The organism is Bacillus sp. FSL K6-6540, from assembly GCF_038007545.1.
Genome location: NZ_JBBOXH010000002.1, coordinates 960,001 through 1,015,668, shown reverse-complemented (window position 1 = coordinate 1,015,668; position 55,668 = coordinate 960,001). Strand labels below are relative to the sequence as shown.

The window sequence follows — 55,668 nt, the reverse complement described above, 5'->3', positions numbered from 1 at the left end:
TCCATTACTCCGGAGGGTCTCCTTTTTCTGTGAAATATCGCAAAATGCCTTTATATATGGAAGATGCCACCTTGTCTTGATATTTCGGTTTACCGAGCAGCGTTGCTTCACTTGGATTGGATAAAAATCCGACTTCTATAAGCGCCCCCGGTTTGGTGACGTTTTGCATTAAGTAGATACCATGAATCCGCTTTGCTTTCCGGGTTGTGTTTTCCAGATTTCTTCTCAGCTCATCCTGAATGTATTTTGCGACTTTCTCATTTTCCGCATATTTCCCGTAATAAAAGCTTTGGGCTCCGCTCCATTTTTGTGACGGAATCGCATTAAGATGAATGCTGATATAGAGCTCCGCCTCTGAATGGTTTATTAATTTGACTCGTTGTCTTAGATCCTCAGCTTTTCGTCGGCTATAGCCTTTTGTTCCTTCTGGAGCGAGATCAGTATCACTTTCTCTGGTCATGATAACAAGCGCTCCTTGTTCTTGAAGATAATCCCTGACTCTAAAGGCCACTTCCAGGGTAACATCCTTCTCTAACAGCTTTCCGCCGACTGCTCCGCCGTCAGGCCCGCCATGACCTGGATCTAGATAAATGATTTTACCGCTCAAGGGCAGGCTCCACGGCTTCCAAGAGTCGTTATTGCTGAACTGATATTTGAACAGAAATAGTAATACGATGAAGCCTAGCAAAAAACCGAGCCATTTAAGCTTTTTCCTCATCCCTTCCCCTCCCGCTTGTCCGTTATTACATAACTATGGGACAGGGCCGGGAAATATGATTACCGCATGCGAAGCTTACACTGTTTTTCTCTTTGAACAAACCCCGCTGTCCACCAATCTTTAATGAACTTGCGTGCCGTTTCATAAACCGTGTTTTTATCAAGTGTTGAGTATTGCTCGTATATCCAATTATAGAGATAATCAAAAAACTCCATACGTAGCTCTTCTTCTTCTCTTGCAGAGCGGGCACTGATACTCTGCATGGATTCTCCGTAATAGCCGAATATCCCAAAACGCCCGCCTAACAAATAGGCTTCTATAGCAAAATCAATACAGCCTTCAGTAATAATATCTCGTTCATCATGTAAAAATGGAAATAATGGTTCCAAACAATCCTTAACAGACTGGATAATTTGTCTCAGAGAGAGTTCTTTGAGCAAGTTCTTTTCTAATTCAAAATCCTTTTGGCGTTTCACATCCATAAAAGACAGTACTTCTGCCATATAAATTCACTCTCCTTTTACCGATTATTTTGAGGTTTGGATGATGAAACAATGCCCGAATTCGGTTGGAAATTCGCCCAAATGAAGGTGTAAAATCGATAAAAAAGCAGCCTTCCGCAGGGTGCGGAACAAACGTTCTGTAATTAGTTATGAAAAAAGCAGCCCCTCTAAAGGTGGCTGCTTTTCATACTTTCACGCTTCTTGTTGCAGAATATGTATGGATATATTGGTCTAAAACAAATCCGCCTTTATCTTCATAAAAACCAGTAACGATAAAACCGGCATCAATTTGGCCTTTGATTTGGTCTTCTAAGGAATGGCCGAATTCCAGAGCCTCATTATTTTCGATCAGTTTTTTCACTTTATGTTTCGGAAGATCTTCTGGGTCAGCGTATGGAATGGAGTGTTTTACTTTTAAAACACCTTGCTGTTCTAATTCTGTATCAAACAGAAATACAACAGGATTGACAAAACCCGAGATTAGAATGCCGTTCCTTTTCAACACACGGTGCGCTTCCTTCCATACCGGGAGGACATTCTCAACAAAAACATTGGCAACAGGATGTACAATGACATCAAATGATTCATCATTAAATACACTTAAATCGTCCATGCTTCCTTTGACAGTGTGTATCGTGAGACCATCTCGCTCAGCAATCATTCTATCCTGATTCAGCTGTTTTTCTGAGTTATCTAATACGGTGACATCCGCGCCTGCGGCTGCCAAAACTGGACCCTGCTGGCCGCCGCCTGATGCTAAACAGAGTACTTTCAGACCTTTGACAGGCGGAAACCAATCCTTCGGTACATCTTTCATTGGTGTTACCCTTATATCCCAATTGCCTTTTTTTGCTTGTTCGATAACCTGCTGCTCAACAGCAACAGTCCATTCATTGCCTGTTTCTACTTTTTTATCCCAGGCTTTGCTATTATGAGCTACTAACGCATTCATGAATCTTCTCCTTACTTTAATGTATAGAGTATAACAAATATTTCTAGATTGATATCGCTTTCCCTTTGCATATTTAGAAAAAAGTTCATAAAAACGCAAAAAAATCACAAAGGAGATATGTGATTTATATCATCAGATTTACTTTTACTTCGTTACATAAAGCCATTAGCAATGAGAGCTATTGTTTCTCCGGGTTAAGAATCAGCAGTGAACTTTAACGGATGAGATACAGTGGTTAGATGAAGCTGGGCTGATCACATAACGATAATAAACATTGACCGAACTTCCAATTGAATAAGTATGAAAGCTATCATGGTTATTAACAAAGAGATCGTTTATAAACAAACAATTTGCTTAACCCCGTCAAGCGCCCATTCAGTTGTTATTTTTATGCGGGGCTGCCACGTTTTATTATAGAAAAAAGCTCCCAACCCAAGGTCGAGAGCTTTTTGAAAACGTAAAATTAACGTTTTGAGAACTGAGGTGCACGACGAGCGCCTTTAAGACCGTATTTTTTACGTTCTTTCATACGAGCGTCACGAGTCAGAAGACCTGCACGTTTAAGAGTTGTACGGTATTCTGGATCTGCTTCAAGCAAAGCACGAGCGATACCGTGACGGATTGCTCCAGCTTGACCGGATAAGCCGCCTCCATGTACGTTTACTAAAACATCATAAGTGCCAGCTGTTTCAGTCAAAGTTAATGGTTGTTTGATATCTTCGATTAAAGCTGCAGATGGGATGTGTTCGCTGATTTCACGATTATTAACGACGATACGGCCTTCTCCTGGAACTAAACGCACACGCGCTACAGAGCTTTTACGACGGCCAGTACCGTAATATTGAACCTGTGCCAAATTGGTAACCTCCTTTTTAATTAACCGCGAAGTTCGTAAACTTCAGGTTTTTGTGCTTCGTGTGGATGCTCAGAACCACGGTATACGTTCAATTTTTTGAACATTTGACGACCTAGAGAACCTTTTGGAAGCATGCCTTTGATAGCAAGCTCAAGCATTTTCTCAGGGTAGTTTGTACGCATTTCAAGAGCAGTTCTTGATTTTAATCCGCCTGGATGTTGAGTGTGACGGTAGTAGATTTTGTCAGTTAACTTTTTACCAGTTAACTCGATTTTTTCAGCGTTGATGATGATCACATGATCTCCAGTATCAACGTGTGGTGTGTAAGTTGGTTTGTGTTTTCCGCGAAGGATAGCTGCAACTTCTGAAGAAAGACGACCTAAAGTCTTGCCAGCAGCATCAACAACTAACCACTTGCGTTCAATAGTACTTGCGTTAGCCATAGGTGTTGTACGCATTGAATTTCCCTCCTAAATGATCTGTCATTTTCAATAAACTTCGATTACGTTCTATTTCACAACACAATAAGTTCCGGGGCTTATCGTGGGGTTGAAATACATACCATATGATATCTTATAACTTTATGCAGACTCTGTCAAGAAAATATTATACACCTGGTTTAGTTGTCATAGTAAACGTTCCATAAATATAGCCCGTGCCCCGGCGCTGTGCGCCCTGCCGCTTCGCGATCCTTCGCTTCCAGCATGGATTTCACCTGATCGGGAGAAATTTTTCCAATACCTGCATCAAGCAAAGTACCCGCAATAATTCTGACCATATTATATAAGAAACCGCTGCCTGTGATCCGCATTTGCAGGCCGTCAGCCGTCTCAGTCCAATCAAGTTCGTATATCGTTCTTACCTTGTCCTGCACTTCTGTTTTAGCCGCGCAAAAGCTCGTAAAATCATGTGTCCCTATAAGATGCTTTGCCGCTTCTCTCATGTCCTGCACATTAAGGCGATATGAAAAATGGTAAGCGTAATGCCGTTTAAATACGTCCGGGTGTTTCTCCGTGTATACAAAGTAGCGATATTCTTTTTTGACTGCGCTAAATCGTGCATGGAACCCATCATCCGCAATTTCTGCCTGTTTAACTGCGATATCGTCCGGAAGCAGTGCATTTAAGGCATATGGCCATCTCTCAGCCGGGATAGACAGTGGAGTGTCAAAATGAATCACCTGTCCGGCTGCGTGAACCCCGCTGTCTGTTCTTCCAGACGAAACGACCGGAATTCTGTCTTTTGACTTATGCAGGACAGCCAAAGCCTTCTCCAGTTCATCCTGAACCGTTCTTTTGCCCGGCTGAACCTGATAACCGTTAAACAAATGTCCGTCATAAGAAATCGTGCATTTCAGTCTCATACAGCACCTCTAAGCCCTTAAGAAAAATAACAAAGCAGCTAATACAATTAAGCTGACAATGACAGAAGTGTCTTTTCCTGTCCATACAAGCTTTCTATATTTCGTACGTCCTTCTCCGCCTTGATAGCCTCTTGCTTCCATTGCCACCGCAAGCTCTTCGGCGCGTTTAAATGCGCTGACGAAGAGCGGGACAAGAAGCGGGACAATAGCCTTCACTCTTTCTTTGACAGGCCCGCTTGTAAAATCAACGCCTCGCGCCATCTGAGCCTTCATGATCTTATCTGTCTCCTCCATCAGTGTCGGAATAAACCGTAAAGAAATTGACATCATAAGAGCCAGCTCATGAACAGGAAGCTTTAATTTTTTCAATGGGTTCAGCAGCTGCTCCATTCCATCGGTAATCTCAATCGGTGTAGTCGTAAGCGTTAATAAAGTTGTGATTAAAATCAAATAGACGAATCTAAGAGAAATGAATATCCCCTGAACCAGACCGCCCTCATAGACTTTGAAAAAACCTATTTGAAAGATAATCGGTCCTTCATGTGTCATAAGGATGTGAAGAAGGAACGTAAAAAGGACAATCCAGATGATTGGCTTCAGCCCTTTCATTAAAAAAGAGAAAGGAACTCTTGTTAAAGAAACGACGCCAATTGTAAATAAACCAAGCAACGCATATGTCTGAACATTATTGGCTAAGAATACAATGCAGACAAATAAAAAGATCGTGATCAGTTTTGTTCTGGGGTCAAGCCGGTGCACAAGTGAAGTCCCCGGTACATACTTGCCGATAATCATGCTGTCCATCATAAAGTCTTCTCCCCCTGAAAAAGAGCACGGATTTCAGCAGCGGCATCTTCCATTGTGAGCATAGGCTCATTAAATCTCACACCCAGTACAGCTTCAAGGTGTCTTTGGAATTTTATTGTTTCAGGAAGATCCAGCCCCCAGCCGGCCATCTCTTCACCCTTTAAAAACAGATCACGCGGACTGCCTGATGCTTGTATCGTTCCTTTATGCATAACAATCATTTCATCAGCGTATGCAGCTGCATCCTCCATGCTGTGTGTCACAAGGATCGTCGTCAGGTTCCCACGCTGATGAAGCTCATAAAACATATCCATAATCTCTTTTCGCCCTCTTGGGTCCAAACCTGCAGTCGGTTCATCCAGAACAAGCACTTCAGGATCCATTGCAAGTACGCCGGCAATTGCAACTCTGCGCATTTGTCCCCCGCTTAATTCAAAGGGGGACCTGTCCAAAAGCTCTTCTGATAAACCTACAAGCTGCAGCATCTCTCTCGCTTTTTGTTCAGCATCTTCTTTTTTAACACCAAAGTTCATCGGTCCGAATGAAATATCTTTAAGAACTGTTTCTTCGAATAATTGATGCTCCGGAAATTGGAAAACGATTCCGACTTTTTTACGAAGTTTTTTCAGTTCTTTATTCTTTTTCCCTGCCTGAATGACAGTGCTGCCTAGTGATATCTGTCCCTTCGTCGGCTTCAGGAGACCATTTAGGTGCTGAAGAAGAGTGGACTTACCAGAGCCTGTATGCCCGATAACGGCTACGTAGCTTCCTTCTTTAATCGATGCATTGATATCATACAGTGCTAGGCGCTCAAACGGCGTCTTCATCTGATAACGATGCTCTACATCTTTGATTGTAATGTCCACAGCTCTTTCACCAGCCCTTCCTGAGTCAAATGGTTTTCTTCCAAAGCCAGTCCATTTTCTCTTAAAAGCTGGCTAAGCTGAAATGAGAAGGGTAAATCAAGCCCAATTCGAACAAGTTCTTTATTCAATTTAAAAATCTCTTCAGGCGGCCCTTCAGCATATTTTTTACCGCCATTCATGACAATGATCCTGTCTGCTTTTGCTGCCTCATTCAGATCATGTGTAATGGATATAACAGTCGCCATGCCCTGCTCTTTTAAATGTCTTACCGTTTCAAGCACTTCTTCTCGCCCGATCGGATCAAGCATGGATGTTGCTTCATCTAAGATAATAATATCAGGACGTGCGGCAATAACCCCCGCAATCGCAACTCTCTGCTTTTGGCCTCCGGAGAGATGGTGCGGCTCTTGATCGAGAAAATCTTGCATATTCACCTGTTTTACTGCCCAGTCTACTCTCTCAATCATTTCTTCCCGCGGTACACCATTGTTTTCTAAACCAAAAGCCACATCATCGCGAACAGTCGTTCCGACAAATTGGTTATCCGGATTTTGAAAGACCATACCTATCTTCTTACGCACTTCCCAAACAGATTCCTCTGTCAATTGAATCCCGGCAACCTCAATGTCGCCTGATTCAGGAAGAATTAAACCATTCAATGCCCGGGCCAGTGTTGATTTCCCTGAACCGTTATGACCTACGATTGCAAGCCATTCACCCTCATACACCTGCAGGGAGACGCCGTCTAGTGCTCGTCTTTCTGCGTCCTTCCGATATCGAAATACGATATCCTCTACCGATATCAACTGATTTTGATTCATGGAAAACCGGCCTCCTCTCAGCTAATGCTCTGCTTTTCTCTCTATTAAAAGTTGCAGTATCTAAAAAAAGGGCATAGATCCAGTTAGAAACTGTCCCGCCCTTCTTTAGATACACAAAAATATGTGATTAAACCAATTCGATAATTGCCATTGGTGCTCCGTCACCACGGCGAGGACCAAGCTTCATAATACGTGTGTATCCGCCTTGGCGCTCCTCGTAACGAGTTGCAATGTCAGAGAATAATTTTTGAAGTGCATCTTGGTTATTTTCTTCGTTTGCAACCTCGTTGCGGATGTATGCAGCAGCTTGACGGCGAGCGTGAAGATCACCGCGTTTGCCAAGCGTGATCATTTTTTCAACTACAGAGCGAAGTTCTTTCGCACGTGTTTCAGTTGTTTCGATTCTTTCGTTGATGATCAAATCAGTTGTAAGATCACGAAGCATAGCTTTACGCTGTGCACTCGTACGTCCTAGTTTTCTGTATGACATGTGATGTCCCCTCCTTTATTGGAATGCTGTTTCTGAATAATAAACACACGAAAATCCTAGTTCACAAGGGAAACTAGTCAATCGTCTTTGCGAAGTCCGAGTCCAAGTTCTTCTAGTTTCGCTTTCACTTCTTCAAGTGATTTGCGTCCTAGATTTCGAACTTTCATCATATCTTCTTCCGTCTTGTTCGCAAGCTCTTGAACCGTGTTAATACCCGCACGCTTTAAGCAGTTGTAAGAACGAACAGAAAGATCCAATTCTTCAATTGTCATTTCAAGAACTTTCTCTTTTTGATCTTCTTCTTTTTCAACCATGATTTCAGCATGTTGAGCTTCGTCAGTTAAACCAACGAATATATTAAGGTGTTCAGTTAAAATCTTTGAACCAAGCGCAATTGCTTCTTTCGGTCCAGTGCTTCCATCAGTCCAAACATCAAGTGTAAGTTTATCATAGTTTGCAACTTGGCCTACACGAGTGTTCTCTACCTGATAAGATACACGAGAAACTGGCGTATAGATAGAATCGATCGGAATCACGCCGATTGGCTGATCGTCTCTCTTGTTTGCGTCAGCAGGCGTATACCCACGTCCTCTTTGAGCAGTAAGGCGAACTCGGAAACTCGCATTCTCACCAAGAGTCGCGATATGAAGATCAGGATTTAAGATCTCTACATCACTATCGTGTGTAATATCAGCTGCCGTTACAGTTCCTTCACCCTGTACATCAATTTCTAGCGTCTTCTCTTCATCAGAGTAGATTTTCAATGCAAGCTTTTTAATGTGTAAGATAATCGTTGTAACATCTTCCACAACGCCTTCAATTGTCGAGAATTCGTGCAGTACACCATCTATCTGGATTGATGTTACAGCGGCACCAGGGAGTGAGGATAAGAGGATACGACGTAAGGAGTTACCCAGAGTTGTACCATATCCACGCTCAAGTGGCTCTACGACAAACTTACCAAATTTGGCATCGTCGCTGATTTCAACCGTTTCGATTTTTGGTTTTTCAATCTCGATCATTACTTAAAACCCTCCTTCAAAACGTCGAAACCTCGAATAGAATCATATGAGATTCCATCCGAAATTCCCCATTGTTTAGTCCCGTATGTGCTCAGGCAACGAGTCGGTGCATTCGTTTCATAAATAACTGTATCATAACCCATTATTGACAGGGACACAAAATCTATACAAACAAATTACACGCGGCGACGTTTTGGTGGACGGCATCCGTTATGAGGAACAGGAGTTACGTCTCTGATAGCAGTGACTTCTAGTCCAGCAGCTTGAAGTGCACGGATTGCAGCTTCACGGCCTGAACCAGGTCCTTTAACAGTAACCTCTAGAGTTTTAAGACCATGTTCGATTGAACCTTTAGCAGCTGTTTCTGCAGCCATTTGCGCAGCAAAAGGAGTAGATTTACGAGAACCTCTGAATCCTAAAGCTCCGGCACTAGACCAAGAAATAGCATTACCATGAGTGTCAGTGATCGTAACGATCGTGTTATTGAAAGTTGAACGAATATGAGCAATTCCAGACTCAATATTCTTTTTCACGCGACGTTTACGCGTGTTAGATTTACGAGCAGCAGCCATTGTTTAAGAACCTCCCTTACTTATTTTTTCTTGTTAGCTACAGTACGACGCGGACCTTTACGAGTACGCGCATTGTTTTTAGAGTTTTGTCCGCGAACAGGTAATCCTCTGCGATGACGGATTCCGCGGTAGCTTCCGATTTCGATCAGACGTTTGATATTAAGAGAAACTTCACGGCGAAGGTCACCTTCTACTTTCAGTTTGTCAATAATATCACGGATTTTACCAAGTTCTTCTTCAGTAAGATCGCGCACACGAGTATCTTCTGAAACTCCAGCTTCTTTTAAAACTTGCTGAGCCGTTGTGCGGCCAATTCCGAAGATGTATGTTAAAGAAATAACAACACGTTTGTCACGTGGGATATCTACACCAGCAATACGAGCCATTCTCTGGGCACCTCCTTATAAATTATCCTTGTTTTTGTTTATGCTTTGGATTTTCACAGATCACCATTACTTTTCCTTTTCTGCGAATAACTTTACATTTTTCGCAGATTGGTTTAACTGATGGTCTCACTTTCATGTGTTTCCAACCTCCTTCAGTTTCCGGAGTGCTTTATTTGTAACGGTACGTAATCCTGCCACGAGTTAAGTCATATGGAGATAATTCTACCGTAACTTTGTCTCCAGGTAAAATGCGAATGAAGTGCATGCGGATTTTACCAGATACATGAGCCAAAACAGTGTGGCCATTTTCAAGTTCAACTTTGAACATCGCGTTTGGCAGTGTTTCGACTATAGTACCTTCCACTTCAATTACATCGTCTTTCGCCATTCAAGTGTTCTCCCTTCTTCAAATCAGTAACTTGCTTTCTGACAAATTTCAAAAGAAGTTTGTCACACGCCCTGTTTCGTTTATACTGTTCTGAACTTCCGGAGATACGCAATCATAAAGGGTTAAATGATTGATATTCTTTTTCTTAGGAGAATGAAATGTACGCTTTTCTCCGTCTGCTGTTAGTACATTGATGATGGTTAAAATTCCAACGACAAGCAGCAAGATGAATTCAGTCTTGCCAATGTTCACCCAAGCTTTCTGCCCTATCAAGCTTGAAAAACATCTGTCTTCGGAATTATTTTCATCATCTAGACTCTCGTCAGTATATCAAAACCCGTTTCCGTAATCGCAATCGTATGTTCAAAATGAGCACACTTTTTCCCATCTACCGTTACAACCGTCCAGTTATCAGCCAATGTTTTCACGTAGCGGCTGCCAGCGTTCACCATAGGTTCAATAGCGAGAACCATGCCAGGTTTAAGCCGTGGTCCTTTGTTGGGCGGACCGTAATGAGGAATTTGCGGGTCCTCATGCAAGTCTTGACCAACACCATGTCCGACATACTCCCTAACAACTGAAAACTGCTCATTTTCGACATACGTTTGTATTGCGTGGGAAATATTCGACAAACGTTCACCTGGTTTTGCTTCCTGCAAGCCTTTATATAAAGACTCCTCTGTCACTTCCAGAAGTTTTTTGTCATCATCGCTGATGTTTCCTACCGGATATGTCCATGCAGAGTCACCATGATAACCATTTAATTTAGCACCGATATCAATACTGATGATGTCACCGTCCTTCAGCACCCTGCTGCCAGGTATGCCGTGAACGAGTTCTTCATTAACTGATACGCAAATGCTCCCGCGAAACCCATTATACCCCTTAAAAGATGGGATTGCACCCTGCTTCTTAATAAAACGTTCGGCAATTTGATCCAATTCTTTTGTCGAGATTCCTGGTTTAATGTGCTTTTTTAACTCTTCATGAGTTAAAGCCACGATTCGCCCTGCTTCCCGCATGATACCAAGTTCACGTGGGGTTTTACAGATAATCATTTTTTTAATCCTCCAAGAAGATCCTTCACATCTGCATAAACGTCTTGAATGTCCTGCTGGCCATTCACGTTTGCAAGATAACCTTTCTCTGAATAGAAATCGAGTAAAGGCTGAGTTTGCTTCATGTTTACCTCAAGCCGTTTAGAGACTGTTTCCTCATTATCATCTGCCCGTTGATAGAGTTCGCCTCCGTCTTTATCACAAATACCCGGCGTTTTCGGCGGATTAAAGACTAAATGATAGGTTGTGCCGCAAACACTGCAAATTCTGCGTCCAGTCAGACGTTCCATAAGAGCGTCTTTGTCGACTTCAATGTTAATGACATAATCAATCGGCTTGCCGTATTCCTCAAGAATTTCTTCAAGAGCTTCGGCTTGAGCGACTGTTCGCGGAAATCCGTCCAGAAGAAAACCTCTTTCACAATCATCTTTGCCAAGTCTCTCTTTTACAATTCCGATTGTGACTTCGTCAGGTACGAGCTCTCCCTTATCAATATAAGATTTTGCTTCGAGTCCGAGTGGTGTTTCTTCTTTCATAGCAGCACGGAACATATCTCCTGTTGAGATATGAGGAATCCCATAATCCTCAACAATTCGTTCGCCCTGTGTGCCTTTACCGGCACCAGGAAGCCCCATTAAGACTAAGTTCATTCGGATTTCCCCCGTCCTCTCTTTATTAAGAGGGAATGGATAAATCCATTTCCTCTAGTTTTTCATAAATCCACGGTAGTTTCGTTTCACCAACTGGCTTTCTAGTTGTTTCATTGTCTCCAAGGCTACCCCGACAACAATTAACAAAGATGTTCCGCCAATTTGTGCACTTTGAGGCAATCCAGCGAATTGAATGAAAAAGATAGGAAGAATGGAAATCACGGCTAAGAATATAGAACCCACAAACGTAAGTCGATACAAAATGCTCGTAATTCTATCTTGAGTCATTTTCCCTGGACGAACCCCCGGGATATAGCCACCCTGTTTTTTAAGGTTATCAGCCATTTGTTCAGGGTTTACCTGTACAAAAGCATAAAAGTACGTAAAGGCAATAATCAACGCAACATATATCGCCATACCCACCGGATGCGTATTATCAAAGTTGTTTTGAATCCACTTTGTCACATCGTTTGTTCCAAAGAATGACGCGATCGTCCGCGGCGTTATCAAAAACGCAACCGCAAAGATTACCGGAATAACCCCTGCAGGATTCACTTTCAATGGAAGGTGTGTAGACTGACCTCCGCCAGCAGGTGAACGACCTGTGCCTTTAGCATATTGAATCGCAATTTTCCGTACGGCTTGCTGAATGAAAATAACTCCAACAATAACTGCTAAAATCGCAATCACAAGAAGTGCGACTTTCACAATATGAATAAACAACTGATCGTTGCTGCCGACAAATTGAGTCTCATATATTTGCCCAATTGTTTTTGGAATACTAGACACAATCCCCGCGAAGATAATGATCGATATTCCGTTGCCTACTCCATGAGAAGTAATTTGTTCCCCAAGCCACATTAAAAAGGCAGTTCCGCCAGTGAGCACTAAAGCAATGATAAGATATGTCGATACACCGGATTTTTCGATCAGCATACCGTTTGCCAGATTGTTAAATCCATATGACATACCTAATGCTTGGATGAAACCAAGCACAATCGTAAAGTACCTTGTGAACTGAGCTAATTTACGGCGGCCAACTTCACCTTGCTTAGACCACTCGGTAAACTTCGGTACAACATCCATCTGAAGCAGCTGAATGATGATCGAAGCCGTGATATAAGGAGTAATTCCCATTGCGAAAATGGAAAATTGGTAAAGCGCACCGCCGCCAAATGTATTAAGGAGATCAAAAACACCCATTTGAGACTGCGCCTGTAACGCTTCAGCGTTAACGTAAGGCACAGGAATAAACGCACCTATGCGAAAGACGATAAGCATGAGTAAAGTGAATATGATTTTATTCCTGATATCACTCACACGCATAAAGTTGGAGATTGTTTTAAACAAGTTAGATCACCTCAGCTGTACCGCCAGCAGCTTCAACAGCTTCTTTCGCAGAAGCAGAGAATTTATTGGCTTTTACAGTTAATTTTTTCTCTAATTTACCGTTGCCAAGAATCTTTACTCCTGCATTAAGTTTGCTAATAACACCAGTCTCTAGAAGAAGTTCAGGAGTGACTTCCGTTCCTTCTGCAAAACCGTTCAATTTGTCTAGGTTGACTACAGCGTATTCCTTGCGGTTGATGTTAGTGAAACCGCGTTTAGGAAGACGTTGGAATAAAGGCATTTGTCCCCCCTCGAATCCAGGGCGTACACCGCCGCCAGAACGAGCGTTTTGACCTTTGTGACCTTTACCAGCTGTTTTACCGTTGCCAGAACCAATACCACGACCTACGCGATTACGCGTTTTGCGTGAACCTTCTGAAGGTTTTAATTCATGAAGTTTCATTAGGACACCTCCTTATCCGATCAAATATTTTTATTGTTCTTTAACAGAAACTAAATGAGATACTTTATTAATCATACCACGGATCGCAGCGTTGTCTTCATGAACAACAGTTTGGTTTGTTTTCTTTAAACCAAGTGTTCTTACAGTAACGCGTTGGTCTTCCGGGCGACCGATTACACTTCGTTTGAGGGTAATTTCTAATTTAGCCATTAATGTTCCCTCCTTATCCTAACAGTTCTTCTACAGATTTTCCACGAAGCTTCGCAACGTCTTCAGCACGTTTAAGTTCACTTAAACCTTGAAGTGTTGCACGAATCATGTTGATCGGTGTGTTAGAACCTAAAGACTTAGAAAGGATATCAGCTACACCAGCTAGCTCAAGTACCGCACGTACAGGGCCTCCAGCGATAACTCCAGTACCTTCAGAAGCAGGTTTTAACAAGATGTTACCTGCACCGAAACGTCCGATGATTTCGTGTGGAATTGTAGTTCCAACCATTGGTACTTCAATCAAATTCTTTTTCGCATCTTCAACAGCTTTGCGGATCGCTTCTGGTACTTCTTGTGCTTTACCAGTACCGAATCCTACGTGTCCGTTTTTGTCACCGACAACGACTAGAGCTGCGAAGCGGAAACGACGACCACCTTTAACAACTTTCGCTACGCGGTTAACCGTAACTAAGCGTTCTTCTAACTCTAATTTGCTTGGGTCAATACGACGCATAATCATGTGTCCCTCCTTCTTTTATTAAAATTTAAGTCCAGCTTCACGAGCGGCATCAGCCAAAGCTTTTACACGTCCATGGTATAAGTATCCGCCACGGTCAAATACTACGTCAGAAATGCCTTTTTCAGCAGCGCGTTTTGCAACTAATTCTCCAACTTTAGTAGCAGCAGAAGTATCTCCAGTGCTTTCAACGTTCAAGTCTTTATCGAGAGTAGATGCACTAGCAAGTGTTACACCATTTACATCATCGATGATTTGAGCGTAAATGTGCTTGTTAGAACGGAAAACGTTCAGGCGCGGTCTTTCAGCAGTACCGGAAAGTTTAGCGCGAACACGAGCGTGTCTTTTAAGACGAGCAGCATTTTTGCTAGTTTTCGTAATCATCTAGGTCACTCCTTTCTTCACTTTAAGCGATCTTACTTAGCAGATTTACCTTCTTTACGGCGAACAACTTCACCTTCGTAGCGGATTCCTTTACCTTTGTAAGGCTCTGGAGAACGTACAGCGCGGATGTTAGCAGCAATAGCTCCTACGCGTTCTTTGTCTGTACCTTTTACAACTACTTTTGTTTGAGAAGGAACTTCGATTTCGATGCCTTCTTCAGGAACGATCTCAACAGGATGAGAGTATCCAACGTTTAAAACAAGTTTATTTCCGGATTTAGAAGCACGGTAACCGACACCGACTAATTCCAAACCTCTTTCAAATCCTTTAGATACACCTTCAACCATGTTGCCAAGCAGACTGCGAGTCGTACCATGCAGGGCACGGTGCTCTTTTTGATCAGAAGGACGAGCGACTGTAAGCACATTGTCCTCTATTTTAATCTCCATATCAGGGTGAAACGTACGAGTTAATTCTCCTTTTGGTCCTTTCACAGCTACAGTGTTGTTATCATTTAACGTTACTGTAACATCAGAAGGAATCTCAAGTAGCTTCTTACCTACACGAGACATACCAAACACCTCCATTCATGTTAAACTTCTTACCAAACGTATGCTAGAACTTCTCCACCAGCTTGTTTTGCACGGGCTTCTTTGTCCGTTAAAACACCTTGTGATGTAGAAATAATCGCGATTCCAAGACCGTTAAGTACGCGAGGTACTTCATTAGATTTAGCATAAACACGCAAACCAGGCTTGCTGATTCTTTTAAGACCAGTGATAACGCGCTCGTTGTTTTGTCCGTATTTCAAGAAAACGCGGATGATACCTTGTTTGCTGTCTTCTACGAACTCAACGTCACGAATGAAACCTTCACGCTTTAAAATTTCAGCAATTTCTCTTTTCAATTTAGAAGCAGGAATTTCAAGCTTCTCATGACGTACCATGTTTGCATTGCGAATACGAGTTAGCATATCTGCAATTGGATCTGTCATAACCATTATATAATTACCTCCTTCCCTTTCTTGGGGATTACCAGCTGGCTTTTTTCACGCCAGGAATTTGTCCTTTATATGCAAGCTCACGGAAACAAATACGGCAAAGTTTAAATTTACGAATGACTGAATGCGGACGTCCGCAGCGTTCACAGCGTGTGTACTCTTGTACTTTAAACTTTGGTGTACGTTGTTGTTTCGCAATCATAGACTTTTTAGCCACGATTTCGCCTCCCTTTCATTGATTATTTCTGGAACGGCATACCTACTTGAGTTAATAGCTCACGAGCTTCTTCGTCAGTATTAGCAGTTGTTACGATAACGATGTCCATTCCGCGAACCTTTGTTACTTTATCGTAGTCAATTTCAGGGAAGATTAACTGTTCTTTGATACCAAGTGTGTAGTTACCGCGACCGTCGAAAGATTTTTTAGAAACCCCGCGGAAGTCACGTACACGCGGTAAAGATACAGAAATAAGTTTATCAAGGAAATCATACATGCGCTCTCCGCGAAGAGTTACTTTCGCACCGATAGGCATTCCCTCACGAAGACGGAATCCAGCAATTGATTTCTTCGCACGAGTAACGACAGGTTTTTGACCTGCGATAAACGTTAATTCTTCAACAGCACTGTCGATTGCTTTGGCGTTTTGAACAGCGTCACCAACACCCATGTTGATTACGATTTTTTCGATTTTAGGCACTTGCATGACTGAATCATAGTTGAACTTAGTCATTAAAGCAGGTGCAATTTCTTTATTGTACTTTTCTTTAAGGCGGTTCATGAGATAGACCTCCCTTCCTTTTAATACTATTTATCTAGAACTTGCCCAGATTTTTTTGCTACACGAACTTTTTTGCCATCTTCCACTTTGTATCCTACGCGAGTCACTTCACCTGTTTTAGGATCGAGCGGCATAACGTTTGATACATGAATTGGCGCCTCTTGATTAGAAATACCGCCTTGAGGGTTAGCTTGAGTTGGTTTAGAGTGTTTCTTTACCATGTTAACACCTTCAACTAAAACGCGGTCCTTTTTAGGGAAAGCAGCAAGGATTGTTCCTTGTTTGCCTTTATCTTTACCAGAGATAACCATAACTTTATCGCCTTTTTTTACATGCATCCTGATCGCACCTCCTTGAGTAAGGCATTTATTTCATTAGATAACTTCTGGAGCTAGAGAAACAATTTTCATAAAGTTGTTTTCACGCAATTCACGAGCAACTGGTCCGAAGATACGAGTTCCGCGTGGGCTCTTGTCGTCACGGATGATAACACATGCATTCTCATCGAAGCTGATGTATGAACCGTCACTTCTGCGCGCTCCGCTTTTAGTGCGAACGATAACAGCTTTTACGACTTCACCTTTTTTGACAACGCCTCCTGGTGTTGCTTGTTTAACCGTGCAAACAATTACATCACCAATGTTAGCTGTTTTACGTCCAGAACCACCAAGAACTTTAATAGTAAGTACTTCACGTGCGCCAGAGTTGTCAGCTACTTTTAAACGAGTCTCTTGTTGAATCATTATTTGTTACCTCCCTTCGGAAAAAGAATTCCGAACTTTATTAGATAATAACAGCTTCTTCGACAACTTCAACTAGACGGAAACGCTTAGTTGCAGACAATGGACGAGTTTCCATGATCTTAACGATGTCACCGATTTTAGCTTGATTATTTTCATCATGTGCTTTGAATTTTTTTGAGTATTTTACGCGTTTACCGTAAAGTGTATGTTTTTTGTATGTCTCAACAACAACAGTAATGGTTTTATCCATTTTGTCAGAAACAACACGGCCTTGGTAAACTTTGCGTTGGTTACGTTCGCTCATGCTCACGACCTCCCCTCAGTGATTATTTATTAGCAGCAATTTCTCTTTCACGAATCACAGTTTTCATGCGCGCGATAGCTTTGCGCACTTCACGAATGCGAGCAGTATTTTCAAGTTGTCCTGTCGCTAATTGAAAGCGAAGATTGAAAAGTTCTTCTTTAAGAGACTTTACTTTTTGTTCAATTTCAGCAGTGGTAAGGTCACGAATTTCATTAGCTTTCATTTGATTCACCACCAATTTCTTCACGTTTTACGAACTTCGTTTTAATTGGCAATTTGTGAGATGCAAGGCGAAGCGCTTCACGAGCAACCTCTTCAGACACACCAGAAATTTCAAATAAAACTTTGCCCGGTTTTACAACAGCTACCCAACCTTCTGGAGCCCCTTTACCGGATCCCATACGTACCTCAAGTGGTTTAGCAGTGTAAGGTTTAGAAGGGAAAATTTTGATCCAAACTTTACCGCCACGTTTCATGTAACGAGTCATCGCAATACGTGCAGCTTCGATTTGACGGTTAGTAATCCAAGAAGCTTCTAGAGCTTGGATACCGAATTCTCCGAAATGTACTTCAGTACCGCCTTTCGCACGGCCACGCATTTTTCCGCGATGCTCTCTGCGATATTTAACGCGTTTTGGTAATAACATATTATTTTCCTCCTTCCTCAGTTTTCTTCTTAGTAGGAAGAACCTCTCCACGATAGATCCAGACTTTTACACCAAGCTTACCGTAAGTAGTATCAGCTTCAGATGTTGCATAGTCAATGTCCGCACGTAATGTGTGCAATGGAACAGTTCCTTCACTGTAGTATTCAGAACGAGCGATATCTGCACCGCCAAGACGACCAGAAACCATTGTTTTCACACCTTGTGCTCCAGCACGCATAGTACGTTGGATTTGTTGTTTCTGCGCACGGCGGAAAGAAACACGGTTTTCTAATTGACGAGCGATGTTGTCAGCAACTAGCTGTGCATCAAGATCTGCTCTTTTGATTTCAAGAATGTTAATGTGTACACGCTTGCCAGTAAGGCTGTTAAGGGCTTTGCGAAGTGCTTCGACTTCAGAACCGCCTTTACCGATAACCATACCAGGCTTAGCTGTGTGGATCGTAATGTTAACGCGGTTTGCTGCACGCTCGATTTCTACTTTAGAAACAGAAGCGTCAGAAAGGCGTTTGCTAATGTATTCACGAATTTTTAAATCTTCGTGCAGGAAGTCAGCGTAATCTTTACCAGCGTACCACTTAGATTCCCAATCACGAATGACTCCGATACGAAGACCGACTGGATTTACCTTTTGACCCACTACTTATCCCTCCTTCTTTTCTGATACAACGATTGTAATGTGGCTCGTACGTTTGTTGATTTGGCTCGCACGTCCCATAGCACGTGGGCGGAATCTTTTTAACGTAGGGCCTTCGTCAACGAATGCTTGAGAAATAACCAGGTTGTTAGCGTCCATTTCATAGTTATGCTCAGCATTTGCAATAGCGGATTTTAATACTTTCTCGATAATTGGAGAAGCAGCTCTTGGTGTAAGGTTCAAGATTGATACTGCCTCACCTACTTGCTTGCCTCGAATCAGGTCCATTACTAGACGTGCTTTACGAGGAGCAATACGGACTGTTCTTGCAACAGCTTTAGCTTGCATTTAAAAGCCTCCTCTCTTAGCGTCTTGTTTTTTTGTCATCACTAGCATGACCTTTGTACGTACGAGTTGGAGCGAATTCACCCAACTTGTGCCCTACCATATCTTCAGAGATGAATACAGGCACGTGTTTACGTCCGTCATAGACTGCGATTGTGTGACCAATAAACTGTGGGAAAATAGTAGAACGACGAGACCAAGTTTTTACGACTTGTTTCTTGTCTGTTTCATTTAATTTCTCGATTTTAGTCATCAAGTGTCCATCGACAAATGGTCCTTTTTTTAAGCTGCGAGCCATTTTGGAACCTCCCTTCGTGATTGCACTACGGTCCGAAAAGAACCGTAGACAACCCCGTTATTTATTTTTACGACGACGTACGATAAATTTATCGGATTTGTTCTTTTTCTTACGAGTCTTGAATCCAAGAGTTGGTTTGCCCCATGGAGACATTGGTGATTTACGTCCGATTGGCGCACGTCCTTCACCACCACCGTGTGGGTGATCGTTAGGGTTCATTACAGAACCACGAACAGTAGGACGGATGCCTTTCCAGCGAGAACGTCCAGCTTTACCAATGTTGATAAGTTCGTGCTGTTCGTTGCCTACTTGACCGATAGAAGCACGGCAAGCAGAAAGGATCATGCGAACTTCACCAGAGTTAAGACGTACAAGAACGTATTTACCTTCTTTACCAAGAACCTGAGCAGATGTACCAGCTGAACGTACAAGCTGTCCGCCTTTACCAGGTTTTAATTCAATGTTATGCACAACTGTACCAACAGGGATGTTGATAAGTGGAAGTGCATTACCTACTTTAATGTCAGCTTCAGGACCTGACATGATTTCAGTACCTACTTGAATTCCTTTAGGAGCAAGAATGTAACGTTTTTCTCCGTCTGCATAGTTGATTAGAGCGATGTTAGCTGAACGGTTTGGATCGTATTCAACTGTAGCAACGCGTCCAGGTATACCATCTTTATCGCGTTTGAAGTCGATAACACGGTATTGGCGTTTATGTCCGCCACCTTGGTGACGTACAGTCAATTTACCTTGGTTGTTACGTCCGCCTTTTTTGTGAAGGGGAGCAAGCAAGGATTTTTCCGGCTTGTCAGTCGTGATTTCAGCAAAATCTGAAGTTGTCATGCCACGACGTCCATTAGAGGTCGGTTTATACTTTTTAATCGCCATTTTGAATTTCCCTCCTTCTTTTTACAGATAATTAAGCTTCAAAAATTTCGATTTCTTTGCTGTCTGCAGTAAGTTTTACGATCGCTTTTCTGCGACGGCTAGTCATACCAGTGTAGCGTCCAACACGTTTTGATTTACCTTTGTAGTTCATGATGTTGACTTTGTCAACTTTCACTCCAAAGATGCTTTCAACCGCGTCTTTCACTTCTGTTTTGTTAGCTCTTACATCAACTTCAAAAGTATATTTCTTTTCAGTCATTAAATCAGCAGAACGTTCAGTAATGACGGGGCGCTTTAGAACATCACGAGGATCTTTCATTATGCAAGCACCTCCTCTACTTTTTCAACCGCTGCTTTTGTAATCAGAAGCTTCTCGTGGTTGACAACGTCTAAAACGTTGATTCCGTTAGCTTCAACAACAGTAACTCCAGGAATGTTACGAGCAGATAAAGCTACTGCTTCGTTTGCATCCGCAGTTACGATTAAAGCTTTTTTCTCAACAGATAATCCTTTAAGGATAGCTGCCATTTCTTTTGTTTTAGCCGTATCAAGAGTAAGATCTTCAAGAACGATGATGTTGTTGTCGATCACTTTAGAAGACAATACTGATTTGATTGCCAAGCGGCGAACTTTTTTAGGTAATTTATAAGAATAGCTGCGTGGTGTTGGGCCGAATACGACACCACCTCCGCGCCATTGCGGTGAACGGATTGAACCTTGACGGGCACGTCCAGTACCTTTTTGACGCCATGGTTTACGACCTCCGCCGCGTACTTCAGAACGATTTTTTACTTTGTGAGTTCCTTGACGTAAGGAAGCTCTTTGCATAAGAATAGCGTCGAATACAACACTCTCATTTGGTTCGATACCAAATACAGAAGCGTTTAATTCGATGTCACCAGCAGTAGAACCGTTTTGGTTGTATAATGCTACTTTTGGCATAATCAATTTCCTCCTTTCCTAAGAGAATTATTTAGATTTAACAGCACTTTTAACAGTGATTAAAGATTTCTTCGCACCAGGTACGTTACCTTTGATCAAAAGAAGATTGCGTTCTGCATCAACTTTTACGATTTCAAGGTTTTGAACAGTGATTTGCTCTCCGCCCATACGTCCAGGTAATAATTTACCTTTGAATACACGGTTAGGATCTACAGGTCCCATTGAACCAGGACGACGGTGGTAGCGTGAACCGTGAGACATAGGTCCGCGAGATTGTCCGTGGCGCTTGATCGCACCTTGGAAACCTTTACCTTTAGATACTCCTGTTACATCTACGATTTCTCCAGCAGAGAAAATTTCAACCTTGACTTCCTGACCAACTTCATACGCATCCATTTCCACTCCGCGTAATTCTTTAACGAAGCGCTTAGGAGCAGTTTCCGCTTTTGCAACGTGCCCTTTTTCAGGTTTGTTAGAAAGCTTTTCACGCTTGTCGTCAAAACCAAGCTGGATTGCTTCATAACCGTCGTTTTCAGCTGTTTTCTTTTGAAGAACAACGTTTGGAGCAGCCTCGATAACAGTTACCGGAATAAGATCACCATTCTCAGCGAATACTTGCGTCATACCAATTTTTCTTCCTAAGATTCCTTTGGTCATTCGTCACACCTCCTATTAAGATCATTCTATATTTTAGAATTAAAGTTTAATTTCGATATCGACACCAGATGGTAAGTCTAATCGCATAAGAGCATCAACAGTTTGTGGTGTTGGGTTCACAATGTCGATTAAACGTTTATGTGTACGCATTTCAAATTGCTCACGAGAATCTTTGTATTTGTGCACCGCACGAAGGATTGTGTAAACTGATTTTTCAGTTGGCAACGGAATCGGACCAGATACGCTGGCACCAGAACGTTTTGCCGTTTCAACAATCTTCTCTGCAGATTGATCAAGGATTCTATGATCATATGCTTTCAAACGAATACGAATTTTTTGTTTTGCCATTATTTTCCCTCCTTTTCGCCTACATCACGTTAGACAGTTCTCCGTGAGAAAAACCTGAACACCTTGCCATGGCAAAGCGGCCGGGTGTGTCAGCAACCTCTCACTTCATCGCAGTCAAAGACCAACATACACCATTATACAGAAAATAGGCGCATGTTGCAAGACTTATTTAAAATATGCATGGTTTGCACACTTTTTTTATTATACAGGGGTTTTTCTTATTTATCAAGGATCTATCATAAATGGTGTCGTGCGTGTCGACTTAATGTGTTCGCGAATAATGACGGTTCCTCAATATGCGGGGTGTGAGCTGATTTCTCAAATTGAAACCAGCGCTTTTCGGGTGCCTCAAGTTTATGATAATACTGTTTCGATATTTCAGCAGGAACAATTAAGTCATGTTTCCCTGAAATGAAAACACACGGTACTTTAATAGAAGGAACTGATGTAAAAGCATTAAACTGGTACAACTCATCAGTTAAATGTTTTTTACTGAAGCGCAATCCATTAAGGAAGCTGTGCATGTTCCGCACTCCATACTCATTGCCAGTAAGCATTTGAAATAATACAGCTAGAGATTGACGATGACGGCGAGTGAAGCCTCCCCTGCTTAGCTCGACACAAAACCGATAGATAAGGTGCTGGATATCCTGCTTCCAAGGCGGAGCACCAATGAAACGTGTGAGGAAAGATAATAAGCTGGCTTTTTTTGATTCAGAAATTTCACGAATATGTTGATAAGCAGTTGATTCTTCATCGTGGGGGTTAACAACCTGGCTGATTCCATAATACGCGTAAAATAAATCAGGACACTGCTGCAGCACATGAAGCGCCAGTATTGACCCCCACGAATGACCGGCTAGGTAAAGTTTTGATTTTGAAAAATGAGCTAAAAGCCATTGAGTGACTTGGATTGTATCTTTAATGAAGTGATTTATTGTCATAGAGTGATGCGAAATTCGCTTAGAATAAGAAAGCCCCGATCCTCTCTGATCCCAATGAACTACTGTAAAATACTGTTCCAGCTCTTTTTGATAATGTCTAACATATCCGATTTGCGGCGTTCCCGGCCCGCCATGTAAAAAAAGCAGCAATGGATTTTTCACGTCATCTCCATTAATCATCAGCATTTGCTTTGTATTTCCAATGCTTATTTCTTTCATGATTGCGATTGATTTCTTTTCAGGAATCATAAATATTAACCCCTCGAATATGATAGATCCTATTATACAAGAAAAAGATAAGCAAACAAAAAACGAGACCCGCAGGGGTCTCGTTTAAAATCATACTATTACTCAGTGATTGTAGAAACAACGCCTGAACCAACAGTACGTCCGCCTTCACGAATAGAGAAACGAGTTCCTTCTTCGATAGCGATTGTAGAAATAAGTTCAACGTTCATTTCAGTGTTATCTCCAGGCATAACCATTTCTACGCCTTCTGGGAGATGGATGATACCAGTTACGTCAGTTGTACGGAAGTAGAACTGAGGACGGTAGTTAGAGAAGAATGGAGTATGACGTCCACCCTCTTCTTTAGAAAGAACGTAAACTTCAGCTTTGAATTTGCTGTGTGGAGTGATTGTACCTGGTTTAGCAAGTACTTGACCACGTTGGATTTCTTCACGAGATACACCGCGAAGAAGGGCACCAATGTTGTCACCAGCTTCAGCATAATCAAGAAGCTTACGGAACATTTCAACACCTGTAACAGTTGTTTTCTTGTTCTCTTCTTGAAGACCGATGATTTCAACTTCGTCACCGACTTTAACTTGTCCGCGTTCTACACGGCCAGTAGCAACTGTACCACGACCAGTGATTGAGAATACGTCCTCAACTGGCATCATGAATGGTTTTTCAGTGTCGCGTTCTGGAGTTGGGATGTACTCATCAACCGCATCCATAAGTTCGAAGATTTTAGCTTCCCACTCAGCGTCTCCTTCAAGAGCTTTAAGAGCAGAACCTTTAACAACTGGTACATCATCACCAGGGAAGTCGTATTCGCTAAGAAGATCGCGAACTTCCATTTCAACTAGTTCAAGAAGCTCTTCGTCGTCTACCATGTCGCATTTGTTTAAGAATACAACGATGTATGGTACACCAACGTTTTTAGAAAGAAGGATGTGCTCACGAGTTTGTGGCATTGGGCCATCAGCAGCAGATACTACAAGGATAGCTCCGTCCATTTGAGCAGCACCAGTGATCATGTTTTTAACATAGTCAGCGTGTCCTGGGCAGTCAACGTGTGCATAGTGACGAGTTTCAGTTTCGTACTCAACGTGTGCAGTAGAGATTGTGATACCGCGCTCACGTTCTTCTGGAGCACCATCAATTTGATCGTACGCCATAGCTGTACCTTTACCAGATTTCTTATGAAGTACTGTTGTGATAGCAGCAGTTAAAGTTGTTTTACCATGGTCAACGTGTCCAATTGTACCAATATTGGCATGTGATTTGGAACGGTCGAATTTTTCTTTAGCCATTCTAAAATCCTCCTTAAGAGCTTTTAATTAGTAATGTATAGAGTGATAGGAAGTGAAAGAAAGCTTTCACTTCCTCATCTTACAATAGTAGTTATACTTGAGTTAAGCGGCAAAATCAATTATTCGCCTTTATTTTTTTTGATAATTTCTTCTGCGACGCTCTTCGGCACTTCTTCGTAGTGATCCATGTGCATAGTGAACGTACCGCGACCTTGCGTATTAGAACGAAGTGCAGTAGCGTAACCGAACATTTCAGCAAGAGGAACCATAGCGCGAACAACTTGAGCGTTACCGCGTGCTTCCATACCTTCTACGCGTCCGCGACGTGAAGTGATATCACCCATGATATCTCCCATGTATTCTTCTGGAATAACCACTTCTACTTTCATGATTGGTTCAAGAAGAACTGGGTTACATTTGCTGACTGCATTTTTCAATGCCATAGAAGCAGCAACTTTAAATGCCATTTCGTTTGAGTCAACATCATGGTAAGAACCGTCGAAAAGTTTAGCTTTAATGTCGATAAGCGGGAAGCCTGCTAGTACACCATTTTCAAGTGCATCTTCCAGACCTGCTTGAACAGCTGGGATGTATTCACGAGGAACAACCCCACCGACAATCGCATTTTCAAATTCAAAGCCAGCGCCTTCTTCGTTTGGTTCGAATTCGATCCAAACGTGTCCGAACTGACCGCGTCCACCAGACTGACGTACGAATTTACCTTCAACTTTTGCACCGGTACGGAATGTTTCACGGTACGCAACTTGAGGAGCACCAACGTTGGCTTCTACTTTAAATTCGCGTTTCATACGGTCAACAATGATATCAAGGTGAAGTTCACCCATACCAGAGATGATCGTTTGGCCAGTTTCTGGGTTTGTTTGAGTACGGAATGTAGGATCTTCTTCAGCAAGTTTCGCTAAAGCGATACCCATTTTATCTTGGTCAGCTTTTGATTTAGGCTCAATAGCAACGTCGATAACTGGTTCTGGGAATTCCATTGACTCAAGGATAACAAGATCCTTCTCATCACATAGAGTATCTCCAGTAGTTGTATCTTTTAGACCTACAGCAGCTGCGATATCCCCTGCGTATACAGTAGAGATTTCTTCACGGCTGTTAGCGTGCATTTGAAGAATACGTCCAACACGCTCACGTTTGCCTTTAGTAGAGTTTTTCACGTATGAACCAGAATCAAGTGTTCCAGAGTACACACGGAAGAACGTCAACTTACCAACGTAAGGGTCAGTCATAACTTTAAATGCTAATGCAGAGAATGGCTCTTCGTCAGAAGAATGACGCTCAATCTCTTCATTTGTATCAGGACGTGTACCTTTGATTGCAGCAACGTCAGTTGGTGCAGGAAGGTAGTCAAGAACAGCATCAAGTACTAGTTGAACACCTTTGTTTTTGAAAGCAGAACCAACAAGAACAGGGTAGAATTCAACATTTAATGTACCTTTACGAATTCCTGCTTTTAACTCGTCAATTGTGATTTCTTCACCCTCAAGGTACTTATCCATAAGCTCTTCATCAAGCTCACATACAGCTTCAATAAGGCTGTTGCGAAGCTCTTCAGCTTGCTCTTTGTACTCTTCAGGGATTTCTTTTGCATCAGAACGAGTTCCGAGGTCATCTTCGTAGAAATACGCAACGTTTTCTACAAGGTCAATGATACCTTCGAAGTTATCTTCAGCACCGATCGGCAATTGAATTGCATGAGCGTTTGCTTGAAGACGGTCTCTTAAAGTTCCTACAGAGTAAAGGAAGTCTGCACCGATTTTGTCCATTTTGTTAACAAAAACGATACGCGGTACTCCATAAGTTGTTGCCTGACGCCAAACAGTTTCTGTTTGAGGCTCAACGCCTGATTGCGCGTCAAGTACAGCAACAGCACCATCAAGTACACGAAGAGAACGTTCAACTTCAACTGTGAAGTCTACGTGTCCTGGAGTATCGATGATGTTTACGCGGTATCCTTTCCACTGTGCAGTTGTCGCAGCGGAAGTGATTGTGATACCACGTTCTTGTTCCTGCTCCATCCAGTCCATTTGTGAAGCTCCTTCATGAGTTTCACCAATTTTGTGGATACGACCAGTATAGAACAAGATACGTTCTGTAGTTGTCGTTTTACCGGCATCGATGTGAGCCATGATACCGATATTACGAGTTTTTTCTAAGGAGAACTCTCTTGCCATTGGGTAATTTCTCCTTCCTTATTAGGAAATTGTGTTTTGTTAATCTATAAATCCTACCAGCGATAGTGAGCAAATGCTTTGTTTGCTTCAGCCATCTTATGAGTGTCTTCACGTTTCTTAACAGCAGCACCAGTGTTGTTAGCTGCGTCAAGGATTTCGTTAGCTAAACGCTCTTCCATCGTTTTTTCTCCGCGAAGACGAGCGTAGTTAACTAACCAGCGAAGTCCAAGAGTCGTACGACGTTCAGGACGAACTTCTACAGGAACTTGGTAGTTCGCACCACCTACACGGCGTGCTTTTACTTCAAGTACAGGCATGATGTTTTTCAATGCTTGTTCGAAAACCTCCATTGCATCATTGCCAGTACGTTCTTTAATGATATCGAATGACTTGTATAGGATTGTTTGAGACTTACCTTTTTTACCATCGATCATCATTTTGTTGATTAAACGAGATACAAGCTTAGAGTTGTAAATCGGATCAGGTAAAACATCTCTTTTTGCTACAGGACCTTTACGTGGCATCTGAATATCCTCCCTTCATCAATTATGCGTATTTTCGTATATTATTTTGCTTTAGGTTTTTTCGTACCGTATTTAGAACGGCCTTGTGCACGGTTTTCAACTCCAGCAGTATCAAGCGCACCACGAACGATGTGGTAACGTACCCCTGGTAAGTCTTTTACACGTCCGCCGCGGATAAGTACAACACTGTGCTCTTGTAGGTTGTGACCGATACCAGGAATGTAAGCAGTAACCTCGATTCCGTTAGTCAAACGAACACGAGCATATTTACGAAGTGCTGAGTTCGGTTTTTTCGGTGTCATTGTACCAACACGAGTACATACCCCGCGTTTTTGTGGAGAAGATACGTTAGTGTGCTCTTTTTTAAAGCTGTTGTATCCTTTGTTAAGTGCAGGAGACTTTGAGTTTTCTACTTTACTCACGCGTCCTTTGCGAATTAGCTGATTAATTGTAGGCATGAATTTTTCCTCCCTTCATTACGTTTTATAACCCACATACCCAGGTGGTTCATCAAAAGGCAAAAAACAATGTCTTTACACAAGATGGAATCTTACGCAAAAACAAAAGTACGTTATAAAATAATGGCAACAGCGGCTGCTCCTACCTCAATTCCGCAGGCTTTGCCGAGCTTTTTCATGGATTCAACCATTGAGACAGAGATACCTTGATCTTCAGCAAGTGAAACAACACTTGACGTGAGTATCGGATCTGCGTCTTTTGCAACGACTACTTCCTTTACTGAACCTCGCTTTAGAGCTTTCACTGTTTGCTTCGTACCAATAATAATTGATTTGGCCTGTGATACTTTATCATAAGACATAAACATATCCTCCAAAGTAACAGGTTTATTTCGAGCACCTTGGTTATATTATCATTCTAGGAGACGAATGTCAACAAGGTATGACATTTTTTAGATTCGTTCTTCTCATAGAGTGACTTTTTCATAAATATATCTGCTGAAAGACTGTTTTTGCAGTCTTTCAGCAGAATTAAATCAGTTATTCAACCGGGACCATATCGTCAGTCGGCTGAACATTTGATACTGGTTTTACTTTACGGTATTTCATCATTCCTGTACCAGCTGGAACAAGCTTACCGATGATAACATTCTCTTTCAAGCCGAGAAGCTCGTCACGCTTACCTTTGATCGCTGCATCTGTAAGGACACGTGTTGTTTCCTGGAAGGAAGCAGCAGATAAGAATGAATCAGTTTCAAGAGATGCTTTTGTAATACCGAGTAAGACAGGACGGCCTGTGGCAGGTCGATTGCCTTCAAGTAATACCTTTTTGTTCGCTTCAGTAAATTGGTGAATATCAAGCAATGTACCTGGAAGTACATCAGTGTCACCGGCATCAATTACGCGTACTTTGCGAAGCATCTGGCGAACCATTACTTCTACGTGTTTATCACCGATTTCAACACCCTGCATACGGTAAACCTTTTGAACCTCATGGAGAAGATACTCTTGAACAGTCGTCAGGTCAGTCACTTTAAGAAGTTCTTTCGGATCGATTGAACCTTCTGTCAGTACTTGGCCTCGAGTAATTTTATCTCCTTCCGCTACTTTCAGGCGGGAGTTGTAAGGTGCCGTATAAGAACGTGTTTCCACTGCGCCTTGAACCACAATTTCCTGTTGCTTATCACGAACTTCATTGATCTCAACGACTGTACCGTCGATTTCTGTAATTGTTGCCTGACCTTTCGGATTACGCGCTTCGAAAAGCTCTTGGATACGCGGAAGACCCTGTGTGATGTCGTCTCCGGCAACCCCGCCTGTATGGAATGTACGCATTGTTAACTGTGTACCAGGCTCACCGATTGATTGGGCAGCAATGATTCCGACAGCTTCACCGACTTCAACATCGGAGCCAGTTGCAAGATTTCGGCCATAGCATCGTTTACATACACCATGAGGCGTATTACATGTGAAGGCAGAACGGATCCACACTTCTTCAATGCCGGCTTCGACAATCTCCAGTGCTTTATCTTCATCAATCAGTTCGTTTTCATTCACAAGCACTTCACCTGTTTCAGGGTGCTTCACTTGTTTTCTTGCAAAACGTCCGATTAAGCGTTCTTCTAAGCGCTCAATTGTTTCAGTTCCTTCTTTAAGAGGCTTAGCAAGAATGCCTCGGTCAGTTCCGCAATCAGTTTCACGAATGATAACATCCTGCGCAACGTCAACGAGACGGCGTGTAAGGTAACCTGAGTCAGCAGTTTTAAGAGCGGTATCGGCAAGACCTTTACGCGCACCGTGTGTGGAGATAAAGTACTCCAATACTGTCAGACCTTCACGGAAACTTGATTTGATCGGCAACTCAATGATACGTCCAGCCGGGTTGGCCATCAGGCCGCGCATTCCGGCAAGCTGCGTAAAGTTAGATGCGTTACCACGGGCACCAGAGTCACTCATCATGTAGATCGGGTTGAGTTCATCAAGTGATTTCATCAGTTTGCCTTGGATAACGTCTTTTGCAGCACTCCAGATAGAGATGACTCTCTCATAGCGTTCTTCTTCAGTGATAAGACCGCGGCGGAACTGCTTCATAACGTTGTCAACTTTGCTTTGCGCTTCCTCAAGAATTTCTTGTTTATCATCGAGTACGACGATGTCAGAAACCCCAACTGTAATACCAGCTTTAGTTGAATATTTGAAACCTAGGTTTTTCATGCGGTCAAGCATTTTAGACGTTTCCGTAATATGGAATCGTTTAAAGATTTCCGCGATGATTTTACCCAGAATGCCTTTTTTAAACGGCGCATTGATTGGCTGCTGTGCGATAACAGCTTTAACGTCAGCACCTTTTTCTAAGAAGAAACGGTCAGGTGTTTTCTCTTCAATGTTGCTCTTCGTTGGTTCATTCATGTAAGGGAATGATTCCGGAAGAATTTCATTGAAGACAAGCTTACCGACAGTTGTAATTAACAATTTTGAGCGCTGTTCTTCGGTAAATGTCACATTCTTAAGTGAGTTAGCTGCAACAGCTACTCTCGTATGAAGGTGAACATATCCGTTTTGATAAGCAAGAAGCGCTTCGTCTGTATTCTTGAAGACCATACCTTCACCGACAGCACCGGCACGCTCAAGTGTCAGGTAATAGTTACCTAGTACCATATCCTGAGACGGTGTTACAACCGGTTTACCATCTTTAGGGTTCAAGATGTTTTGAGCAGCAAGCATCAGGATGCGTGCTTCAGCTTGTGCTTCAGCAGATAATGGTACGTGAACCGCCATTTGGTCACCGTCAAAGTCAGCGTTGTAAGCTGTACATACGAGCGGGTGAAGACGGATTGCGCGTCCTTCAACAAGCGTTGGTTCAAACGCCTGGATACCTAATCTGTGAAGTGTAGGGGCACGGTTCAGCAGTACCGGATGCTCCTTAATAACTGATTCTAGTACATCCCAAACTTCAGGCTGTACGCGCTCAATTTTGCGTTTCGCACTCTTAATGTTGTGAGCAAGACCTTTTTCAACAAGTTCTTTCATAACGAAAGGTTTGAAAAGTTCAAGCGCCATTTCCTTCGGTAATCCGCATTGGTACATTTTCAAATGAGGACCAACAACGATTACAGAACGTCCGGAGTAATCGACACGTTTACCAAGAAGGTTTTGACGGAAACGGCCTTGCTTCCCTTTCAGCATGTGAGAAAGAGATTTTAACGGTCTGTTACCAGGGCCTGTTACAGGGCGTCCACGGCGGCCGTTGTCAATTAAGGCATCGACAGCCTCTTGAAGCATACGCTTTTCGTTTTGAACGATGATGCTAGGCGCACCAAGGTCCAAAAGGCGTTTCAAACGATTGTTACGGTTGATGACACGACGATAAAGGTCATTCAAATCAGAAGTCGCAAAACGTCCGCCATCTAGCTGAACCATCGGTCTAAGCTCCGGAGGAATAACAGGAAGCACATCAAGGATCATCCAAGAAGGCTTGTTTCCTGAGTTACGGAAGGCTTCTAAAACTTCAAGACGTTTGATCGCACGAGTACGTCGTTGTCCTTGTGAAGTTTTCAGCTCTTCTTTTAACATATCAACTTCTTTGACAAGATCGATATCTTGAAGAAGTTTATGAATTGCTTCAGCACCCATAGATGCTTGGAATTTATTACCGTATTTATCAAGATAAGCACGGTATTCTTTCTCAGACAGAAGCTGTTTCTTTTCAAGCGGTGTATTCGCCGGATCAGTTACAACGTAAGAAGCAAAGTAAATGACTTCTTCTAAAGCACGAGGTGACATATCCAGCACAAGACCCATACGGCTTGGAATACCTTTGAAATACCAAATGTGGGAAACTGGGGCAGCCAGTTCAATGTGCCCCATTCTCTCACGACGGACTTTAGCCCGTGTTACTTCGACTCCGCAGCGGTCACAAACTACGCCTTTATAACGAACTCGCTTGTACTTCCCGCAATGACATTCCCAGTCCTTAGTAGGTCCGAAAATGCGTTCGCAGAATAGACCGTCCTTTTCAGGTTTTAACGTACGATAGTTTATCGTTTCAGGCTTTTTCACTTCACCAAAAGACCATGAACGGATTTTATCTGGTGAAGCAAGACCGATGTTCATATACTCAAAATTGTTCACATCTAGCAAGGGGCCTACCTCCCTTTTTATCTTCGGATTAACCGATGTCACTTGCCTTTATAACTAGAGATTATTCTTTTGTTACTACATCGCGTTCAACGTCTGCAGATGCTGTTTCTTCCGGCTCTTCATCACCTGATAATGCCAGGCCGTCAGCTTGTTTCGCATCTTCTTCGTCTTCTAAATCTCTCATTTCTATTTCTTCTTCATCACCAGAAAGGATTTTGACATCCATACCTAAGCTTTGAAGTTCTTTGATTAATACTTTGAATGATTCCGGAACACCTGGTTCAGGAACATTGTCGCCTTTAACGATGGCTTCGTATGTTTTCACACGTCCAACCACGTCATCAGACTTAACAGTCAGAATTTCTTGAAGAGTATAAGCCGCACCGTAAGCTTCAAGTGCCCAAACCTCCATCTCACCAAAACGCTGTCCGCCAAATTGCGCTTTACCGCCAAGAGGCTGCTGCGTAACAAGTGAGTAAGGACCTGTAGAGCGTGCATGAAGTTTATCGTCAACCATGTGAGCTAGTTTGATCATGTACATGATACCGACAGATACACGGTTATCAAACGGCTCTCCAGTACGTCCGTCGTAAAGCACTGTTTTGGCGTCACGAGACATGCCGGCTTCTTCAAGTGTTTCCCAGACATCCTCTTCTCGCGCTCCGTCAAATACAGGAGATGCAATGTGAATGCCAAGGTAACGAGCGGCCATACCCATGTGAAGTTCCAATACCTGCCCGATGTTCATACGTGATGGTACGCCCAGCGGGTTAAGCATGATATCAATTGGTGTGCCGTCAGGAAGGTAAGGCATATCCTCTTCAGGAAGAATCTTAGAGATAACACCTTTGTTACCGTGACGACCGGCCATTTTATCCCCTTCAGAAATCTTACGTTTCTGAACGATATATACGCGTACTAACTGGTTAACACCTGGAGGAAGTTCGTCTCCGTCTTCACGGTTGAAGACTTTAACGTCATGGATAATTCCGCCGCCGCCGTGAGGCACACGAAGAGAAGTATCACGAACCTCGCGGGCTTTCTCGCCAAAAATGGCGTGAAGAAGGCGTTCTTCTGCAGTCAGTTCAGTTACGCCTTTAGGCGTTACTTTACCAACAAGAAGATCTCCGTCTTTTACTTCTGCTCCAATACGGATGATTCCGCGGTCATCAAGATTGCGAAGCGCATCTTCACCGACGTTTGGAATATCGCGAGTGATTTCTTCAGGTCCAAGTTTCGTATCACGTGCTTCTGATTCGTATTCTTCAATGTGGATAGATGTATAAACATCATCCTTCACTAGGCGTTCACTCATGATGATGGCATCCTCATAGTTGTAGCCATCCCATGTCATGAAGCCGACCATTACGTTACGGCCAAGTGCAAGTTCACCAAGCTCCATAGAAGGACCGTCAGCAAGGATTTCTCCTTTTACCACTTCATCGCCGACACTTACGATCGGACGCTGGTTGTAGCACGTACCTTGGTTAGAGCGGACAAATTTCAGCAGGCTGTATTTATCCAGGTTTCCTTTTACTTTTTGACCGTCTACTTCTTCATAACGGCGAACCCAAACGTTTTTCGCTTCTACGCGTTCAACGATACCAGGGTGTTTACAAATAACAGCGGCACCAGAGTCTTTTCCTGATACGTATTCCATACCAGTTCCAACAAATGGAGCTTCCGGCTGCATCAAAGGCACAGCCTGACGCTGCATGTTCGCTCCCATGAGGGCACGGTTGGAGTCATCGTTTTCTAAGAACGGGATACATGCTGTCGCAGCAGATACAACCTGCTTAGGCGATACATCCATGTAGTCTACACGGTTTCTGGAAACAACAGTGTTCTCCCCGCGGAAACGAGCTACGATGCTGTCATCAATAAAGGCGCCTTCGTCATCAAGACGAGCATTCGCTTGAGCGACAACATAGTTATCCTCTTCATCAGCAGTTAAGTAATCGATTCTGCCCGTTACCTTCCCTGTTTCAGGGTCAACGCGGCGATATGGCGTTTCAATAAAGCCAAAACGGTTTACTTTTGCATAAGATGATAGTGAGTTGATCAAACCGATGTTCGGGCCCTCAGGCGTTTCAATCGGACACATACGGCCATAGTGGGAGTAGTGAACGTCACGCACTTCCATTCCGGCACGCTCACGTGTCAATCCGCCCGGTCCTAATGCTGACAGACGACGCTTGTGAGTTAATTCAGCAAGCGGGTTCGTCTGATCCATGAATTGAGAAAGCTGTGAGCTTCCAAAGAACTCTTTAATGGACGCAATAACAGGACGAATATTGATCAGCTGCTGAGGCGTAATTGTATTCGTATCTTGAATTGACATTCTCTCACGAACCACACGCTCCATACGGCTTAAACCGATACGGAATTGGTTCTGAAGAAGCTCGCCTACAGAACGTAAACGGCGGTTTCCAAGATGATCGATATCATCTGTGTCGCCTACTCCGTGCAGCAAGTTGAAGAAGTAGCTGATTGAAGAAATAATATCAGCAGGCGTGATGTTTTTAATCTCTTCTTCGATGTAAGCATTGCCGATTACATTAATAACCTGTTCTCCTTCTTGATCAGTCGGAGCAAAGATTTTAATTGATTGAAGAGTCACTTCATCTTCAACAACGCCGCCATTCGGATACAGCTTTCTAAAACCGATTCCGTTTTCTAAGTATGGCAGTACTTTATCAAGTGTTCTTCTATCAAGAATCTGGCCTTTTTCAGCAAGGATTTCTCCTGTTTCAGGATCAACAAGCGTTTCAGCAAGTCTCTGATTGAAGAGGCGATTCTTAATATGAAGTTTTTTATTAATTTTATAGCGTCCTACATTGGCAAGATCGTATCGTTTCGGATCAAAGAAACGAGAATCAAGCAAGCTTTTCGCATTTTCTACTGTAGGCGGCTCTCCAGGACGGAGACGCTCGTAAATTTCCAGCAACGCTTTGTCGCTGTTTTCTGTGTTATCTTTATCAAGCGTATTTCGCAGGTATTCGTTTTCTCCTATGAGATCAAGAATCTCTTGATCGGAGCCGAAGCCGAGAGCACGCAAAAGAACCGTAACCGGCAACTTACGTGTGCGATCAATGCGGACATAAACAACATCTTTCGCATCAGTTTCGTATTCTAACCATGCGCCACGGTTTGGAATGACAGTTGCGGTAAAACCTTTTTTACCGTTTTTGTCTACTTTACCACTGAAATATACACTTGGAGACCGAACAAGCTGGGAAACGATAACACGTTCCGCACCGTTAATGATAAAAGTACCTGTATCTGTCATAATAGGGAAATCACCCATGAAGACATCTTGGTCTTTTACCTCTCCAGTTTCTTTGTTAATTAAACGAACCTTCACTCTTAGCGGAGCTGAGTAAGTCACATCACGTTCTTTTGATTCCTCTACAGGATATTTAGGCTCACCTAAACTATAATCAATGAACTCAAGAGAGAGGTTACCAGTGAAATCCTCAATTGGTGATATGTCTTGAAACATCTCTCTAAGACCCTCATCAAGAAACCACTGATAAGAAGAGGTTTGAATTTCAATGAGATTTGGTAATTCTAACACTTCGCTAATGCGAGCATAGCTTCTGCGCTGGCGGTGTCGTCCATACTGAACTAGTTGACCTGTCAACTGATTCACCCCTCAAATCATGCGTATTATATGTGTAATAAGCATTTCTTCCAAAGAAAGAAAATACTTTTACAAGACAAAAGAAAAAAGGGTTTCTAATTAAGAAAACCACATCCAAAAACAAATACCGATTTTATTAGCATTTCCATACTTGTATAATTTATACATAGATATTGACAATTCATCATATCAAGCAAAATATATACATTGGCATTTTACAATATTAACATAGTTAAAATACCGAGTCAAACTTTTTTTGCTTTTATGATATAATAGCCTTTCTTTTTTTGAACGACGGAAACTTCATCGAACAGTTCCTCGAGCTTTTCAATGGCAGAAGGCGCGCCTTGCTTTTTCTGTATGACGATCCACAATTCACCTGAAGCTTTTAAGTGTTCAGCGCTTTTCTCAAAGATAGCATGGACAACTTTTTTTCCGGCTCGGATTGGGGGATTTGTAAGAATAGAAGCAAATGTTTGAGCAGAATCAACGTTTGAAAACAAATCGCTTTGATAAATCTTAACGTTTGTTATTCCGTTTTGTTCCGCATTTTCATTTGATAGTTCTACGGCTCTCTCATTAACGTCAATCATGTGGATAGTCCGGTCTTTAAAGTCGCTGGCGAGCGATAAACCAATCGGGCCGTATCCGCAGCCTACATCCAAAATGCCGCCCTCAACCTCAGGCTCTTCAAAAGAATCAATCAGCAGGCGGGAGCCGAAATCAACTTCTTTTTTAGAAAAAACCCCGCTGTCGCTGGTAAACGTGAAATCTTTATTCCGAAGCCTAAAAGACCAGGTTTGCTTGTTGCTTTTTACTGAAGGTTTTTCTGAATAATAGTGCTCACTCATTATTAGAACCTCCTTTTTTCATGGCTTAAAGAATGGCAAAGAAAAAGCTCGCCTCATAAAAGCGAGCTTCCCCTACAGGTAAGTGAAGATTACTTAACTTCTACAGAAGCGCCAACTTCTTCAAGTTTAGCTTTAAGCTCTTCAGCTTCTTCTTTAGCAATACCTTCTTTAAGTGGTTTTGGAGTGTTGTCAACAAGTTCTTTAGCTTCTTTCAAGCCAAGACCAGTGATTTCACGTACAACTTTGATAACTTTGATTTTTTGAGATCCTGCACCAGCAAGGATAAGATCGAATTCGCTTTGCTCTTCAGCAGCTCCGCCTGCAGCAGCTCCGCCAGCTACAGCTACAGGAGCAGCAGCAGTTACGCCAAATTCTTCTTCGATTGCTTTTACTAGGTCGTTCAATTCAAGTACAGTTGCTTCTTTAACGGAAGCAATGATTTCTTCGATATTTAAAGCCATTTGTAATTCCTCCATTTTGTTTTAATTTATGAAAAACTGATTAGATTAAGCGCCTTGTTCTTCCTTTTGTTCTGCCACAGCTTTTGCAGCAAGAGCAAGGTTGCGAACTGGAGCTTGAAGTACGCTAAGCAACATAGAAAGCAAGCCTTCGCGTGATGGAAGTTCAGCAAGAGCTTTCACTTCTTCAACAGTAGAAACTTTACCTTCGATAACGCCAGCTTTGATTTCAAGAGCTTCGTGATTTTTAGCGAAGTCATTAAGAACTTTAGCCGGAGCGACAACATCTTCAGTGCTGAATGCGATCGCGTTCGGTCCAGTTAAGAAATCATTCAAACCATTAAGCTCAGCTTGTTCAACCGCACGGCGAGTCATCGTATTTTTGTAAACTTTGAACTCAACGTTAGCTTCGCGAAGCTGTTTACGAAGTTCAGTTACTTCAGAAACGTTAAGTCCGCGATAGTCAACGATGATCGTTGATTTACTTTCTTTCAGTTTAGAAGCAATTTCTTCAACAACAACTTTTTTTGTTTCAATTGCGCTGCTCATGGTTACACCTCCTGTAGATTCTTGTGTAACACTTATACCGTTAGGTGATCACGACTGAGACGACGGATTCCATATAAAAAGCCTCCATGAGACATGGAGGCTGTATATACAAGCATACGTAACGTAATAGCTGTGATAATATACACCTCGGTAGGATAATTAAGCGGTTAGGCCCCTACTGTCTACGGTATAAATGATATTCTATTTTACAACATTTTGAATAATATCAGAATGTTGATGTCATGTCAATATTATTTTACGTTAAAAGTTGAAGAGTCTACTTTGACACCAGGTCCCATAGTAGAAGTTACAGCAACGTTTTTCACGTAAACGCCTTTAGCTGCAGCAGGTTTAGCTTTAAGGATTGTATCGTACATTGTTGTGAAGTTCTCAACAAGTTTTTCATCCTCGAAAGAAACTTTACCGATAGGAACATGAATGTTTCCAGCTTTATCAACGCGGTATTCAACTTTACCAGCTTTGATTTCGCCGATCGCTTTCTCAACTTCGAAAGTAACTGTACCAGTTTTAGGGTTTGGCATTAAACCTTTTGGTCCAAGTACACGACCGATTTTACCAACTTCACCCATCATGTCAGGTGTAGCTACGATAACATCGAAATCGAACCAGCCTTGTTGAATTTTGTTGATGTAGTCAGTATCGCCTACGAAATCTGCACCAGCAGCTTCAGCTTCTTTCGCTTTTTCGCCTTTTGCGAAAACGAGAACGCGCTGAGTTTTACCAGTTCCGTTTGGAAGAACAACTGCTCCACGGATTTGCTGGTCGTTTTTACGAGGGTCAACCCCTAAACGGAAAGCCACTTCAACTGTAGCGTCGAATTTAGCTGTGTTTGTTTTTTTAACGAGAGCTACTGCTTCAGAGACGTCGTAAGCTTTAGAACGGTCTACAAGCTTAGCAGCTTCAACGTACTTTTTACCTTTTTTAGCCATTTTAAAATTTCCTCCTTATGTGGTTATAGCGGAATAACCTCCCACGAATAAGGGTTGCGAACTTGTTAAAACTCGCAACCCGACAAGAAACAAATTAATCCTCGATTACAATACCCATACTGCGGGCAGTACCTTCAACCATGCGCATTGCCGCTTCAACGTCTGCTGCGTTTAAGTCAGGCATTTTCGTTTCAGCGATTTCGCGTACTTTATCGCGCTTAACGGTTGCCACTTTATTACGGTTTGGTTCACCAGAACCAGACTCAATTCCAGCTGCTTTTTTAAGCAATACTGCAGCAGGTGGAGTTTTTGTAATAAATGTAAATGAACGGTCTTCGTAAACCGAAATTTCAACAGGAATGATTAAACCAGCTTGGTCAGCTGTACGAGCGTTAAACTCCTTACAGAATCCCATGATGTTAACACCGGCTTGACCAAGTGCAGGTCCAACTGGTGGTGCTGGGTTAGCTTTTCCAGCAGGAATTTGCAATTTTACAACTTTAACTACTTTTTTAGCCACGAGACACACCTCCTTAAGTCCGTGATGTGGTAATAGGGTAAACCCTCCCACTCAAGGTTTCATTCTTTATATGAATGACGAAATATCATGCTAGTTGCCTTGGATAAGTCCAAGACGTACCTTTGCTATATTATCATTTATATATAGCAATTTCAAGTTTTTTCACATTACAATTTGTCGATTTGGGTAAATTCCAGCTCAACCGGCGTTTCACGGCCAAACATATTAACGAAAACTTTGACCTTGCTTTTATCATAATCAATCTCTTCAATTGATCCTGTAAAGTTAGCAAAAGGTCCGTCTATTACTTTCACTGTCTCTTTCAGTTCAAAGTCAATATCAGTTTTTCGTTCATCCATGCCCATTCTCTTCAGAATGGTTTCTGCTTCGCCCGGAAGAAGCGGCGTCGGTTTTGAACCTGACCCGGCAGATCCTACGAATCCAGTAACGCCCGGCGTGTTGCGGACAACATACCAAGAGTCGTCTGTCATTACAATTTCAACAAGCACATAACCAGGGAATACTTTCTTTTTCACGACTTTTTTCTTGCCGTTTTTGATATCTGTTTCTTCTTCTTCGGGTACGACTACACGGAAAATTTTATCCTGCATCCCCATTGATTCAACACGTTTTTCCAAGTTGGCTTTTACTTTATTCTCATAACCAGAGTACGTGTGAACAACATACCAATTCTTTTCCATTCTATTCAGGACTGTCCAGTCCTTCCCTCCCCGCATTTGGTTTTAGTGAATTACCATAACGCTTCAAAAAATAGGCGGCAAGCCTATGATAACTTTCATTTTAAGCCACAATAAAAAACCCGCTGAACGGGTTTTGGCAAGTAATATTATGATCTATTATAGCACGTATTGCTGATCATTATTCAACTATTAAACGAATTAATTGAGAAATTCCTGTGTCAAGGAGGGCAAAAAAGATAACAAAAAAGATAACTGTTGAAATTACCGTAATGGTATAACGCGTTAACTCTTTTCCTTTAGGCCAGCTTACCTTTTTCATTTCTTTCCCAACATCTTTAAAGAATTTCATAATACGCATGTAAAAGACCTCCACAATTTAAAAGCGCAAAAACTATTTTGTTTCAAGATGAGCTGTATGTGAATTGCAAGTACTGCAGTATTTCTTTACTTCTAATCGCTCAGCCGCTGATGCAGAGCTCTTCATTGTCGTATAATTACGGTTTCCGCATGTCTTGCATGCTAACGTAATCTTTTTTCTCATGTCATTACACCTTTTTCTAAATAGACATTAGTTCTTATCTTTAGTAACATATCATAGTCAGAAAAATACTGTCAATATAGCATAAATTCCTATTACAAACTGATTTCACGAATTTCCAAGTACTTCTCCAGCTTGCGTTTCACACGCTGAAGGGCATTGTCGATCGATTTCACATGTCGGTTCAGTTCATCAGAAATCTCTTGGTAACTTCTCCCGTCGAGATATAAGACGAGTACTTTTCTCTCTAAATCACTTAATAGTTCTCCCATTTTCATTTCAATATCATCAAATTCTTCCTGATTAATGATCATTTCCTCAGGATTTAAGGTTTTCGCTCCTGAAATGACATCCAGCAGCGTTCGGTCTGATTCTTCATCAAAAATCGGTTTATCTAATGAGACGTAGGAATTCAAAGGAATGTGTTTCTGGCGAGTAGCTGTCTTTATTGCGGTAATAATTTGGCGGGTAATACATAATTCTGCGAAAGCTTTGAATGAGGTAAGCTTGTCCTCTTTGAAGTCACGAATAGACTTATAGAGGCCTATCATGCCTTCCTGAACAATATCCTCTCTGTCCGCCCCTATTAAGAAATAGGATCTTGCTTTTGCCCGAACAAAGTTTCGGTACTTCGTAATCAAGTAATCTAACGCATCACTGTCCCCAACATGAACCTTTTCAATGACCTGCTCGTCCTCCAACTGGCAAAACTGCTCTTTGTTGAATTTTCCCTTGTTGTTCTGTAGATTCACTCCGATCCCCCCGGCGCACGTAGATAGAAATATTATACAGTATTGGGCAAAAAAGCGTCAACTTAATCTAAGTCTCCCCGCCTCCACTTTTCAAACGTTTTCAAAACCTCTTCCGATAAAGCAATTTTACCCGCCGGCTTTTCGGAAGTGATTTTTCTTACCCGTCTCTCTATTCGCCTTTCAATCGTTTCTACCTCTCTCAAAAGCTCCCGGGCCGATTTCCGCAATGCCCCCTGTCCGAAAATCGCCCACTGCTCAGTATAGTCAGAGGTCGCAACGTGAATTTGAGTCGCAATATTATTCAAAGCCTGAGCGAGCTTTTCTATCCGCTCATCAGCCGTCTCATTTTCTTTTGTAAAAATCACTTCAACTCTATGGTTGGTCTGTTTTTTCTCAAGCCCTTTTACGAGATGCGCGTCAAAAACAACAATAACCCTGTTTCCTGTATACGATTGATATTCCGCCATTTTCTGAATCAGTACGTCTCTCGCCTCTTCAAAACTGTTCGCTTTTAAATCCTTCAGCTGCGGCCAGGCTCCAATCATGTTGTACCCGTCTACTAACAGGATATCCATGGGTCTTTATTCTCCCAGAGGGTTTCGTTTCCGGTAGACTTCATACATCAAAAGACCAGCCGCGACAGATGCATTTAGTGAAGTTACCTTTCCGGCCATCGGGAGTTTAATGAGAAAATCGCACTTTTCTTTCACAAGGCGGCCCATCCCTTTTCCTTCACTTCCGATGACTAGAGCCAAAGGCATATTCCCGTCCATATTGCGGTAATCCTCACGCGCTGACGCATCCGTTCCGACAACCCAGATTCCCCGCTCTTTCATCTCTTCTAACGTCCGTGCCAAATTGGTGACTCTTGCTACAGGAATGTGCTCAATTGCTCCTGTTGAAGCTTTTGCCACTGTTGTTGTCAGCCCGACAGCTCTCCGTTTTGGAATGACGATGCCATGAGCGCCGACCGCATCTGCTGTCCTCATAATGGAACCAAGATTATGAGGGTCTTCAAGCTCGTCCAGAATGAGGAAGAAAGGCTGTTCATTTTTTTCTTCGGCTGCTTTATATAAATCGTCCAGTTCTGCATATTCATACGCTGCAACCTGTGCCACTACGCCCTGATGCTGTCCTGTCACCATTTGATCGAGTTTTTTTCTCGGGACGTATTGAATCGTGATTCCCTGCTTTTTGGCAAGCTCAATCACTTGCTGTGCTTGTCCCTTTACGGTGTTTTCCGCCATCCACAGCTTATACAGCTTCCGATCAGATTTTAACGTCTCGATCACTGCATTTTTCCCTATGACGTAATCATGTTGCTGACTCATTTGTTTTCCTCCCTGACGTCCCGAATTGTATAGCTTCGGCTACGAGCTGACTAAGTCGTTCCTCTTTTTTCTCTAGAAAAAGGTAGCCCAGAAGCGCTTCAAATGCTGTACTGTAGCGGTACGTCTGAACATCTGTATTTTTAGGTATTGTCCCTGACTTGGCATTTCTGCCTCTTTTCAGCACCGCTTCCTCTTCTTCCGTAAAAAATGATTGATTCTGCAGAAAAAATAGGATCTCAGCCTGTGACTTTGCTGAAACAATCCGGCTTGATTTCTTATGAAGATCATTTGGTTTGGTAAAGCCCTGCTTAAGCAGGTGATGCCTGACATACACTTCAAAAATGGCATCACCTATATAAGCAAGCGCAAGACCGTTAAGCTGCTTAGAATCTTTTATCGTATCAAATTCAAGCATCTGTTATTGTCCCCGTTTCCAGCGAGTGCCTTGAGCCGTGTCTTCAAGAATGATATTCATGCTTTTCAGCTGGTCGCGGATCTGGTCTGACAATGCAAAATCGCGATTCCGGCGCGCTTCATTTCGCTTTTCGATTAAGTCTTCAATCTCTTGATCGAGAAGTTCCTGCTCACCCAACGAAAAACCGAGGACAGAAACAATACGGTCAAACATCTCGATAAACGCCGTAATTACATGATCAGCTGTATGGTCTTTCTGAAGATAATAATTGGCGTGTTTCGCTAAGTCAAACAAGACTGAAATGGCATTCGCCGTATTAAAATCATCGTCCATCGCTTCTTCGAATGCTTTGCGGTGTTCTTCAACTTTTTCAAGCCATTGATCGTCATCTTCGGTTAAATTCGTACTGCTGTTCAGACGGTGCTGAAGATTGCTGTACGCTGTTTTTAAACGGTTGAACGCGCTTTTCGTATTCTCCAGAAGCTCTTCTGAATAGTTAATCGGGTGGCGATAATGAACAGATAGCATAAAGAATCTCAAAAGCTGCGGATCATGCTGTTTAATGATGTCATGGACAAGCACAAAGTTGCCTAGTGATTTTGACATTTTTTCATTATCAATATTGATATAACCATTATGAAGCCAGTACTTCGCAAACGTTTTGCCTGTTAGCGCCTCAGATTGCGCAATTTCGTTTTCATGGTGAGGGAATGTTAAATCCTGTCCGCCCGCATGGATATCAATCTGGTCACCCAGATACTTTTTCACCATTGCTGAGCATTCAATGTGCCAGCCCGGACGTCCTTTTCCCCAAGGGCTATCCCAAGAGATTTCTCCTTCTTTTGCCGCTTTCCACAATGCGAAATCAAGAGCATCTTCTTTTTTCTCGCCGACTCGGATGCGTGCACCTGATCTAAGTTCATCGATTGATTGCTGAGAAAGCTTTCCGTACCCTTCAAATGCTCTGGTTTTGAAATATACGTCACCTTCTGATTCATATGCGTAGCCCTTTTTCACGAGCTGATCTACGAATTCGATAATGGCATCCATGTTCTCCATTACTCGCGGATGAAGGTCGGCTTTTCGGCAGCCGAGCGCACCTACGTCTTCAAAGTATGCTTTAATAAAACGCTCTGAAATGGTGGGTACATCCTCACCGAGTTCATTTGCCGCTTTAATTAATTTATCGTCTACGTCTGTGAAGTTAGAGACATACTGCACATCATAGCCTTTATACTCTAAATAGTTTCGAACCGTATCGTAAACGATTGCCGGACGCGCGTTCCCGATATGAATGTAATTGTAAACCGTGGGTCCGCATACATACATTTTCACTTTTCCCTCTTCAAGAGGAACAAATGTTTCCTTCTGTCTAGTCAATGTATTATAAAGTGTGATTGTCATTTTTGATTGATCCTTTCTTTTCTGTCTTCAAGTTCTGCCTTCAGCTCTAAAATCTGCTGTTCCAAAGACTTAAAGCGGTCAGCAACTGGATCGGGCAAATCCTGATGGTTTAAATCGCGTCTTACTTTCTTGCCATTTTGTACAACGACCCGTCCAGGGATACCGACAACTGTTGAAAAATCAGGAACATCATGCAGCACTACTGAACCAGCCCCAATCTTTGAGCCTTCACCGACCGTAATAGAACCGAGCACTTTAGCACCTGTGGCTATCAATGCGTCATCTTTAATGGTTGGGTGCCTTTTTCCCTTTTCTTTCCCCGTTCCCCCGAGGGTAACCCCCTGAAAAACGGTTACGTTATTGCCGATTTCACATGTCTCCCCAATGACAACCCCCATGCCGTGGTCTATGAAAAATCTTCTCCCGATTGTAGCGCCGGGGTGGATTTCTATCCCGGTAAAAAATCGGCTTACTTGAGATATAAGGCGTGCAAGGAAATAAAATTTTCGTTTATATAAAGCATGTGCAATCCGATGCGCCCATATAGCATGTAAACCGGAATAAGTTAAAATCACTTCAAAATAGCTTCTTGCTGCGGGATCTTGATCGAACACAGTATCAATGTCTTCTTTGAGCATTCTAAAAAACACATGCTTCCCCCCGTTTCTCTATCTGATTTCCTCTACCCAATAAAAAAAGCGCCTCTGCATGTAAACATGACAGAGACGCTTTAACCGCGCGGTTCCACTCTGTTTGAAAAGCAGACTTCTGCTCTCCCAACTTCAGCCTGTAACGGCGGCGGCCGCCTTTGAATACTGGTTTCAAAAAACGTTCTTCAAAGGTCTTAAGGGCGCACTTCTAAAACCCGGCTCATGGATCTCTCTCAGCCAATGGAGATCCTTTCTGTAATGGCCTAAAGCTTTATACTCTTCCCTGTCAACAATCATTTATTTAGATATTTTTTAAACGCTGAATTGCAGTCTCTTTACCGATCAATTCAATTGATTGCGGCAGTTCCGGACCGTGAGTTTGCCCTGTTACAGCAACACGAATCGGCATAAACAGTTTTTTCCCTTTATGGCCAGTTTCTTTCTGCACTGCTTTGATTGATGCTTTGATATTATCCGGAGTGAACTCCTCAAGCTCTTCAAGCTTCGCTGCGAATGTGCTGAGCACTTCAGGAACCTGTTCTTCTTCCAGAACAGCTTTCGCTTCTTGATTATACTCGATCTCATCCGTAAAGAACAAATCAGTCAGCTCAACAATTTCCGCACCGTAGCTTAATTGCTCATGATACAGGGAAATCAGTTTACGAACCCACTCTTGTTCTTCAGCAGAAAGCTCAGTGCCAACTTTGCCCGCTTTTTGCAAATGCGGAAGCGTCAGTTCAACAACCTGATCAAGATCCAGCTTCTTCACATATTGGTTGTTAACCCATTTTAGCTTATGCATATCAAACAAAGCTGGTGATTTAGATAAACGATTTACATCAAAAATTTCAATAAACTGCTCTTTTGTGAAAAGCTCTTCTTCTCCAACCGGTGACCAGCCTAGCAGTCCGATAAAGTTGAACAGCGCTTCTGGCAGGTAGCCAAGCTCTTTGTACTGCTCGATGAATTGAATAATGGATTCATCACGTTTACTGAGCTTTTTACGGCTTTCGTTTACGATCAGCGTCATGTGTCCGAACTGAGGAATATCCCATCCGAATGCTTGATAAATCATAATCTGTTTCGGTGTGTTAGAAATATGATCCTCACCGCGCAGCACGTGTGTCATTTTCATTAAGTAGTCATCAATCGCTACCGCGAAGTTGTAAGTCGGCGTTCCGTCCTTTTTCACAATAACAAAGTCGCCGATGCCATCTGATTCAAAAGAAATTTCGCCTTTTACGATATCATTGAAGGCGATGATTTTTCCTTCCGGCACGCGGAAACGAATACTTGGTTTTCTGCCTTCAGCGATAAATTTCTCCTGTTCTTCCTGAGTCAGGTCTCTGTGTTTTCCGGAATAACGAGGCATTTCTCCGCGGGCAATCTGTTCTTCACGCTCTTTTTCAAGCTCTTCTTCCGTACAGTAACATTTATAAGCAAGCCCTTTTTCAAGAAGCTCTTCATAGTACACTTTATAGATATCGTTACGCTCGGACTGACGGTATGGGCCGTACTCTCCTCCGACATCCACACTCTCATCCCAGTCAATACCTAGCCACTTCAGATAATTCAGCTGGCTTTGTTCTCCGCCCTCAATATTGCGCTTTTTATCTGTATCCTCAACTCGAATGATAAACTTACCGCCTTGATTGCGGGCAAATAAATAATTAAAAAGCGCCGTTCTGGCATTTCCAATATGCAAATGTCCGGTTGGACTCGGTGCATAACGGACGCGTACTTCGTTTCCCATTTTCAAATACTTCCTTTCATGTCATGTATGGCCTCAGGCAAAAATGTATGAATCTATTCTACCACCAAATAGACCCGGCATCAAAACAAGTTAGCCTTTTTGTATCAGTACTGTCGCCTGAGCCGCTATTCCTTCCGCCCGGCCTGTAAATCCAAGCTTTTCTGTCGTTGTTGCTTTTACATTTACTTGAGAAACATCTGCCTCAAGGCCTTCAGCAATTCTTTTTCTCATATCTTCTATGTACGGCAGCATCTTCGGCTTTTGCGCTATGATGGTGCAATCAATGTTCCCAAGGACATACCCTTTCTGTTTCACGATTCCCCAGACATGCTGAAGTAATTTGAAAGAATCTGCGTCCTTGAACTCGGGATCTGTGTCAGGAAAATGCTTGCCGATGTCTCCTTCACCCACAGCTCCCAGGCAGGCGTCAGCGACAGTATGCAGCAATACGTCTGCATCAGAATGGCCAAGCAGCCCTTTTTCGTACGGGATTTCAATTCCGCCAATAATGAGAGGACGGCCCTCCACTAATTGATGCACATCAAATCCTTGTCCAATTCTAAACATGTTTATTCCCACTTTCTGATTCCATGATAGCTTCAGCTGACGTCAAATCGTCTGGCGTCGTCAGCTTAATATTTGTATAGCTGCCTTCTACAACACGGACCGAACCGCCCTCCATCTGTTCAACGAGGCTGGCGTCATCCGTCCCTAAAAATCCCTTGCGCTCGGCCTCAGCGTGAGCCTTCATCAATAAAGAAAGACGAAAAGCTTGTGGCGTTTGGACAGCCCACAAGCTTGAACGTTCAATCGTCTCACTGACTTGTAAATCTTGAACGCGTTTAATCGTATCTTTTACCGGAACAGCAAGGATGGCCGCTCCTGTCTGTTCCGCCTCTGCGATCAGTTCGTCAATTTGTTCATGTTTTATAAATGGGCGGGCACCGTCATGTACAAGGACAATCTTTTCCTGCTTTACGGCTTTCAGCCCCTTATACACACTGTGCTGACGCTCATCTCCGCCTGCAACAAGCTCAATCGATGTTTGAAACGGATAATCGGTCAGCATTTGCTGAAAGTGCTCCCGCTCCTGCTCGTTAATCACCAAGATGATTTTTTCGCACTGCCGGTGGCTGTCAAACACTCTTAACGTGTGTATGATCACCGGGTCTCCTTTCAGCTCAATGAACAGTTTATTTCTCCCTGCCTTCATCCGCTTTCCCTGACCGGCTGCAGGAATCACCACATCATAACTCATTGTTTTTTCTCCCTTTACAGCGCCTTCTCCAACAGCTTAGGCTTCGCAAAAATCATTCGTCCCGCTGCTGTCTGCAGCACACTTGTGACGAGTACATCAATATGCTTGCCGATATAATTGCGTCCTTCTTCAACGACAATCATCGTACCGTCATCCAAGTAGGCAACTCCCTGATTATGCTCTTTCCCGTCCTTAATGACCTGAACATTCATTTCCTCGCCAGGAAGCACAACAGGCTTGACCGCATTGGCAAGGTCATTAATGTTTAATACTGCTACCTTCTGAAGCTCGCACACTTTATTTAAATTAAAATCATTCGTCACAACGACCCCGGATGTCAGCTTAGCAAGTTTGACGAGCTTGCTGTCAACCTCCTGAATATCTTCAAAGTCGCCTTCGTAAATTTCAACTTCAATGTCTAATTCTTTCTGAATGCGGTTCAGGATATCAAGACCGCGGCGTCCTCTGTTTCGTTTTAAAACATCTGAAGAGTCTGCAATATGCTGCAATTCCTCAAGGACAAACTGCGGAATCACGATAACTCCCTCTAAAAAACCAGTCTGACAAATATCTGCTATTCTCCCATCAATAATAACACTAGTGTCCAAAATTTTCAGCTTCTTGTCTTGAACCTCATGTTCTTCATCAGCTGTTCCTTTTTTCTTTTGCATTCTGGCGGAAATGGAAAACAGGCTGATCAATTCATCCTTTTTCTTAAAGCCCACCTGGAAGCCGAGATAACCGAGGAAGAAAGCCAAAAATACAGGAATTATTGTGCTGAATATGCGGTAAGGTATATTGTCTAAAGGAATAACATTTACGATAAGATAAGCAATTATAAGTCCAAAAACTAAGCCAAGACTTCCAAATAACAAATCTGGAACCGGCGCTTTTAACAATGAATCCTCTATCCACTTCACCCAGTTCACAACGTATTCTGTACCCCATATACTGATGAGAAAAAAGATAATTGCTCCTATTGCCGCAGACGTATATGCGTTTGTTATTAAAGGTATGTCCTGTATATTTAACAGTACAAACAATTCAGGTATCAAAAATATACCAACAACGCCGCCAAAAATAATGAAGAACGCCTGAACTATTCGTTTTAACATACCCCCACCTCCTTTTTTAACATTTTAATTTCACAAAGTCTTATGCATCCTACGAATATCAGAATAAACAAAAACCAACATTAATATACCCGTATTCATAAGGTTTTAACCGAAATCACAGTTGTCTGTCTAAATAATGCTTCTCTTGCAGGCGTTTTAATCCTTTTTTGATTTTTTGGGCTCGTACTTCACCGATTCCCTCTACTTCATCTAATTCTTCTGCACTCGCCTCAATAATCCTTGGTAGGACTCCAAATGCTTCTACAACATTTTCAACAATCGGCATCGGAAGACGCGGTATCTTATTTAACAGCCTGTATCCTCTCGGCAATACATAATCATCAAGATTAGTAGAAGCAGGGTAACCGAGAAGCTTATACACAATGGAATCATCCAGCAGATCATAACTGGACATATCCTGCAGCTCCTTCAAGAGAACAAACGGATCTTTAATCTTTTCTTTTACATAGTCCTTAATAAATAAAGCGGCCTCTTCTTCCATATCCGTAATCAATTCAATGACTTGCAGTTTGATCAGATGCCCTTCTGTTCCCAGCTCTTTGATATACATATTAATTTCGTTTTTGATTCTCAGTACCATTTCATAACGATGCATGACAGACAAGACATCACTGAAGGTAACAAGTTCCTCAAACTCTAACGCGTTCAGTGCATTAATCGTTTTATCGAGGATTGTCTTATATTTTTCAAGTGTTTGAATGGCTTGGTTCGCCTTGGTTAAAATAAATCCTATGTCTTTTAGTGTATACTTCATGTTTTCCTGATATAACGTTATGACATTTCTTCTTTCAGAAATAGCGATTACAAGACAGCCAGTTTGCTTAGCTACTCTTTCGGCAGTTCTGTGCCGCATTCCTGTTTCTGATGAAGAAATTGTGGCATCCGGCATGAGCTGAGTATTCGCGTATAGGATCTTTTGACCCGAATCACTTAAAATGATCGCTCCATCCATTTTAGCCAACTCATATAAATGCGCCGGAGAAAAAGCCGTGTTTATATGAAAGCCGCCGTCCACCACTTCTTTTACTTTATCATTATATCCAACAACAATCAGACCGCCTGTATTTGCTCTCAAGACGTTTTCCATCCCCGCTCTGAGCGGTGTACCCGGAGCAACAAACTGCAATATAGATGACAGGTCTAACTCGTGTTTCGCCCCTTTTTTCTCTTTTTCCATCTATTATCCTCCTAATGAAGTACGAAGCGCTTCTGCAACATTTGCTACTCCGATAACCTCAATCCCTTTTGGTTTTGTCCATCCATCCAGATTTGCCGCGGGTATGATCATGCGTTTAAAACCAAGCTTTGCCGCTTCTTTCACACGCTGTTCAATTCTTGAAACCCGCCGGACTTCTCCGGTTAATCCCACTTCTCCAATAAAGCAATCTGCAGGATTTGGAGGCGTGTCTCTAAAGCTTGATGCGATACTAATCGCAATGGCAAGATCAATTGCCGGTTCATCAAGCTTAACGCCGCCAGCCACTTTCAAATAAGCATCCTGATTTTGCAGCAGCAGCCCTACTCTTTTTTCTAACACAGCCATTAACAGAGAAACCCTGTTATGGTCTATTCCCGTTGCCATACGCCTTGGGTTGCCAAAGCTTGTTGGCGAGATGAGCGCCTGAATTTCAACAAGAATCGGTCTAGTGCCCTCCATAGAGGCAGTGATACTCGAACCTGCGGAACCAGCAGAGCGTTCTTCTAAGAAAATTTCCGAAGGATTCAAAACCTCAGTGAGCCCCTCTTCCCGCATTTCGAAAATGCCCATTTCGTTTGTAGATCCGAAACGGTTTTTTACAGCCCGCAAAATACGGAAAGTATGGTGGCGTTCTCCTTCAAAATATAAAACAGTGTCAACCATATGCTCCAACAGTCTCGGACCTGCAATAGATCCTTCTTTCGTCACGTGCCCTACGATAAAAATCGGAATACCTTTTGTTTTTGCAATTTTCATCAGCTCAGCGGTACATTCTCTGACCTGTGACACACTGCCTGGAGCCGATGTAATATCGCTTTGGTAAACCGTTTGAATAGAGTCAACAACGACAAACGCTGGATTCATCTCTTGTATAGCAGACGAAATATACTCCATATCGGTTTCAGATAAAACATGCAGTGACGGATTATTAATGCCGAGACGGTCTGCTCGCAGCTTCGTTTGCTTTACAGACTCTTCTCCCGAAATATACAGGACACTGTTTGATGAGCCTGATAATTGAGCGGAAACCTGCAGTAATAGCGTTGACTTTCCGATACCAGGATCACCGCCAATTAAAACGAGGGAGCCTTTAACGACACCTCCGCCGAGTACTCTGTTAAACTCGCCAAGCTGGGTTTTGACGCGGGGTTCTTCTGATGTTTCGATTGATGTAATAGGTGAAGGTTTCTGTACAGTTTGAACAGAATGAGAAAAAGCCGCTCTCCGATTGGCCGGTGCTTTTTTAATCATTTCTTCCACCATTGTATTCCAAGCACCGCAGCCCGGACATTTCCCCATCCATTTTGGAGACTCGTAGCCGCAGGATTGGCAGATGAATTTCGATTTTGTTTTAGCCATATATAGTGTAAGACCTCTCCCTTGTTCTATTTCTTGATATGAAAGTGAGGCATACACTTACATGCTGTATGCCTCATTTCCGTCTTCTATATTAATTCGTTTTAGCAGTCGTTTTTACGACAAATTCGCCATCTTCTACATCAAGAACAATATGCTGTCCTTTATGAATATTTCCTCTGAGGAGTTCTTCAGATAAACGATCCTCGACATGTTTTTGGATCGCTCTTCTTAACGGACGGGCACCGTATTCCAGGTCAACGCCCTCTTCCGCGACTTTCGCTTTTGCAGCATCTGTCAATTCGATAGAAAGATCTTGTTCTTTCAAGCGTTTCGTTAATTGATCAGACATTAATGACACGATTTCAGTAAGATGTTTTTTCTCAAGTGAATGGAAGACAATGATTTCATCGATACGGTTGATGAACTCAGGTCTGAACGCTCGTTTCAATTCACCCATCACTTTATCTTTCATGTCTTTATGATTTTGAGTTTCATCCTGAACGTTAAAGCCGACATATTTATTGCGTTTCAGCTCACTTGCTCCGACGTTTGATGTCATGATCAGAATGGTATTGCGGAAATCGACTGTGCGTCCTTTAGAATCAGTCAATCGTCCGTCTTCAAGAACTTGCAGAAGGATATTGAAGACATCAGGGTGCGCTTTCTCGATCTCATCAAGAAGCACGACAGAGTAAGGTTTTCTTCTGACTTTCTCTGTCAATTGACCGCCTTCATCATATCCCACATATCCCGGAGGTGAACCAACAAGTCTTGAAGTTGAGTGTTTTTCCATGTATTCAGACATATCAATTCTGATCATGGATTCTTCATCGCCAAAAATGGATTCAGCAAGTGCTCGTGCAAGCTCTGTTTTACCTACACCTGTAGGGCCTAAGAAAATGAATGAGCCGATTGGGCGTTTAGGATCTTTTAATCCTGCTCTCGCACGTCTGACCGCTTTTGCAACAGCTACAACTGCTTCATCCTGGCCGATGACGCGGGAATGAAGAATGTTTTCCATATTGAGAAGCTTATCAGTTTCAGTTTGGGCAATTTTAGATACAGGCACACCGGTCCAGCTGGATACAACCATCGCAATATCATCCACAGTAACCTCTGAGTTTTCCTGCCCTTGCTTCTCTTTCCATGATTTCTTCGTATCCTCTACTTGCTCGCGCAGGCGTTGTTCAGTATCACGCAAGGAAGCAGCTTTTTCAAACTCTTGGCTTTGCACTGCCGCATCCTTCTCTTTACGAACCTCATCAAGCTTCTGCTCAAGCTCTTTTAAGTTAGGAGGCGTTGTAAATGAGCGCAGTCTCACCTTTGAACCTGCTTCATCGATCAAGTCAATTGCTTTATCCGGAAGGAAGCGGTCAGAAATATATCTGTCAGAAAGCTTAACCGCAGCTTCAATGGCATCATCAGTAATAGAAACGCGGTGGTGGGCTTCGTATCTGTCACGCAGACCTTGTAAAATTTGAATACTTTCATCTACAGATGGCTGATCAACCTGAATCGGCTGAAAACGGCGTTCCAGTGCTGCATCTTTTTCAATATATTTACGGTACTCATCAAGAGTCGTTGCACCAATACATTGGAGTTCGCCGCGAGCAAGTGAAGGTTTTAAAATATTAGATGCATCAATAGCACCTTCTGCTCCGCCTGCCCCGATTAATGTATGGAGCTCATCGATGAATAGAATGATATTTCCTGCCTGGCGAATTTCATCCATGACCTTCTTCAGGCGATCCTCAAATTCTCCGCGGTATTTTGTGCCGGCAACAACTGTTCCCATGTCTAATGTCATCACACGTTTATCACGCAAAATTTCGGGTACTTCATTATTGATAATTTGCTGTGCCAAACCTTCTGCGATAGCCGTTTTACCTACACCTGGTTCCCCAATGAGAACAGGGTTGTTTTTCGTTCTGCGGCTTAACACTTCAATGACACGCTGGATCTCCTTGCTTCTGCCGATTACAGGGTCAAGGCTGTCTTCCTTCGCAATAGCAGTTAAGTCTCTTGCCAAGCTGTCAAGCGTAGGCGTATTCGCATTGCTGTTTGTTCCTGCCGCTGATGATCCTGTTTCATTACTTCCTAGAAGCTGGAGCACCTGCTGTCTTGCTTTATTTAAGCTGACACCGAGATTATTCAGAACTCTCGCAGCAACACCTTCTCCTTCACGAATCAGACCAAGAAGAATATGTTCTGTTCCAACATAAGAATGACCGAGTTTTCTTGCCTCATCCATTGAAAGTTCAATGACTTTTTTAGCTCTAGGAGTATAATGAATCGTTTGAGACATTTCCTGCCCGCGCCCGATCAAACTTTCTACTTCTTTCTGAATTTTATCTGAACCGAGTCCAAGCGCTTGAAGAGCTTTAGCAGCAATGCCCTCTCCTTCTCTTACCAGTCCTAATAAAATATGCTCAGTGCCAATGTTATTATGACCTAACCGAAGTGCTTCTTCCTGTGCTAGCGCCAGTACTTTTTGAGCTCGTTCTGTAAATCTTCCAAACATCATATCGATTCATCCTCCTGTCTTTTCCCATTCATTTCTAAGTGAAGCCGTTCTCTGATGAGAGCCGCTCTTCGAATGTCCCTTTCGTTCGGACGCAAAGCGCCTCCCGAGTATTGCTGTAAAAACCCTGGCTGCGTCAAAATCATAAGTTCGTTAAGTATGTTGCTTGAAAGTCCTTTTATAATGCCTAGGTCTATGCCTAACCGAACATCTGAAAGGCACTTTGCAGTTTCTTTCGATTCTATCATCCGGCAATTAGACAAGACCCCATAAGACCGATATACCCGATCCTCAAGTTCAATTTTAGAAGTTTGATAAATCGCTTCTCGGGCAGATCGTTCTTGTTCAATCAACTGAGCAGCAACACTGTTAAGATCCTCTACAATATCCTGCTCTGACTTACCAAGCGTGATCTGATTTGAAATTTGAAAGATATTCCCTACTGCTTCGCTGCCTTCCCCATAAATTCCTCTAACAACTAAGCCTAATTGATTAATTGCCGGTATAATTCGATTTATTTGCCTAGTTAAAACCAGTGCCGGCAGATGCATCATGACCGAAGCCCTTAAACCTGTACCTACGTTTGTAGGACAGCTGGTTAAGTATCCTCTTTGCTCATTGAATGCATAATCAACTTTTTCTTCAATCCAGTCGTCGACCTGGTTTGCGGCTTTCATTGCTTCTAAAAGCTGAAATCCAGGGAAAAGACACTGAATTCTAATATGGTCCTCTTCATTTAACATGACACTTACTTCCTCATTTTCAGAAAGCAAACAGCCGCCAAAAGGAGACTCTGTCAGATTAGGACTGATTAGATGTTTTTCAACAAGTACACGCTTTTCTAAAGGCTGTGCATCATTCATTCTAATCAAAACAAATTTGCCGATTCCGGGAATTTCTTGCTCTGAAAACTGATCTTCAAATTGCTGTATGATGGATGAGGCTTCTTCATTGGAATACCGCGTAGGGAACCGAATATGCTCAAAGTTCCTTGCTAAACGTATGCGGCTGCTGAGTACAATGTCACTTTCAGGTCCTTTCTGCTTCATCCAACTGCTTAGTGCGTCCTGAATAAAATGCTTTAGCGACATTACTCCTGTTCCTCCTCACTATCTGTACTTTTGAGTGATTGTTCTAATGAACGAATTTGATCTCTTACATGAGCTGCATTTTCAAATTCTTCTTGGTGGATTAAGGATTCTAATTCCTTTTTTAGCATATCAATCTGCCGTCTGACATGAAGATTGCCGCCTATTCGTTTCGGTATCTTACCTGCATGCACAGTGTTTCCGCTGTGCACTTTACGTAGGATTGGTGTAATGTTGCTATGAAATGTTTTGTAACATTCAGAACATCCAAAACGGCCAATTTTTCTGAATTGCTGAAAAGTCATTCCGCATTTCGGACAAGCAGATATTTGCTCCGAGTGACTGAACATTTGAGTTCCTGCATTTTGAAATGAAGAATCCATGTTCAGTAAACCCGAAAGTAAATTATGAATAGAGAAACCCTGATTTGCACTTATACCATATGAATCACTATTTTCTTTGGCACATTGTTCACAAATATGAACTTCTATTTTTTCTCCGTTAACAACCTTTGTAAAGTGAAAAGTGGCTGGTCTCTCGTGGCACTCTTGACAAATCAATCTTTTCACCCGCTTATTTTAATTTTAAAGAAGTCAGCATTGCCTTCATCATTCTCGCTCTTAATTCATCACGTTCAGGTAAGTCAATGTGTAAAACTGAGCGGTCCATTACACTGACCATCATTTTTGCTTCTCTTTCTGAAATTACCTTGTCTTCTAATAGCCTTAAAATAATGTCATCAGAGGCTGCTTGAGACAAATGGGTATTAATTTGAGAAATTATATTATTGATCAGGACAACTTCATTGTTCATTTTAATTTTAATGA

General features: G+C 42.5%; 71 protein-coding genes, 1 pseudogene and 2 other annotated features (1 of these 74 only partly in view). All 72 genes and pseudogenes read right to left on the bottom strand.

Translation table 11 applies throughout. The annotated features are described in order from the left end of the window. Window positions 1-4 precede the first annotated feature (4 nt). On the bottom strand, window positions 5-718 hold the full coding sequence (gene cwlD / locus MHH82_RS37675) for an N-acetylmuramoyl-L-alanine amidase CwlD (protein WP_015382599.1): 714 nt from the start codon (window positions 716-718) through the stop codon (window positions 5-7). A gap of 59 nt (window positions 719-777) precedes the next feature. After that, window positions 778-1,221 (bottom strand): YbaK family protein, encoded by a 444-nt coding sequence (locus MHH82_RS37670; RefSeq protein WP_072175911.1) that lies wholly within the window; start codon window positions 1,219-1,221, stop codon window positions 778-780. 184 nt (window positions 1,222-1,405) lie between these two features. Further along, window positions 1,406-2,173: a class I SAM-dependent methyltransferase gene (locus MHH82_RS37665; RefSeq protein WP_072175912.1), complete on the bottom strand. Its 768-nt coding sequence runs from the start codon at window positions 2,171-2,173 to the stop codon at window positions 1,406-1,408. 463 nt (window positions 2,174-2,636) lie between these two features. Continuing rightward, window positions 2,637-3,029, bottom strand: a complete 393-nt coding sequence (gene rpsI, locus MHH82_RS37660; RefSeq protein WP_004399691.1) for a 30S ribosomal protein S9 — start codon at window positions 3,027-3,029, stop codon at window positions 2,637-2,639. Between the two features lie 20 nt (window positions 3,030-3,049). After that, window positions 3,050-3,487: a 50S ribosomal protein L13 gene (rplM, locus tag MHH82_RS37655; protein WP_003241966.1), complete on the bottom strand. Its 438-nt coding sequence runs from the start codon at window positions 3,485-3,487 to the stop codon at window positions 3,050-3,052. A 161-nt stretch (window positions 3,488-3,648) separates the two neighbouring features. Continuing rightward, the gene (truA, locus tag MHH82_RS37650) at window positions 3,649-4,392 is read right to left on the bottom strand and encodes a tRNA pseudouridine(38-40) synthase TruA (RefSeq protein WP_072175913.1); all 744 of its coding nucleotides are present in this window, start codon (window positions 4,390-4,392) and stop codon (window positions 3,649-3,651) included. A gap of 9 nt (window positions 4,393-4,401) precedes the next feature. Then, on the bottom strand, window positions 4,402-5,199 hold the full coding sequence (locus MHH82_RS37645) for an energy-coupling factor transporter transmembrane component T family protein (RefSeq protein WP_004399656.1): 798 nt from the start codon (window positions 5,197-5,199) through the stop codon (window positions 4,402-4,404). Next, a complete protein-coding gene (locus MHH82_RS37640; RefSeq protein WP_021482003.1) occupies window positions 5,196-6,065 on the bottom strand; it encodes an energy-coupling factor ABC transporter ATP-binding protein in 870 nt (289 codons plus the stop codon). The genes MHH82_RS37645 and MHH82_RS37640 overlap by 4 nt, the downstream gene beginning before the upstream one ends. Beyond that, window positions 6,041-6,886, bottom strand: coding sequence for an energy-coupling factor ABC transporter ATP-binding protein (locus MHH82_RS37635; RefSeq protein ID WP_004399689.1), 846 nt, complete (start codon window positions 6,884-6,886; stop codon window positions 6,041-6,043). Before MHH82_RS37635 ends, MHH82_RS37640 begins: the two co-directional genes overlap by 25 nt. A 127-nt stretch (window positions 6,887-7,013) precedes the next feature. Next, window positions 7,014-7,376, bottom strand: coding sequence for a 50S ribosomal protein L17 (rplQ, locus tag MHH82_RS37630; RefSeq protein ID WP_003225836.1), 363 nt, complete (start codon window positions 7,374-7,376; stop codon window positions 7,014-7,016). A gap of 77 nt (window positions 7,377-7,453) precedes the next feature. Then, window positions 7,454-8,398, bottom strand: a complete 945-nt coding sequence (locus MHH82_RS37625; protein WP_003225835.1) for a DNA-directed RNA polymerase subunit alpha — start codon at window positions 8,396-8,398, stop codon at window positions 7,454-7,456. Window positions 8,399-8,574: 176 nt separating this feature from the next. Then, window positions 8,575-8,970: a 30S ribosomal protein S11 gene (rpsK, locus tag MHH82_RS37620; RefSeq protein ID WP_009966385.1), complete on the bottom strand. Its 396-nt coding sequence runs from the start codon at window positions 8,968-8,970 to the stop codon at window positions 8,575-8,577. Window positions 8,971-8,990: 20 nt separating this feature from the next. Then, on the bottom strand, window positions 8,991-9,356 hold the full coding sequence (rpsM, locus tag MHH82_RS37615) for a 30S ribosomal protein S13 (RefSeq protein WP_003235095.1): 366 nt from the start codon (window positions 9,354-9,356) through the stop codon (window positions 8,991-8,993). 22 nt (window positions 9,357-9,378) lie between these two features. Then, window positions 9,379-9,492 carry a 50S ribosomal protein L36 gene (gene rpmJ / locus MHH82_RS37610; protein WP_003156543.1) on the bottom strand — a complete coding sequence of 38 codons (114 nt, stop codon included), beginning with the start codon at window positions 9,490-9,492 and terminating at the stop codon, window positions 9,379-9,381. A gap of 33 nt (window positions 9,493-9,525) precedes the next feature. Next, entirely contained in the window at window positions 9,526-9,744 is a 219-nt protein-coding gene (gene infA / locus MHH82_RS37605; RefSeq protein WP_003156508.1) for a translation initiation factor IF-1, read from the bottom strand. Further along, window positions 9,722-9,990, bottom strand: a pseudogene (locus tag MHH82_RS37600) (ribosome-binding protein ybzG). Before MHH82_RS37600 ends, infA begins: the two are co-directional and overlap by 23 nt. A 65-nt stretch (window positions 9,991-10,055) precedes the next feature. Further along, window positions 10,056-10,802, bottom strand: a complete 747-nt coding sequence (gene map, locus MHH82_RS37595; protein WP_003225828.1) for a type I methionyl aminopeptidase — start codon at window positions 10,800-10,802, stop codon at window positions 10,056-10,058. Further along, entirely contained in the window at window positions 10,799-11,452 is a 654-nt protein-coding gene (locus MHH82_RS37590) for an adenylate kinase (protein WP_003241987.1), read from the bottom strand. The genes map and MHH82_RS37590 overlap by 4 nt, the downstream gene beginning before the upstream one ends. A gap of 54 nt (window positions 11,453-11,506) precedes the next feature. After that, complete coding sequence (gene secY / locus MHH82_RS37585) at window positions 11,507-12,802, bottom strand: preprotein translocase subunit SecY (RefSeq protein WP_004399662.1); 1,296 nt, start codon at window positions 12,800-12,802, stop codon at window positions 11,507-11,509. Window position 12,803: 1 nt separating this feature from the next. Next, window positions 12,804-13,244: a 50S ribosomal protein L15 gene (gene rplO / locus MHH82_RS37580; protein ID WP_003225819.1), complete on the bottom strand. Its 441-nt coding sequence runs from the start codon at window positions 13,242-13,244 to the stop codon at window positions 12,804-12,806. 30 nt (window positions 13,245-13,274) lie between these two features. Further along, a complete protein-coding gene (rpmD, locus tag MHH82_RS37575) occupies window positions 13,275-13,454 on the bottom strand; it encodes a 50S ribosomal protein L30 (RefSeq protein ID WP_003156497.1) in 180 nt (59 codons plus the stop codon). 13 nt (window positions 13,455-13,467) lie between these two features. Next, complete coding sequence (gene rpsE, locus MHH82_RS37570; RefSeq protein ID WP_003328273.1) at window positions 13,468-13,968, bottom strand: 30S ribosomal protein S5; 501 nt, start codon at window positions 13,966-13,968, stop codon at window positions 13,468-13,470. 24 nt (window positions 13,969-13,992) lie between these two features. Further along, on the bottom strand, window positions 13,993-14,355 hold the full coding sequence (gene rplR / locus MHH82_RS37565) for a 50S ribosomal protein L18 (RefSeq protein ID WP_003225816.1): 363 nt from the start codon (window positions 14,353-14,355) through the stop codon (window positions 13,993-13,995). Window positions 14,356-14,387: 32 nt separating this feature from the next. Then, window positions 14,388-14,927: a 50S ribosomal protein L6 gene (gene rplF, locus MHH82_RS37560; RefSeq protein WP_072175915.1), complete on the bottom strand. Its 540-nt coding sequence runs from the start codon at window positions 14,925-14,927 to the stop codon at window positions 14,388-14,390. A gap of 29 nt (window positions 14,928-14,956) precedes the next feature. Then, a complete protein-coding gene (gene rpsH / locus MHH82_RS37555; RefSeq protein ID WP_003241998.1) occupies window positions 14,957-15,355 on the bottom strand; it encodes a 30S ribosomal protein S8 in 399 nt (132 codons plus the stop codon). Window positions 15,356-15,386: 31 nt separating this feature from the next. After that, window positions 15,387-15,572, bottom strand: a complete 186-nt coding sequence (rpsN, locus tag MHH82_RS37550) for a 30S ribosomal protein S14 (protein ID WP_003156488.1) — start codon at window positions 15,570-15,572, stop codon at window positions 15,387-15,389. A 22-nt stretch (window positions 15,573-15,594) separates the two neighbouring features. Further along, window positions 15,595-16,134, bottom strand: coding sequence for a 50S ribosomal protein L5 (rplE, locus tag MHH82_RS37545; protein WP_003225809.1), 540 nt, complete (start codon window positions 16,132-16,134; stop codon window positions 15,595-15,597). Window positions 16,135-16,160: 26 nt separating this feature from the next. Then, window positions 16,161-16,472 (bottom strand): 50S ribosomal protein L24, encoded by a 312-nt coding sequence (rplX, locus tag MHH82_RS37540; protein WP_003156486.1) that lies wholly within the window; start codon window positions 16,470-16,472, stop codon window positions 16,161-16,163. Window positions 16,473-16,508: 36 nt separating this feature from the next. Then, window positions 16,509-16,877, bottom strand: a complete 369-nt coding sequence (rplN, locus tag MHH82_RS37535) for a 50S ribosomal protein L14 (RefSeq protein WP_003225805.1) — start codon at window positions 16,875-16,877, stop codon at window positions 16,509-16,511. Window positions 16,878-16,917: 40 nt separating this feature from the next. Next, window positions 16,918-17,181: a 30S ribosomal protein S17 gene (rpsQ, locus tag MHH82_RS37530; protein ID WP_003225804.1), complete on the bottom strand. Its 264-nt coding sequence runs from the start codon at window positions 17,179-17,181 to the stop codon at window positions 16,918-16,920. Window positions 17,182-17,203: 22 nt separating this feature from the next. Next, on the bottom strand, window positions 17,204-17,404 hold the full coding sequence (rpmC, locus tag MHH82_RS37525) for a 50S ribosomal protein L29 (protein WP_003156482.1): 201 nt from the start codon (window positions 17,402-17,404) through the stop codon (window positions 17,204-17,206). Beyond that, window positions 17,394-17,828, bottom strand: coding sequence for a 50S ribosomal protein L16 (gene rplP / locus MHH82_RS37520; RefSeq protein ID WP_003225801.1), 435 nt, complete (start codon window positions 17,826-17,828; stop codon window positions 17,394-17,396). Before rplP ends, rpmC begins: the two co-directional genes overlap by 11 nt. Window position 17,829: 1 nt before the next feature. After that, entirely contained in the window at window positions 17,830-18,486 is a 657-nt protein-coding gene (gene rpsC, locus MHH82_RS37515) for a 30S ribosomal protein S3 (RefSeq protein WP_003242001.1), read from the bottom strand. 3 nt (window positions 18,487-18,489) lie between these two features. Beyond that, window positions 18,490-18,831: a 50S ribosomal protein L22 gene (gene rplV / locus MHH82_RS37510; RefSeq protein ID WP_003156475.1), complete on the bottom strand. Its 342-nt coding sequence runs from the start codon at window positions 18,829-18,831 to the stop codon at window positions 18,490-18,492. 16 nt (window positions 18,832-18,847) lie between these two features. Then, on the bottom strand, window positions 18,848-19,126 hold the full coding sequence (gene rpsS / locus MHH82_RS37505; RefSeq protein ID WP_003156472.1) for a 30S ribosomal protein S19: 279 nt from the start codon (window positions 19,124-19,126) through the stop codon (window positions 18,848-18,850). Between the two features lie 57 nt (window positions 19,127-19,183). Further along, window positions 19,184-20,017 carry a 50S ribosomal protein L2 gene (gene rplB / locus MHH82_RS37500; RefSeq protein ID WP_003225795.1) on the bottom strand — a complete coding sequence of 278 codons (834 nt, stop codon included), beginning with the start codon at window positions 20,015-20,017 and terminating at the stop codon, window positions 19,184-19,186. 31 nt (window positions 20,018-20,048) lie between these two features. Then, window positions 20,049-20,336 (bottom strand): 50S ribosomal protein L23, encoded by a 288-nt coding sequence (gene rplW / locus MHH82_RS37495; RefSeq protein WP_003156467.1) that lies wholly within the window; start codon window positions 20,334-20,336, stop codon window positions 20,049-20,051. Continuing rightward, window positions 20,336-20,959: a 50S ribosomal protein L4 gene (rplD, locus tag MHH82_RS37490; protein ID WP_004399658.1), complete on the bottom strand. Its 624-nt coding sequence runs from the start codon at window positions 20,957-20,959 to the stop codon at window positions 20,336-20,338. The genes rplW and rplD overlap by 1 nt, the downstream gene beginning before the upstream one ends. 27 nt (window positions 20,960-20,986) lie before the next feature. Beyond that, window positions 20,987-21,616, bottom strand: coding sequence for a 50S ribosomal protein L3 (gene rplC / locus MHH82_RS37485; RefSeq protein ID WP_004399671.1), 630 nt, complete (start codon window positions 21,614-21,616; stop codon window positions 20,987-20,989). Between the two features lie 39 nt (window positions 21,617-21,655). Then, window positions 21,656-21,964: a 30S ribosomal protein S10 gene (gene rpsJ / locus MHH82_RS37480; protein WP_003156464.1), complete on the bottom strand. Its 309-nt coding sequence runs from the start codon at window positions 21,962-21,964 to the stop codon at window positions 21,656-21,658. A gap of 236 nt (window positions 21,965-22,200) precedes the next feature. After that, window positions 22,201-23,157: an alpha/beta fold hydrolase gene (locus tag MHH82_RS37475; protein WP_041850241.1), complete on the bottom strand. Its 957-nt coding sequence runs from the start codon at window positions 23,155-23,157 to the stop codon at window positions 22,201-22,203. A 98-nt stretch (window positions 23,158-23,255) separates the two neighbouring features. Beyond that, a complete protein-coding gene (gene tuf, locus MHH82_RS37470; RefSeq protein WP_003235058.1) occupies window positions 23,256-24,446 on the bottom strand; it encodes an elongation factor Tu in 1,191 nt (396 codons plus the stop codon). Window positions 24,447-24,565: 119 nt separating this feature from the next. Then, complete coding sequence (gene fusA, locus MHH82_RS37465) at window positions 24,566-26,644, bottom strand: elongation factor G (RefSeq protein ID WP_003235056.1); 2,079 nt, start codon at window positions 26,642-26,644, stop codon at window positions 24,566-24,568. 53 nt (window positions 26,645-26,697) lie between these two features. Next, entirely contained in the window at window positions 26,698-27,168 is a 471-nt protein-coding gene (gene rpsG / locus MHH82_RS37460; RefSeq protein WP_003225784.1) for a 30S ribosomal protein S7, read from the bottom strand. Between the two features lie 41 nt (window positions 27,169-27,209). Further along, a complete protein-coding gene (rpsL, locus tag MHH82_RS37455; protein WP_003225781.1) occupies window positions 27,210-27,626 on the bottom strand; it encodes a 30S ribosomal protein S12 in 417 nt (138 codons plus the stop codon). A 113-nt stretch (window positions 27,627-27,739) separates the two neighbouring features. Next, complete coding sequence (locus MHH82_RS37450; protein WP_003225778.1) at window positions 27,740-27,988, bottom strand: 50S ribosomal protein L7ae-like protein; 249 nt, start codon at window positions 27,986-27,988, stop codon at window positions 27,740-27,742. A 178-nt stretch (window positions 27,989-28,166) separates the two neighbouring features. Then, window positions 28,167-31,766: a DNA-directed RNA polymerase subunit beta' gene (gene rpoC, locus MHH82_RS37445; protein ID WP_004399688.1), complete on the bottom strand. Its 3,600-nt coding sequence runs from the start codon at window positions 31,764-31,766 to the stop codon at window positions 28,167-28,169. 61 nt (window positions 31,767-31,827) lie between these two features. Then, the gene (gene rpoB, locus MHH82_RS37440) at window positions 31,828-35,409 is read right to left on the bottom strand and encodes a DNA-directed RNA polymerase subunit beta (RefSeq protein ID WP_009966326.1); all 3,582 of its coding nucleotides are present in this window, start codon (window positions 35,407-35,409) and stop codon (window positions 31,828-31,830) included. Between the two features lie 245 nt (window positions 35,410-35,654). Further along, entirely contained in the window at window positions 35,655-36,260 is a 606-nt protein-coding gene (locus MHH82_RS37435) for a class I SAM-dependent methyltransferase (protein WP_003235045.1), read from the bottom strand. An 89-nt stretch (window positions 36,261-36,349) separates the two neighbouring features. Beyond that, a complete protein-coding gene (rplL, locus tag MHH82_RS37430; RefSeq protein ID WP_003156436.1) occupies window positions 36,350-36,721 on the bottom strand; it encodes a 50S ribosomal protein L7/L12 in 372 nt (123 codons plus the stop codon). A gap of 45 nt (window positions 36,722-36,766) precedes the next feature. Next, window positions 36,767-37,267: a 50S ribosomal protein L10 gene (rplJ, locus tag MHH82_RS37425; RefSeq protein ID WP_003235042.1), complete on the bottom strand. Its 501-nt coding sequence runs from the start codon at window positions 37,265-37,267 to the stop codon at window positions 36,767-36,769. 65 nt (window positions 37,268-37,332) lie between these two features. Further along, window positions 37,333-37,473, bottom strand: a sequence feature (ribosomal protein L10 leader region). Window positions 37,474-37,518: 45 nt separating this feature from the next. After that, window positions 37,519-38,217, bottom strand: coding sequence for a 50S ribosomal protein L1 (rplA, locus tag MHH82_RS37420; protein WP_003235040.1), 699 nt, complete (start codon window positions 38,215-38,217; stop codon window positions 37,519-37,521). A gap of 94 nt (window positions 38,218-38,311) precedes the next feature. Continuing rightward, window positions 38,312-38,737, bottom strand: coding sequence for a 50S ribosomal protein L11 (gene rplK, locus MHH82_RS37415; protein ID WP_003156430.1), 426 nt, complete (start codon window positions 38,735-38,737; stop codon window positions 38,312-38,314). Between the two features lie 167 nt (window positions 38,738-38,904). Then, the gene (nusG, locus tag MHH82_RS37410) at window positions 38,905-39,438 is read right to left on the bottom strand and encodes a transcription termination/antitermination protein NusG (protein ID WP_003225764.1); all 534 of its coding nucleotides are present in this window, start codon (window positions 39,436-39,438) and stop codon (window positions 38,905-38,907) included. A 178-nt stretch (window positions 39,439-39,616) separates the two neighbouring features. Then, complete coding sequence (gene secE, locus MHH82_RS37405; protein ID WP_004399676.1) at window positions 39,617-39,796, bottom strand: preprotein translocase subunit SecE; 180 nt, start codon at window positions 39,794-39,796, stop codon at window positions 39,617-39,619. Between the two features lie 33 nt (window positions 39,797-39,829). Then, on the bottom strand, window positions 39,830-39,979 hold the full coding sequence (gene rpmG / locus MHH82_RS37400) for a 50S ribosomal protein L33 (protein ID WP_003156421.1): 150 nt from the start codon (window positions 39,977-39,979) through the stop codon (window positions 39,830-39,832). 92 nt (window positions 39,980-40,071) lie between these two features. Beyond that, entirely contained in the window at window positions 40,072-40,728 is a 657-nt protein-coding gene (gene sigH / locus MHH82_RS37395; protein WP_003225758.1) for an RNA polymerase sporulation sigma factor SigH, read from the bottom strand. Between the two features lie 62 nt (window positions 40,729-40,790). Beyond that, window positions 40,791-41,303: a ribosome-dependent mRNA decay endonuclease Rae1/YacP gene (rae1, locus tag MHH82_RS37390; RefSeq protein WP_003235032.1), complete on the bottom strand. Its 513-nt coding sequence runs from the start codon at window positions 41,301-41,303 to the stop codon at window positions 40,791-40,793. A 6-nt stretch (window positions 41,304-41,309) separates the two neighbouring features. Further along, on the bottom strand, window positions 41,310-42,059 hold the full coding sequence (gene rlmB / locus MHH82_RS37385) for a 23S rRNA (guanosine(2251)-2'-O)-methyltransferase RlmB (RefSeq protein WP_014475598.1): 750 nt from the start codon (window positions 42,057-42,059) through the stop codon (window positions 41,310-41,312). Then, a complete protein-coding gene (locus MHH82_RS37380) occupies window positions 42,043-42,474 on the bottom strand; it encodes a mini-ribonuclease 3 (protein WP_014475597.1) in 432 nt (143 codons plus the stop codon). The genes rlmB and MHH82_RS37380 overlap by 17 nt, the downstream gene beginning before the upstream one ends. 3 nt (window positions 42,475-42,477) lie before the next feature. After that, window positions 42,478-43,878 (bottom strand): cysteine--tRNA ligase, encoded by a 1,401-nt coding sequence (cysS, locus tag MHH82_RS37375; RefSeq protein WP_038827787.1) that lies wholly within the window; start codon window positions 43,876-43,878, stop codon window positions 42,478-42,480. Continuing rightward, on the bottom strand, window positions 43,875-44,528 hold the full coding sequence (gene cysE / locus MHH82_RS37370; protein ID WP_003225749.1) for a serine O-acetyltransferase: 654 nt from the start codon (window positions 44,526-44,528) through the stop codon (window positions 43,875-43,877). Before cysE ends, cysS begins: the two co-directional genes overlap by 4 nt. Window positions 44,529-44,596: 68 nt before the next feature. Next, window positions 44,597-44,827 (bottom strand) — a binding site (T-box leader). Window positions 44,828-44,829: 2 nt separating this feature from the next. Further along, window positions 44,830-46,281, bottom strand: a complete 1,452-nt coding sequence (gene gltX, locus MHH82_RS37365) for a glutamate--tRNA ligase (RefSeq protein WP_014478617.1) — start codon at window positions 46,279-46,281, stop codon at window positions 44,830-44,832. A gap of 90 nt (window positions 46,282-46,371) precedes the next feature. Then, window positions 46,372-46,848: a 2-C-methyl-D-erythritol 2,4-cyclodiphosphate synthase gene (ispF, locus tag MHH82_RS37360; protein WP_003225745.1), complete on the bottom strand. Its 477-nt coding sequence runs from the start codon at window positions 46,846-46,848 to the stop codon at window positions 46,372-46,374. Continuing rightward, entirely contained in the window at window positions 46,841-47,539 is a 699-nt protein-coding gene (ispD, locus tag MHH82_RS37355) for a 2-C-methyl-D-erythritol 4-phosphate cytidylyltransferase (RefSeq protein WP_032726598.1), read from the bottom strand. The genes ispF and ispD overlap by 8 nt, the downstream gene beginning before the upstream one ends. Window positions 47,540-47,553: 14 nt before the next feature. Beyond that, the gene (locus MHH82_RS37350; RefSeq protein ID WP_003235014.1) at window positions 47,554-48,654 is read right to left on the bottom strand and encodes a PIN/TRAM domain-containing protein; all 1,101 of its coding nucleotides are present in this window, start codon (window positions 48,652-48,654) and stop codon (window positions 47,554-47,556) included. 115 nt (window positions 48,655-48,769) lie between these two features. After that, a complete protein-coding gene (disA, locus tag MHH82_RS37345) occupies window positions 48,770-49,852 on the bottom strand; it encodes a DNA integrity scanning diadenylate cyclase DisA (protein WP_003225736.1) in 1,083 nt (360 codons plus the stop codon). A 3-nt stretch (window positions 49,853-49,855) separates the two neighbouring features. Next, entirely contained in the window at window positions 49,856-51,232 is a 1,377-nt protein-coding gene (gene radA / locus MHH82_RS37340) for a DNA repair protein RadA (RefSeq protein ID WP_015252992.1), read from the bottom strand. A gap of 91 nt (window positions 51,233-51,323) precedes the next feature. Further along, the gene (clpC, locus tag MHH82_RS37335) at window positions 51,324-53,756 is read right to left on the bottom strand and encodes an ATP-dependent protease ATP-binding subunit ClpC (RefSeq protein WP_014475592.1); all 2,433 of its coding nucleotides are present in this window, start codon (window positions 53,754-53,756) and stop codon (window positions 51,324-51,326) included. Continuing rightward, window positions 53,753-54,844 (bottom strand): protein arginine kinase, encoded by a 1,092-nt coding sequence (locus tag MHH82_RS37330; protein WP_003235007.1) that lies wholly within the window; start codon window positions 54,842-54,844, stop codon window positions 53,753-53,755. The genes clpC and MHH82_RS37330 overlap by 4 nt, the downstream gene beginning before the upstream one ends. Beyond that, window positions 54,844-55,401: a protein-arginine kinase activator protein McsA gene (mcsA, locus tag MHH82_RS37325; protein WP_015252993.1), complete on the bottom strand. Its 558-nt coding sequence runs from the start codon at window positions 55,399-55,401 to the stop codon at window positions 54,844-54,846. The genes MHH82_RS37330 and mcsA overlap by 1 nt, the downstream gene beginning before the upstream one ends. 13 nt (window positions 55,402-55,414) lie before the next feature. Continuing rightward, a protein-coding gene (gene ctsR / locus MHH82_RS37320) for a transcriptional regulator CtsR (protein WP_003225724.1) crosses the window boundary here: on the bottom strand, window positions 55,415-55,668 show its 3' portion. It continues 211 nt past the right edge of the window; only the last 254 of its 465 coding nucleotides appear in the window; the start codon falls outside the window, past its right edge; its stop codon occupies window positions 55,415-55,417.

Coding starts and splice junctions, on each gene's coding strand:
- cwlD (WP_015382599.1), bottom strand. CDS start 718: ATGAGGAAAAAGCTTAAATGGCTCGGTTTTTTGCTAGGCTTCATCGTA.
- MHH82_RS37670 (WP_072175911.1), bottom strand. CDS start 1,221: ATGGCAGAAGTACTGTCTTTTATGGATGTGAAACGCCAAAAGGATTTT.
- MHH82_RS37665 (WP_072175912.1), bottom strand. CDS start 2,173: ATGAATGCGTTAGTAGCTCATAATAGCAAAGCCTGGGATAAAAAAGTA.
- rplM (WP_003241966.1), bottom strand. CDS start 3,487: ATGCGTACAACACCTATGGCTAACGCAAGTACTATTGAACGCAAGTGG.
- truA (WP_072175913.1), bottom strand. CDS start 4,392: ATGAGACTGAAATGCACGATTTCTTATGACGGACATTTGTTTAACGGT.
- MHH82_RS37645 (WP_004399656.1), bottom strand. CDS start 5,199: ATGATGGACAGCATGATTATCGGCAAGTATGTACCGGGGACTTCACTT.
- MHH82_RS37635 (WP_004399689.1), bottom strand. CDS start 6,886: ATGAATCAAAATCAGTTGATATCGGTAGAGGATATCGTATTTCGATAT.
- rplQ (WP_003225836.1), bottom strand. CDS start 7,376: ATGTCATACAGAAAACTAGGACGTACGAGTGCACAGCGTAAAGCTATG.
- MHH82_RS37625 (WP_003225835.1), bottom strand. CDS start 8,398: ATGATCGAGATTGAAAAACCAAAAATCGAAACGGTTGAAATCAGCGAC.
- rpsK (WP_009966385.1), bottom strand. CDS start 8,970: ATGGCTGCTGCTCGTAAATCTAACACGCGTAAACGTCGCGTGAAAAAG.
- rpsM (WP_003235095.1), bottom strand. CDS start 9,356: ATGGCTCGTATTGCTGGTGTAGATATCCCACGTGACAAACGTGTTGTT.
- rpmJ (WP_003156543.1), bottom strand. CDS start 9,492: ATGAAAGTGAGACCATCAGTTAAACCAATCTGCGAAAAATGTAAAGTT.
- infA (WP_003156508.1), bottom strand. CDS start 9,744: ATGGCGAAAGACGATGTAATTGAAGTGGAAGGTACTATAGTCGAAACA.
- map (WP_003225828.1), bottom strand. CDS start 10,802: ATGATTATCTGTAAAACCCCACGTGAACTTGGTATCATGCGGGAAGCA.
- MHH82_RS37590 (WP_003241987.1), bottom strand. CDS start 11,452: ATGAACTTAGTCTTAATGGGGCTTCCTGGTGCCGGTAAAGGCACACAG.
- rplO (WP_003225819.1), bottom strand. CDS start 13,244: ATGAAACTTCATGAATTAAAACCTTCAGAAGGTTCACGCAAAACGCGT.
- rpmD (WP_003156497.1), bottom strand. CDS start 13,454: ATGGCTAAATTAGAAATTACCCTCAAACGAAGTGTAATCGGTCGCCCG.
- rpsE (WP_003328273.1), bottom strand. CDS start 13,968: ATGCGTCGTATTGACCCAAGCAAATTAGAGTTAGAAGAACGCTTAGTT.
- rplR (WP_003225816.1), bottom strand. CDS start 14,355: ATGATTACGAAAACTAGCAAAAATGCTGCTCGTCTTAAAAGACACGCT.
- rplF (WP_072175915.1), bottom strand. CDS start 14,927: ATGTCTCGTGTAGGTAAGAAGCTACTTGAGATTCCTTCTGATGTTACA.
- rpsH (WP_003241998.1), bottom strand. CDS start 15,355: ATGGTTATGACAGATCCAATTGCAGATATGCTAACTCGTATTCGCAAT.
- rplE (WP_003225809.1), bottom strand. CDS start 16,134: ATGAACCGCCTTAAAGAAAAGTACAATAAAGAAATTGCACCTGCTTTA.
- rplX (WP_003156486.1), bottom strand. CDS start 16,472: ATGCATGTAAAAAAAGGCGATAAAGTTATGGTTATCTCTGGTAAAGAT.
- rplN (WP_003225805.1), bottom strand. CDS start 16,877: ATGATTCAACAAGAGACTCGTTTAAAAGTAGCTGACAACTCTGGCGCA.
- rpsQ (WP_003225804.1), bottom strand. CDS start 17,181: ATGAGCGAACGTAACCAACGCAAAGTTTACCAAGGCCGTGTTGTTTCT.
- rpmC (WP_003156482.1), bottom strand. CDS start 17,404: ATGAAAGCTAATGAAATTCGTGACCTTACCACTGCTGAAATTGAACAA.
- rplP (WP_003225801.1), bottom strand. CDS start 17,828: ATGTTATTACCAAAACGCGTTAAATATCGCAGAGAGCATCGCGGAAAA.
- rplV (WP_003156475.1), bottom strand. CDS start 18,831: ATGCAAGCTAAAGCTGTTGCAAGAACAGTCCGTATTGCTCCTCGTAAA.
- rpsS (WP_003156472.1), bottom strand. CDS start 19,126: ATGGCTCGCAGCTTAAAAAAAGGACCATTTGTCGATGGACACTTGATG.
- rplB (WP_003225795.1), bottom strand. CDS start 20,017: ATGGCGATTAAAAAGTATAAACCGACCTCTAATGGACGTCGTGGCATG.
- rplW (WP_003156467.1), bottom strand. CDS start 20,336: ATGAAAGATCCTCGTGATGTTCTAAAGCGCCCCGTCATTACTGAACGT.
- rplD (WP_004399658.1), bottom strand. CDS start 20,959: ATGCCAAAAGTAGCATTATACAACCAAAACGGTTCTACTGCTGGTGAC.
- rplC (WP_004399671.1), bottom strand. CDS start 21,616: ATGACCAAAGGAATCTTAGGAAGAAAAATTGGTATGACGCAAGTATTC.
- rpsJ (WP_003156464.1), bottom strand. CDS start 21,964: ATGGCAAAACAAAAAATTCGTATTCGTTTGAAAGCATATGATCATAGA.
- MHH82_RS37475 (WP_041850241.1), bottom strand. CDS start 23,157: ATGATTCCTGAAAAGAAATCAATCGCAATCATGAAAGAAATAAGCATT.
- tuf (WP_003235058.1), bottom strand. CDS start 24,446: ATGGCTAAAGAAAAATTCGACCGTTCCAAATCACATGCCAATATTGGT.
- fusA (WP_003235056.1), bottom strand. CDS start 26,644: ATGGCAAGAGAGTTCTCCTTAGAAAAAACTCGTAATATCGGTATCATG.
- rpsG (WP_003225784.1), bottom strand. CDS start 27,168: ATGCCACGTAAAGGTCCTGTAGCAAAAAGAGATGTTTTACCTGATCCG.
- rpsL (WP_003225781.1), bottom strand. CDS start 27,626: ATGCCTACAATTAATCAGCTAATTCGCAAAGGACGCGTGAGTAAAGTA.
- MHH82_RS37450 (WP_003225778.1), bottom strand. CDS start 27,988: ATGTCTTATGATAAAGTATCACAGGCCAAATCAATTATTATTGGTACG.
- MHH82_RS37435 (WP_003235045.1), bottom strand. CDS start 36,260: ATGAGTGAGCACTATTATTCAGAAAAACCTTCAGTAAAAAGCAACAAG.
- rplL (WP_003156436.1), bottom strand. CDS start 36,721: ATGGCTTTAAATATCGAAGAAATCATTGCTTCCGTTAAAGAAGCAACT.
- rplJ (WP_003235042.1), bottom strand. CDS start 37,267: ATGAGCAGCGCAATTGAAACAAAAAAAGTTGTTGTTGAAGAAATTGCT.
- rplA (WP_003235040.1), bottom strand. CDS start 38,217: ATGGCTAAAAAAGGTAAAAAGTACGTTGAAGCTGCTAAGCTTGTAGAC.
- nusG (WP_003225764.1), bottom strand. CDS start 39,438: ATGGAAAAGAATTGGTATGTTGTTCACACGTACTCTGGTTATGAGAAT.
- secE (WP_004399676.1), bottom strand. CDS start 39,796: ATGCGTATTATGAAATTCTTTAAAGATGTTGGGAAAGAAATGAAAAAG.
- rpmG (WP_003156421.1), bottom strand. CDS start 39,979: ATGAGAAAAAAGATTACGTTAGCATGCAAGACATGCGGAAACCGTAAT.
- rae1 (WP_003235032.1), bottom strand. CDS start 41,303: ATGGATATCCTGTTAGTAGACGGGTACAACATGATTGGAGCCTGGCCG.
- rlmB (WP_014475598.1), bottom strand. CDS start 42,059: ATGAGTCAGCAACATGATTACGTCATAGGGAAAAATGCAGTGATCGAG.
- MHH82_RS37380 (WP_014475597.1), bottom strand. CDS start 42,474: ATGCTTGAATTTGATACGATAAAAGATTCTAAGCAGCTTAACGGTCTT.
- cysS (WP_038827787.1), bottom strand. CDS start 43,878: ATGACAATCACACTTTATAATACATTGACTAGACAGAAGGAAACATTT.
- gltX (WP_014478617.1), bottom strand. CDS start 46,281: ATGGGAAACGAAGTACGCGTCCGTTATGCACCGAGTCCAACCGGACAT.
- ispF (WP_003225745.1), bottom strand. CDS start 46,848: ATGTTTAGAATTGGACAAGGATTTGATGTGCATCAATTAGTGGAGGGC.
- ispD (WP_032726598.1), bottom strand. CDS start 47,539: ATGAGTTATGATGTGGTGATTCCTGCAGCCGGTCAGGGAAAGCGGATG.
- MHH82_RS37350 (WP_003235014.1), bottom strand. CDS start 48,654: ATGTTAAAACGAATAGTTCAGGCGTTCTTCATTATTTTTGGCGGCGTT.
- disA (WP_003225736.1), bottom strand. CDS start 49,852: ATGGAAAAAGAGAAAAAAGGGGCGAAACACGAGTTAGACCTGTCATCT.
- radA (WP_015252992.1), bottom strand. CDS start 51,232: ATGGCTAAAACAAAATCGAAATTCATCTGCCAATCCTGCGGCTACGAG.
- clpC (WP_014475592.1), bottom strand. CDS start 53,756: ATGATGTTTGGAAGATTTACAGAACGAGCTCAAAAAGTACTGGCGCTA.
- MHH82_RS37330 (WP_003235007.1), bottom strand. CDS start 54,844: ATGTCGCTAAAGCATTTTATTCAGGACGCACTAAGCAGTTGGATGAAG.